A 57,671-nucleotide genomic window follows, 5' to 3' on the forward strand; every position below is an offset into this window, starting at 1 on the left:
GCATTATTATTTTCAACGCGATTGATACTTCACCACGGCTGCGGTGAATGGTATGCATCACCGCATTTTCCAGAACAGGTTGCAACAACATCGAAGGTACATTCTGATGTAGTAAATCATCCGCTATGCTTTCCTCATAATGGATTTGAGAGGGAAACCGTTTTTGTAGGATAGCCAAATAACTATGCAAAATAGTCATTTCCTGTGACAACTTCACTTGGGAGGTTTCTGACTGAGCCAGATAGTAACGAAGCAAGTCAGACAGCTGTTGTAGAAGTCCTTCTGCCAACAGAGGATCTGTCACTATTTTTTCCGAAATCATATTCAATGTATTGAAAAGAAAGTGCGGACGCAGCTGAGACTTAAGCTGCAACAGTTTTACGCTGCTTAATTCGCTTTGCACTTGCATGCTTCGCTGTTTCTCTTCCCCTCGCTTTAGTTCCTCCTTCCGATAAAAAATGGCGAGTACCATAGATAGATAAATCACACCGATACGCGGCCACTCCAACAAGATTCGCTTTGAGAAATGCTCGTTGAGCCACAGATAGTGATCCATGCCATAGGGTGCGGGCAGATTGGCATAGAATGGATAACGAACAATATCCATCAACACACATATCAGCAAAATAACAAAAGGTAAGATAGCAATATGCCGCAGCCATTGGCCAAGTGTCGACCAATGACTAAAATAGGGCAACTCGTAGTATTTTTTTACTAACGGAAAAATCAGCCCGAGCAGATAAGCCGCGGTCATCTCCGTATACCAGATAACCCACCAGGGTATGTCGCTGTCTGTTTGTTCCGTCGTTCTGGCTATGCTCAGGTAAACGCCCAGAAGGGTCCATATTAGCCCATAACGTAAGGCACTTTTCCACGAACTAGGCATAAAATGAACTCTCAACTTTATCAGACTTAAGCCATATTAAGAGAACAGCCTTATTGATCAACTTAATTGTGACCAGACGCAAAATTGAGGGATTAGTAGCATAAAGTGCATTACTAATTTCCGCTTCGAGCGAACAGCGGAAGTTCGATTCATCCGTCGCTCGAAAACTCATTGCGTTGCTTTAGTTAAATCTGTCGATTAGTATCAAGCTTTGCCAGCCAATATTTGCACACGAGGTTGTGATGGAAATAGAAGTAGTAAGACCAAAACAATTTGCTGATATTTTTCGAGACTATCACTTGCTGGTAGATGGGAAAGAGGCGGCTGTTATAAAGCGTGGTGCAACACAAACAATAACTTTGCCTGAAGGTAGTAAGACACTGAAAGCTGTAGTTGATTGGTGTTCGAGTCCTGACTTTGATGTTAATGATATTCGCTCTGGAAAAATCGTAGTAAAGAACTCATTTGGCTCTAACTTTTTCAAGTCTCTATTTCTGCCGCTGTATTACATTTCCTTAGGTAAAGAAAGGTACTTAAAGATTGAGACCGGCATATGAAAACTCAGCGCACCTTGCCTGTGTAGCTTACTCGAACTTCCGCAATTGGCACAAAGCCGAAGGTCAGCAATGAGCAATGACCAATCATACGATTAATGTCTACTGACCACTCCAATTTCACTCGATCAATTAAACCACTACAGTGGTTTGCCGTCGTTACCAAGAAAGACGGGCGATAACACGCTTCTCGTCAGAGAGCAGTGAAAACGACCAGCCGTTGTGCTCACACAACCGTTGCACAATACCTAAACCCAGACCATAGCCGTGAGACGACGTCTCAGTCGGCGTGTGCCGCTCATCAGCGTCACTGCTCACCTGATTGGTGACCAGGAGCTCGTTCTGTTTAATACGAACCGTGATGGGCCCTTGACCGTCGAGTGTGTGCTCGAATGCATTTCGTACCAGATTATTGACGGCGATAGCGAAAGCTTGCGGGTGTCCGCAGACAATGGGTTTTGCGTACTCGTCAATTTCAACATCAACGAACTTGCCGCTCAACAGGTAGCGCTGCTGCTCTACCGCCTGGCTCACCAGCGGCATCACTAAAAACATTTCATTATACAATCCATCGTCGGTTTCACGAGAGAGACACAAGAACATTTCAATCGTGATTTTCATGTCGAGCGTTGCACGCCTCACTCGATTTAACGTCTTCACATCAGTCGCTGACAGGTCGCTTTGCTCAAGCAACTCGAGCGCACCGGTTATTACCGTGATAGGTGTCCGCAACTCATGGCTGGCTGAACTGGTAAAGTATCGCTCCCTTTCAACAAAGGCACTGATACGCTCAAGAGTCTTCTCAATGGTTCTGGCGAGCAGGCCTACCTCATCATCGCCAAACCGAGTGGACTCTATACGTTTATGATCTTCTGCCGATAGTTGCTCTGGATTGATGTCCGCGACTACTTTGGCGAGCTGTGCAACCGGGGCGACAGCTCTGCGCATTACAACAATCCCCAGCCCGAAACCAAGAGTACCGAGCGTACCCACGACACCAGTAATAACAAGCAGCCACCACCAATCTTCCGACGACGCAGCCTCAATTCCGGCAACATCGAAAACCACAAAAGCGTGTCCCTGTTCATTACCGGTAGAGATCACCGCGACATGTAGCTCTTCTTTCTCGAATTCGTACACTCCCTCCTCGGGGTTTGTCTGCGCCCACTCCTGAAGTGATTCCGGCAAGTTACTCGCCCTATCGTATCCGCGAAGGTGTGTTGGCATTGAGGGATAACTCTCGATAGCATGCTGCAGTTGACGCGTCATAACACGGTCTTCGCTCAACTTAATCGCAGCGAAGAACGCGAATCCCCAGACCACGCTGAGCACAGCAACACATATCGCAAATGCAACGGCGACACGCGTGCGCAAACTGTGTCGATACATTATTGGACGTCCTCTGTAATTCGGTACCCAATGCGATGCACTGTATGAATTAAATGAGTATCAAATGGCCTATCAATAGCCTGCCGCAGCTTGTACATATGCGAGCGAAGGGCATCACCATCAGGGGGTTCGTCAGCCCACAACAACGTCTCTAGAGCATCGCGGGTCACAACCGACGGAGCTTCTTCCATCAATCGCTGAAGGAGTTTCATGCCAGTAGGGTTGAGATCAATTCGTCGGCCAGCGCGATGAACTTGCAGCGTAGATCGATTCAGAGTGAGCTCTCCGACCGTTAACAGGTTATCGGTCTTTCCGTGACTGCGTTTGTAAAGCGCTTGCAGTCGCGCATGCAGCTCTTGTAATGCAAATGGCTTAACCAAATAGTCATCGGCTCCCGCCTCGAACCCCTTAATTTTATCGTCAAGCGTGTCTCTCGCCGTTAGCATAAGAATCGGCGTTTCCAGCTTGCCATCAGCGCGCAGCTTTTTGCAAAAACTTAGGCCATCCATCCCTGGAAGCATGAGGTCCAGAACAATAATGTCAAACGGGCTTGTCAACGCCAGGTGCATAGCGCTTATACCATCGTAGGCAAAGTCCAGTATATAACGATGCTTTTCGAGATAAGCGGCAATGTTCCCACAAATGTCGCGGTTATCTTCGACAATCAACACTCTAATCGGCGCCGCACCAAGCACGTTTGTCATCTGCTGTTCTCCTTATCAGGCCCCTTACCAAGCATAATCGAATCGTAAACCAATCAGAGGCTCGGCCTCACTTTCGTCTTTCACTTCAACACCCCGACGGTAGTCAAACTCGGTGTCGTCGCCCGATGATGCAGACGTTACGTTGATGACATCAAGAAAAGCAGTTACATCTACAGGGCCAACTGCGCGTCGATAGTCAACGCGAACATTCAAAATACCGGAACCGCTTTTGCGACCAACATTGCGCTCAGTAATCTCTTTCGAATAGCGCAAAGGTTGTCCGGGCCCCAATACGTCTGAGTGAATAATAAATTCGTCGTCTGGCCTGCCGGAAAGATATTTGTAGCGTCCGGCGACCTTCCAGCGGTCGTTTATTTCCCAGGTCAGCCCGAGGGTAGCAACATGCTCTCGGTTAAACTCGGCGGCTACGTCACCGCGACCGTCTTTCCGGTCGACTTCAGCATCGTTATAAGAATAGGTTGCGGTAGCGTATAGGCCTTCGCTAATCATACCGTTGGCGACAATATCCACACCGTAGGATGTACCGTCACCAATGTTTGCAAAAGTCCCGTTTGCTCGATCAAGGTCTACCACCAGATTGTCGAGATTTTGATAATAGGCTTCAGTCAAAATTGACCAACGTTGGCTCGGGAAGTACTCAAAACCGACACTGCTGTGTGTGATTTCTTCGTTCTCAAGATCGTTCGACTGGTTAGCGGCAAGGTCTAAAAACCGTGGCGACTGATGAAATAACCCAGCACTGGCAAAGTATCGAACCGTGTTACCGGGTCGCCAGTTAACACTGAACCTGGGCGACACTAAAGTTTCGTCGGCAAAGCCGTCCCGCTCAAGCCGCATGCCCGTGCGAAAGTCCCAGTCACCGTACTCAAAAACTTGCTCCACGTAACTTGCTAAGCTCGTTTCTTTCTGACTGAGTGAAGAGTTAATGTTTTCCGGCGTCAATACAATATAACGTTGATCGGGGTCTGGCCTAAAATCATCGTCGTCGTAGACAAATCGATTCCAGTCACCATCTAAGACGGTGTCGTAATCCAAATCCAGTTGCGTGACTCGAATACCAGCACTGAACGCGCCCCATTGATTCAGCATTTCGAAGTCACTTCGCCAGCCAATCTCGGTTTCATCTTCCCCTATAGTAATGATGTCTTCCCGCACTGGAAAACTGGACGCGGGCGACCCCGAAGGCACTTGATCAGGGAATGCTTCGCCCTCAGAACTGGTTTTGTCGCTTTTGCGGTAGTAAACCTTGTTGGTGAAGACACCGGTATCACCGATCAACGAACGCAAGGTAAATCCATACATATCGCTGTCTTGTTCGGAATCTTGAAGCGCTGCATCTTCGAAATTGGGTGATGCGAAAACATGAGTTACGCCACGAGTATAATCCTCGTGTGTATCAATCAGTAAAATTTCCAATGTATTTTTCTGATTAATTGGTATGACCGACTTTACGATGAGGTCTCTTAAAACAGGCTCACCAATGTCGAGTTCATCGATAGTTTCAAACAAATCGCCGAAGTCCAGTCGTCTGGCAGAAACGAGTAATGTCGCGTCTTCTGTGATACCGACAGGACCATCGTAACCCACTTCATAGCCGGCAAGGTCGTAGCGGAAACTTGCAGAGGGGCTTGGGTTGCCATCGGCTACTTCCAGTTTGAGTAGCGATGCCGCCCGGCCACCATAGGCCGCGCCCCACCCACCGGGTGAGAACTCTGCTCCGCTGATAACGTTCGGTGCGAATATCGAGAAACGGCCACCACCGCCGACGTCTTCCTCTTCACCCAGTGTCGCATCAAAGTGCACCGCTTTATCAAAGGGGAAGTCATCAACGAATAGCAAATTGTCTCTTGGACCACGGCCGCGAACACTAAAGCTTGCGAATTCACTTGCGGATGCCAGACCAGGCAACCCATCCAACGAGAGTAGCGGATCTGCTCCGCCGCCCACAGCGCTTCGCAACGCTTCTCTATCAAGATAAGTGCTGGACGCTGATGCGAATGCATCGGTTTGCTGTCCCAGAACAACAACTCTCTCAATTTCCACTTCTCTAAGCTCTAATTCAAGCTTGATATTTTTGCGTGTAATGACGCGTACGCTTGGTTCATACACTGCAGTGAAACCGCTTTTGGCTGCATTCACCGAGTAAAGACCTGGGTCGAGCTGTCCAGCGACAATACGACCTTGTTCGTCGGTTTCGAAAGTTTGCGTGGAAGAGGTTTCTCGTTCCGTAATCGTGATTTGCGCGTTCGAGAGTGGCCGGTCAGTATTTTGATCTTTGACTATAATGGTCAGCGCACCGGGCGCCTCTGCTGCGTAGGTAAAAAATGGAAAGCTAATCAGGAGTGCCCACAGAGCTAACCACGATACCTGTTTGAATTGTCTATTCATATTGTTACCCTCTAAAAACCCACTGTCATTTTTTGATGGATTGCTGCGAGGTTAACAAAGCTAATGTGACTAAAAAGTCGCTGTCATGTGAAAGCTACATCAAAGACATTGTTCTACATTGGTTCGAAAGTAAAGATAGTAACGAACATCATATGTGCCACCAGACAAAGTGTCAGCGCAATGAAAACAACAGGCCACCACGCAGGTAGCCCATTCAACCAACCTTGCTGATGAGCAATTCTGCTGTTTCGCTAAAGCACGGAACAGAGGAGACACTTTGGTACTCCTCTGTCGCTTGAGCTTATGTTAGGCCAGCTTTTGTTGGTGTTGTTGCCGGTATTGCGCAATGTCCTCAATGGTCAGCACAGACATCTTATGACGACGAGCAAATGCAACAACCTCAGGGGTTTTAGCCATGGTGCCGTCAGGGTTGGTGAGTTCACAGAGAACCCCTGCAGGGACTAACCCCGACATCTGCATCAAGTCTACCGTTCCTTCGGTATGTCCGCGGCGAGTTAAGACTCCTCCCGAGCGGGCACGCAGTGGAAAGATATGGCCGGGCCGAGCGAGATCGCTGGGTCTGGCATCAGAATAAATCGCGGTTTTAATGGTGGTCACCCGATCTTGGGCAGAAACACCAGTAGTTACCCCTTCCTTTGCTTCAATTGAGACCGTAAAAGCGGTTTGGTTTTTACTATTGTTTTCGGTCACCATTGGAGGTAAGTCTAGTTGATTGGCTTGTGAGTCGGTCAGGCAGAGACAAACTATTCCGCTACCTTCACGGATCATCATTGCCATCTGAGCAGCCGTAAGGCTTTCTGCCGCATAAATTATGTCCCCCTCATTCTCACGATCTTCATCGTCTAAAAGCAAAACGCCTTGACCTTGACGGAGGGATGTAAGGGCTTGTTCAACACGCGAAATCGGATCACCGAACTCGGAAACTAAAGAAAACTGATTCATGGTATAACTCCTAAAATTTAACCAGAATCAGGGCTGTTTTTGAGGAATTAAAAGCGCCACCAAGCGCCAGGCGGACGCAACCACGCCCACCTCTTATTTGGTGTGTTTGTTCATTCTCTCTCATCCGGACTATCACCGTCGGCTCTGGCATCAGACCAGATCTGCTGACCTCGACGAATCGAGCGCTCGTGGGCTCACTTGGACACTGTCAATAAGCAGCACCATGTCTACCACCGGTGGGGAATTGCACCCCGCCCTGAGAATTTTTAATTACAACATTTCAGTCGACTGATATAGCCAACTGAGCACTGCTATTAGTCAGCAACGCAATAGTTATATTAATCTTTTATTATGAGAGGAGAAAGCGGAATCTGGTGCAATATATGCTGCTAGCTCTTCCGGCTCACCTGAAGGAAACGCTTCTTTTAGAAATTCAAGAAAAGCAGAGACACGAGCGTTGAGTAGCCTGCGTGAAGGATAGAGCGCCCACAGAGCAATTTCCGGGCCTTCCACTTCCCCCCAGAGCTCAAGACGTCCAGCCTTCAGGTCTTGACTAACCAGCGAAATTGGAAGCTGACCAGCGCCTGCGCCAGCACGCACGGCGTCACGCACCATGAGCATAGACGAAAGATTAAGAATAGGATTCACTGCCTGACGCACCTTTGTGCCTGCCGTAATTAAATCCCAGGCTTGCGTTTGCTGGTTGGCTCCTCTTACAACAACAGGAACTGGTTCATTCTCGGAGGGACGTTTCAAATTGGGATTGGCAACCGCCACCAATCTGTCACGCATAAAAATCCGTCCGTAAAGATTTTCATCGATTTCAGGGTTCACTCGAATCACCAAGTCATAACCTTCTTCGACCATATCGACAGACCGGTCTTCAGTAGTCACTTCGAGTTGAACATCCGGGTATTTCGCGGTGAACTCAGCAGCAATTTTGCCCATAGCAATTTGGCTGAACAGCAATGGCGCGCTAATACGCAATCGACCTACGGGACGATCTGCACCAGAAGAAAGGGAATTGAGCGTTTCATCCAACTCTGTCAATAAAGTACGAGTTCTTTCGTAAAGCGCTATCCCCTCCTGAGTTAGCTTGAGCTTTCTAGATCCGCGCTCAAAAAGCCTAAGTTGAAGACTGCTCTCCATCTCCGCAACTCGGCGAGACAAAGTTGCCTTCGGCCGCCCGCTAGCCCTTGCGGCCCGTCCAAATCCGCCATGACGAGCCACCAGGTTGAAATCGGCAATCGCAAGTAAATTCATAGTGTTCCACTATTGAGACATACAGTCCAAATATAGCATCTATCGAACTGAATTTGAAACAACTAGAGTGTAACTCGTAGTAAGGCAATACATTATCTTTAACTTATTAGGAGCAATACTCATGACTATTCTTGTAACTGGTTCCACTGGCCGTGTCGGCCAACAGGTCGTAAATCAATTAGTTAATCGTGGCGCAAATGTACGCGTCCTCACTCGTGATCCTTCCAAAGCTAAATTCCCGGACGGCGTGGACGTCGCAAAAGGCGACTTGCTCGACATTGACTCGCTGCGCAATGCATTTAGCGGCGTCACTAGCCTGTTCCTGCTCAATGCTGTCACCGAAGACGAATTCACTCAGGCGCTCATCACCTTAAACATAGCGCGTGAAGCGGGAATTGAACGGGTGGTGTACCTGTCCGTTTTCGACGCAGACAAAGCTGTGAACGTACCTCATTTTGCTGTGAAGTACGGCGCCGAGCGTATGCTTGAGCAGATGGATTTCAGTGCGACTATTCTGCGTCCGGCCTACTTTATCGACAACGAGCAGATGATTAAGGATGTGATCTTCAACTATAGCGTCTACCCCATGCCAATCGGTAGCAAGGGCATTGCCATGGTAGACGTTCGCGACATCGCCGAAGTCGCTGCAATCGAATTGATTCGTCGCGATACGGCTCCAAACAAATTGCCGACTGAAGTCATTAATATAGTTGGTCCCGACACGCTGACGGGCTCAGATGTGGCCGCGATTTGGTCGGAAGTTCTCGGCCGCACGGTTAACTACGGCGGCGACGATCCCAGTGAATTCGAGAAGAATATGGCGACTTTCATGCCAAAATGGACAGCCTATGAAATGCGGTTAATGGCTGAGCGCTACGTCACCGACGGTATGATCCCAAAATCCGGCGATGCCGAACGTCTGACAGAAATCCTCGGCCGACCATTGCATACCTATCGCGAATTTGCAGCGACACTTGCCAAGCAAGCAACGGCAAAGGACTGAATGCTCCAGCCCTTTATGAACCCCGATTACCAGAAAGCCCCTGTATGCTCCTTCCAAAACTGGAAGGAGCAATATCGTAACAACGTCACTTTTTAGCTTTAAACACATGCGGCGTTATTCGACTTTCACTTCAACTAAATTGGCCACAGGGTAAGTCAGTTGACCTACACCCATACAAACACTAAACCCTATTAACCAGTCCAATAAGTCAGGTAAATTTAGGAAAGATAAAAAGTGGTCAATTATTAGCCAGCTTGGTACTCCTAAAATGCATGTGCCTAATACGGAAGAGAGTATACTTGCCGTTAAATTCGCCCTACAAAACTCACATGAAATATAGCCGCGAGAAATAAGCGCAATTCTTTCCTTAAAGCGAATATTTCTCTCGCAGTTGGGGCAGTTGGGGCAGTTGGTATCTAATAATTTCATTCTGAAAATTAATCCAACTCCACCCTGTCGTCCCAAATCAGATCACCATTCAGACTATGCAAGGTCACTCGGTAATTACCGGAAGGCAGATAAAGCGGTAATTGCTCACCGGCATCGGACATCACACGGTCGGCAACGTAGCCGGTCTCGGTATTGTAAGCCTGAAGTATGACGGGCTTGCTCTCAGGCCAGTCCGCTTCATTTGGGATGTAGGCGTCACCCAGAGCCTTCCTAAAATAACCGATGTTTGTTGGCGGTGCTTTAGGTACCCGTATTTGTATATCAACATTTTGCACGCTTCCCACATTTATAATATCGCCGTCCTGCTTATATGCATAACTGGCTAGTGGATTATTTTCATCGCCGCTGTACGGGCAGGCTGTTGTATCGATAGTCAGAGGATTAATACCATGGTCGTTTTTCAAAAAGTCACTCATTGTGCGGTATTTACCGCCCGGGTATTTAAGTGGTGCTTCGGCTATGTGCGCCCAACCGGCAAATATCAGAAACCGGGCGTTGTCATCTGCCTGGGTTATTTGTTCTATGATATTCTCAGCTTGCTGCTTATCTCTGAATGCAAAGCCTTCAGCAAAGTCCATGTCGTCCGGCGTGCTCTTTTCTGCCTCGTACCCAAACACCTTAAAACCTAGCGCTTCGGCCTTTTGAATGAGGTTGGACATCATCGATTCTTGAAAGTAAAACTCCCTGGCTGCTTTCTCACCAGGCCCAAAAGCTTCAAAGCCCACATGTGTAAACCCTTGTTCTTTAAACCAAGGCAACCACTTGGCTACCAGCGCTCTTGAAGCCACGTTGAAGTGATTTTCGTTCACCATAACAACCTGGTGGTCCGCAATATGCTTTTTCACTAAAGGCGTTGCTGGCACTTTTTTGGCCGAGCTATCCAGCTTGCAGTAACTATACTCAGTATATTTAGTCAGGAACTCATAGACCTTATCGGAGCGACCCAGCATGGTATAAATTTGCGCTTCGTTTTGCGGGTTGCTAACGTAATCAAGTAAGGTATTAATGCGCCCCTGTTCAAAGTAAGGAGCGATATCAGAAAGAGGGTTTTCTTTTGTTTCTGCAAACACCATTAAGGGTACACACAGTAATAGCGCTAGAAAATGACGCATAACACAGACCTTTGTTGTTAAGTTGTTACTAAACGATAGCCTACTGCGTTTTATTAAACAATCGGTTATTATTTATTCACAGACACTTCGAAGGTCGCCTGCATGTCACACAGCAAATTTGACATTATACCTGCTGCCAGCTTCTCTAATATTGGGTTAGAAATTATCTCACCGTTTCCGGGCCTTTCCAGCTGGATTCAGTGCTTGTGGGTTACTGACCACACGAAGAACAATTCGCGCCATGTTGAAGAAAAGCTGTACCCTGATGCTGGGTCCAGTTTAACTTTTGAAATACGTCATACTCGGATCAATGCTCGTTATTTTCACCATACTCGAGTCGTTACTCACCGTTGGGATACATCAACAAGGTACATTAGCGTACGATTCCGCCCGGGAGGCGCCAAAGCACTGCTGGGGCTGGATATCGAAGCTTCGCAGAACATCGAAATTGAGTTACTCGACACACCCTTTTCTCAACAACTCAGTTTATGGCCATTAATGGACATGCTGCCTAGTCTATCGGCAGAACAGCAAGTACAGGCTGTACAAAACTGGTTACTGACGCTGAGTTATCGCGCTCAAGAACCGAATCGTAAGTGGTCGACTTTATTGGCTCATGCGTTCGCTGATTTAATACCGCCTCAGCAACTGGCGTTACAAAACGGGTTTAGTCGACGCACACTGGAAAGGCAATTGCGCAAATACTTGGGTTTTACGCCAAATCAGCTGCACGGCTTTGCTCAAATTCGAGCAGCCCGACAATATTTAATTATAACACCGGACAGTCTCAGCGACATTGCTCTTGCCTGTGGCTACTTCGATCAAGCTCACTTTACGAATGCTTTCCGTGAGCAAACTCTGGAAACACCACTTCAATACCGCCAAAGAAAAATGTCGCAAATCTCCAATCGATAACTAGCGAATGTTCCTAAAGTATCCGGAGTTAATCTTTGGAGGACATTATGCAACACCGAATTTCACAATCTTCACTTTATAAACAATGCCCGCGCCTAGTGACTCATTTAACCGCATTAGGTGACGTGCCGGAATCAGCAAAGCTATCCCCGCAACTTCTGCATCTCGTCAAATTGCGCGCATCACAACTAAACCACTGTGGCTTTTGTCAGAAAATGCATGCTGATGAAGCCCGAGCTGATGGTGAAGTCCAGTCAAGGTTAGATGTGCTCCCGGCCTGGAAGGAATTATCCTGTTTTACCGAAAAAGAGCAAGCTGCGTTGGCTTGGACGGAAGCACTAACGCTAATTAACGATGTAGAGATAGCTGATAATATCTTTCAAGCTGCACTGGACGCTTTTGGAGAAGGCGAGTTAATTGAATTGACCGCGGTCATAGTACAGATAAATAGCTGGAATCGTATTGCCGTAAGTTTCCGTTTCCAACCCGACATAAAATAATGGGTCGTAGTATGAAAGCAACTTTCTTACAGCGCCTTCAAAAAAACACATTAGGGATATTGGCTAGCTTGTCGTTTTTCTTTGGAAGTATGCTATTTCTACCCACTTTCGCAAGCTACGCAACAGTAGGTGTGTGGCTCTTCATGACAGGATCGGCGTTGATGTTTATCGATATTATTCGCCCACTAAATGATTAGTGGGTGATTGGGCTAAAGGTGTTTTTAATGCCTAGCTTCACAAAATGAGGCCTTTTTTACTGCTACTCCCATTGAAGCGGACATTATTCCAAATACGACAGCTTCATTAGAGATAAATCTAAGAGCTGGAAAACTATCTAACAAAAAAGTCACCACTAGAGAAAGTACCAAACCCAAGGCTGAGTACGTTAACCAAATTTTCTTAGTATTGTTCATTATTTTTTCCCTTACTTCACATCATTTACAAATCAACTCAGTAAACTAATTTTCGATTGAGACATAACGTTTCTCCAGACTGCGCTAGACACCTATAACCTAACAAAAAATGCAACAAAAATTAAACATTCAATTCAAAAAATCAGCATTTTCCCCCAAACAATAATTTCCCCTTTACCTCCACCACTCATCTCGCTTATGCTAAATAGCCGTTTAGACGTCTAAACGGCTTATTCGTTCATTTTGTGAGGTATTTAATGAAATCAAAGTTCTTTACGTTATCAACTGTTGCCGCTGGGCTTATCGCCGCATCGGCATCCCCAGCTCTGTTAGCCAATGATGCTAGCTCCGAGCTGGAACGCATTAGTGTTACGGGTTCCTACATTAAACGGGCCCAGAATGAAGACGCCACGCCGTTGCAAATTATTGATGCCAGCGACATATCGGCCAGCGGTGAAATTACGCTTACGGACTTGCTGCGTGACTTAACGGTGAATACCGGTAACAGTTACGACGAGCAATATACCAGCAGCTTTTCGGCGGGTTCGGCTTCGGTTGGCTTACGCGGCTTAAGCCCCAAAAACACGCTTATTCTGGTGAATGGTCAGCGGGTCTCTAACTACGGTTTTGCGCTGGGCACTCAGGATACCTTCGTTGACTTAAACGCCTTACCTTTAGGCGCGGTGGAGCGCATAGAGGTACTGAAAGACGGCGCTTCCGCGGTCTATGGATCGGACGCCATTGCCGGGGTTATCAACATTATTTTGCGTAACAACGTACAAAACACCCAATTTCGGGCGGGTGTCGGCGGAGCCAGCGAAGGTTCATTAACGCAGTACAGCGCAGGCATTATCAGCGGGTTTGGCGACATAGGAGACGACGGTTATAACCTGACATTCAGCTACGATTATCTGACCCGCGAGCGGCTAAATGCCGACGACCGCGACTTTACTCGTTCCGGTGACTTTCGCGATAAGCCCGGCGGGCGTTTAGCCGGCTGGTCGTCACAGGGCGGTAACTATTTAAGTGATCCGCAAAACCCTCAGGCTTTTGAGAACTGCCCGGGCATTTCTGAAAAAAGAGACCGAAGCGATTTCACCCCAGGTGCAGAGGGCCAGGTGTGTGCTTTTAACACCCAGCCATACAACACGCTGCAACCGGAAGTTGAGCGGCATCAGTTCTCACTGCAAGGCACCTTGCAAATCACCGATGACCTGCAGGCCTACAGCGACTTTCTGTACAGCAATAACCGTTCAAGCCATGTTTTTGGCGCACCGTTAAGCGTCGGTGCCGGGCTGCGGGCTTACAATCAGGAAACCGGCAGTTTAGTGGATATTCCGGTGGAATTACCGGTCGGGCATCCGGACAACCCGGGTTCAGAGGCCTTACCTTTTGAATACACGTTTTTTGATGTAGGCGAGCGCGTAAAAGCCAATAAGCAAGACTTTCACCGCTTTCTGGCCGGTGTAAATTACCGTGGCTTAGACTGGGACTGGTCAGTTAACGTGCTGAATTCACAAAGCCGCCAACGCGAGTATGTTGATAACTTTATTAACCGCTACACTTTTGAAGATGTGCTGGCCAGCGGCGAGTATGATTTCTTTAACGGCAACAATGACCCGGAAACCATTGAAGCGTTGCGCATTGATACGCGTCGTCCGGGCTTTTACGAGCTAAACAGTATTAACGCGAATGCCAGCACCATTTTAAAAGAGCTGGATAACGGGCCGCTAAGCGTTGCCTTTGGGGTCGACTGGCGTGAAGAAGAAATGGATGCGGGAACCTCACCGGAGGTGTTATCGGGCACCGAACTGCGTCCGGCTATCAACCTGGTTAAAGGGAAACGACAAGTTGCCGCAGGCTTTGTTGAGCTGGACGTTCCGGTTGTCGAGAACCTGAATGTGAACCTTGCCGGCCGTTATGACCATTATGATGATTTTGGTTCAGCCTGGTCACCTAAAGTGGCGTTTCACTATGTTTTAGGCGACGACTGGTTGCTGCGCGGTTCCTGGTCCCGCGGCTTTCGTGCGCCATCGCTTCCGGAAATCGCAGAGAGCAACACCATCAGTTATGGCTCGGTTATCGATCCGAATGACCCCATTGATCCGGGCGTGCGACGCGGTTTCACGCAAGTGCGCACGGGTAATTCCGAGCTCGACGCCGAGCGCTCAACCAACCTCAATGCCGGTATTATTTGGTCTCCGCAAAAAGGCGCCAGCATTGCTGTAGATGTATTTGAGATTGAACAGGACGACATTATTGCCCCCGATAACGCGCAGTTTATTGTCAATAATGAAGAACAGTACGCTGATCGTATTCAGCGTGACGATGCAGGCCGACTGCAAATTATCAGCAACCAATACCGCAACCAGGGCACCCGCTCTACCCGCGGTTTTGATATTGATGCGAACTACCAAGTGCAGTTAAGCAACTCTACGCTTCAGTTTCAGAGCACCTGGTCACGGCTGTTGGAGTACGAACAGGCGTTAGTTGCCGGTCAGGAGCCTATTGATGGTGCTGGTGGTAATATTTTAGGTGCTCTGCCCAAGTGGAAAGGTAACAATCAGCTACGCTGGCTTGTTAGCGACTGGCAATGGGGCGTCAGCCTTAACTACACCAGCAGCTACGAGCAGCAGGTTGCCACACAAAGCAGCAACCCGGGCTTAGATGAAAAGGTTGATAGTTACTGGCAGGTTGATTCTCAACTGGTTTATCAAGGCTTTGGTGACACTCAGCTGACCTTAAATATCAGCAACCTGTTCGACGAGGAGCCGCCGTTTGATCCAGCCGGAGGTGCCTACGGATACGATATGACCCAGTACAACCTGCGCGGTCGAACGGCTAATATATCCGTTGTTCATAATTTTTAATTGATAATGTCAGCAGAGCCAGAAGATTTTCTTCTGGCTCTATTTTGTAAACGTGTGATCCATAAGCTTCTATTAAGCTATAGTACAAGGAGTCTTAATAAAGGAACCTTGCGCTTATGAAAAAATGGATCTGGATAATTGCATCGGGAGTTACCGCAATAGCAGCGGTTAATGTCCAGGCGCAAGAACTGTCTGATATGCAGCAGTGTCTGCTAGATGAAATGAACAGCACGAAAGCGGAGACCACTATTGCCGATGTGAGGTCTAAATGCGAGGAGAAACTTCGCTCTGCTGACGATGAAGATATTGTTGAAGTGGATGCCGTAGAAGAGCCCGGTGCTTTAACCAATCGTATGAAAAGAGAGCAAATAACCCAGTTTGACCCTTACGTGTTAACGCCGCACCGTCGTAACTATTTATTACCCTTTATTTCCAGCAACAATATCAACCGGTTACGGTACGCTGATGTTGAAGGCTATCAGGAAAATCTGGAAGATCACGAAGCAAAATTTCAGGTCAGCTTTAAAATACCCTTTAATAGGGAAGGCTTCTTATTTGAGGACGACCAGCTGTTCTTTGGTTTAACGATACAGTCCTGGTGGCAGCTGTATTCCAGTAATATTTCTAAGCCATTCCGTGAAACCAACTACATGCCCGAGCTTTTCTACGCCACTTCAACCGGCTGGCACCCTTTTGGTACCAATACCGCGCTAGTTTTTGGTGTAGAGCATTTATCTAACGGCCGCAGCCAGCCATTGTCACGCAGCTGGAACCGCGGATATATGCAATTTGTGGTGGAAAAAGACCGCTTTGTTTTCTCGCTGAAGCCCTGGTTACGTTTTCAGGAAGACCCAAAAACAGACCCCATGCAGTCCAGTGGCGACGACAACCCGAATATTACCGATTACGTGGGTGACTATGAATTCACCACCGCCTATAACGATGGTGATTTCGAGTACATTCTCAGGCTCCGCCATGCCATAGATACCGGCAGAGGGTCGGCGGAGCTTAACTGGACATTTCCTATTGGCGGGAAGTTTATTGGCTATACCTCAATTTTCACCGGTTACGGAGAGAGCCTGATTGATTACAACCACAAGCAGACTCGTTTTGGTATCGGTATAGCCTTAAACAATATTCTATAAGAGTTTAGAAACTATAGGCGGCTGACAACCATAAGCGTCGGCCGTCTTCAACATAGCCATACTCTTCCACGCCAATTTCCTTGTCGAATAAGTTATAGACGCCTGCAGCCAGCTTTAAGTCACGCGTGACAAAGTAGTTAACACCAACGTCAGCTAAGGTGTACGAAGGCGCAACCAGAGAACCCTGTGAAGGTCCGGTTGTCGGTTGGCTCTCTTCACCACGATAATGCACACGCAGCCAACTGTTCCAACGCTTACCTGGCTGCCAGTTCAGTGAGGTTTGCACTAAGTGCTTAGGTAGCTGGTTTAAGGGCTCACCTTTGTATTCACCGGATTTCTGCTCGGAATCGGTGTAAGTATAGTTACCTTTCAGAGACCATTCACGACTGAAATGCGTGCTCATTGTCAGTTCAACCCCGCGGGTAACGGCTTCATCAATGTTCACGCGGGTGGTTGGCATAGACCCAAATTGGTTAGGCCCTGCATCACAGATGGTTTGAGGACAGTCGACACGAGTAATTTTGTCGTCAAATTCATTATAAAAAACAGTTATGGAGCTTGAGCTACGACGCCCCCACTCAGTATATAAACCCAGCTCGTAGTTGGTTGAGCTTTCGGCTTCCAGGTCCGGGTTACCATAGACATTACCGCCACGACTGACTTGCCCCCAATCCGCGGTTGTTTCACGCAGGCTAGGCGCACGGAACCCAGTAGAAACGCCACCTTTAATTGTGGTCGCGCGGCTTAATGTATAAACACCATAAACACGCGGACTCCAGTGCCCACCAAAAATGTCGTCGTCATCGTAACGGACACCGGTCGTCAGGTTAAAGTCACTGAATATCGGCCAGGCTGTTTCTGCAAAGGCTGACCATTGTGAGCCTTCGATACGAGTTCTGTCACTTATCTGGTTACTGGTTAAGTCTTCCAGTTCTTCTTTTTGGTATGCAACGCCAAGGTTCATAGAACTTTCTTCAAGCAGCGGCACGTTCCAGTGACTCTGAAAATCAGTATTGGTAATGGTCATCAGACGCGCTTTGTTTTCAAATTCATCTCGCTTTAAATAACTACGGGCGCCAACCAGCCCCCACTGGCCATTGTGGGCAATGGATACGCTATTACTGTCATATTCAGTGGTTGATGACTCCGGACATCCACGGCGACCGCATTCTTCGCCTGGTGCCAACGGCTCAATAGTTTTGCCCACAGAAGCGTCGATGCTTTGCTTCGCAGTACCCACCTCAAACAAAATTTCATGGTCGCGGTTTGGCGTGTAAGCCAGTTTTAAGTCCGCATCTTCTGCAGTTTTATCCCGATAGCCAGAAATAATTTCATCTTCCAGGCGACGCGTATAACCGGCAGACAATTGAATTCCCAAAGTATCTTTAATTAACGAGCCCGAAGTAAACAAGTTAGTCTGGTAGCTGTTACCTGATTCTGAACGTTCCTGCAGAGTGCCATCAACGCGGATCTCCGAGCGCCATTCTTCCGGCGTTTTACGGGTAATAATATTGATAACACCACCTATTGCGTCTGAACCGTAAAGAGACGACATAGGCCCCCGAATAACCTCAATTCGGTCAATTGCGGCCAATGGCGGAGTCCAGGCACCTTCAACACCGGGACCGTCACTATTTGGACGGGTTTCGCGTGAGCTTTGACGCTGGCCATCGACCAAAATCAATGTGTAATCAGCTCCCATACCGCGCAGACTAATGTCCTGCCGATCACCGCCACCAGTCACGATAACACCCGGTACGTCGGTCATAGCATCGGTTAGATCTTTATAAAAACGCTGAGAAAGGTCTTTTCTGTCAATAACGGAAATTGAAGCGGGAGCTTCTTTCAGGTGCTGTGCAACGCCTGATGCAGTCACCACCATAACTTCCATGTCTTTGTGTTTATGATGTTTCCTTTTTGGCTTTTCCTGTTCCTGCGCCTGAGCAACGCCTACAGCTGATACTACAGTTAATGCTAGAATGCTCAATTTTAAGCCGCTGATACTGCAATTCATGTTCATCCCCTAATGAAATATAAATGCGAATTATTTTCATTAGCGATTTTAACTGGTACTATGGAATCAGCAATTTCAAAAATATTGAAAGCTTCTTTAGCAGGACTTAAAACATGAATCCGAAAATGATTCGATCACTAAAAGCCTTTACCCGTACGGTAGAACTCAACAGCATGAGTGCCGCTGCAAATGAACTGCATATGACAGTGTCCGCTATTAGCCAGCAGTTGCAGCGACTGGAAAACGACAACGGTATTTCGTTATTTCATCGTAATACACGTTCGCTTTCACTTACCGAAGCCGGTCAGGTTTTTTATCAATCGTGCCTCGATATGTTGTCTATTGCCGCGAAAAACCAGGAACGTTGGGATCAATTAACAAACCAGCCGCAAGGGCAAATAAAAATTATTGCGCCCGTGGGTTTTGGCGGAGGTTTGCTAAGCGAGCCCTTAAAACAACTGCAACATGAATTCACTAACGTAAGCTTTCAACTGCATATGACCGACGAGCCTATCGATCTCATTACCGCGGGGGCAGATCTGGCTATTCGCATTGGCCCGCTGGCCGATTCAACCTTATACGCCAGACATTTGGCCGACTGGCACATGGTTCCCTGCATTGCTGCTGAGCACCCTGCGGCTAAGAACTCGATAAAAAGCTTTGAAGATTTACCCGAAGGTTGTTTTATTGGTCACATACCCAGCTTACCCAATAAGGATTTTCCCAAGCCTAAAGTGCTGCTGAACAACATGCAGACGGTCGTTCAGTTAACGCTCGATGGTGTTGGTTATGCGCTACTTCCAGAGCCGGAAGTTAAGCATTACATTGAGAGTGGGCGTTTACTGCGTTTGTTGCCAGAGTGGGAAGGCAGTCCGTACAGCGTACACGCCGTGTTGCCTATTAAAGACAACATACCGGCGAAAACTGAACGGACTATCGAAGTTCTAAGCCATTTCTTTCATCGACTGTAATGAATGCTCTACTTCGCTATCGCCCGACATTAAGTCGAAAGCTCTGAGCTCGGTACCTCTTTCATCCAGACACCGGCGTAAAACACTGGCAACATCTTCGCGTGGCACTGAACCAGGTGCCAACGATTCACCAACAACCACTTTGCCGGTGGCTTCTTCGTCAGTTAATGCTCCAGGACGCACAATAGTCCAGTTGAGCTTGGTGCGCATTAACTCGCGGTCTGCATAATGCTTAGCGGCATAGTAAGGGAGCAGAGCCTCAGCCCAGTTCTCACGGTTGTTCGACTGCCAGGCACTGACCATAATAAAGCGTTTTACGCCCACAGATTCAGCCGCTTCAATTGTTTTCACTGCGCCGTCTAAGTCGACTAATAAGGTTTTATCGTCACCGGTGCTTCCGCCTGAGCCTGCGGTAAATACCACAGCATCAACGCCCTGAAGCAACTCTTCCAATTTCGGGACGGGGCCTTCTAAATCACCTAATTTGGCCGTAACTCCGCGGTCTTCCCAGGCTTTTTGCTGCTCTTCCTTGCGCACTACTGCAATCACTTCATGTTTTTTTGCGTGTTGCATCTGTTCAACCAAATGCTGACCAATTTTTCCGTTCGCGCCTATAACAGCTACTTTCATCATCAACCTCCTTGAGTATTTCGTTGTCTGAGCTTACGTAATAAAAGCTTAGTTTAGATCGCTAACTTACACCGATTTACAGGCACAAAAAAAGGCAACCCGAGGGTTGCCCTTTTAGACTTCGAGGCGCGTAATTACAGCGCTACGATGTTCTCAGCCTGAGGACCTTTAGGACCTTGAGTTACTGCGAACTCAACGCGCTGGCCTTCAGTTAAGGTTTTGAAACCGTCGCTAGAAATAGCGCTGAAATGTGCGAAAACGTCTGCGCCGTTTTCACGTTCGATGAAACCGAAGCCTTTTGCTTCGTTAAACCATTTTACTGAACCAGTAATTTTATCAGACATAATATATCTTCCTGTAACTTTTAAGTATGTGGCCATTTAGACCGATGATGCGGGTAAAAATAAGAACTTAGAACTACAGGACGATGGTATTAATAATAATAGGTCAACGAAGTGGAGTCTTTTAACTAACTGTCTTTCTATCTATCCGACCCCATGGAGTCTACGCTTATTACACTGCGAGTCAAACCATTTACCAAGTTATTTTCATAATAAGTTTAAACATCGCTTTCACTGGCCCAGACAACACGGTTGCGACCTTCTCGCTTAGCCTTGTACAGCGCCTGATCCGCTCTTCTGTAGATACTGGAAACATCATCATCGGGGCGACTTTCTGACGCACCAATACTTACCGTCGGATTAATGACTTCACCCGAATCTAAGGTAACTACCGTTTTCTCAACCGCCGCACGCACCCTTTCCAGCACTTGTACGGCACTTTCATGGTCAGCATAAGCAAGCACCACCATAAACTCTTCGCCACCCACTCTAACCACACTGTCACTGCTACGAACCGCCGCTGACATAGCTTCAGAGCCTGCAATTAATACTTTGTCACCAATATCATGGCCATAGGTGTCGTTAATGGTTTTAAAGTGGTCGAAGTCGATAACGGATACAACGCAGCCCCGACCTCCATTATTCCGGGCCAGGCTCTGTTCAAGTATTTCCATACCAGCCGAACGATTCTTTAACCCAGTCAACGCATCGGTGTAAGCGATTAATGCCATATCGTCGCGCTGGCGGATTAAATCAGAACGAATTTTCTGCTCCGCAATAACGGTTTCCAGTGCGGTCCCCATCATTCGCACCATTTCAACTTCCAGCTCAGTAAAAGGCTCAGCCCTTTTGCTCTTGCGGGCAAAACCTAAAATTCCCCAGACCTGATCATTAATAATAAGTGGTGTACCTATATAAGTCTCCAGACCATAGGTTTGATAACTCGCGTGCTCTTTAAAGCGTGAATCTCTTGATGCGTCATTAGTATAAATTAGGTGGTTAGCCTTAAGCACAACGGAACAATAGGTGGTTGCCAGCGGCAACTGCACTCCGGCCGAAAAGTCCAGTTTCGCCGTTTGCACCCACTCGATGGTATAAGTGCCGTTTTGAATGGAGCTGGCAGTTCCTATATCAACACCTAGGTATTCAACACCCACTTTTAACAGCTCATCAATAGAAGCCGGGTCAATGCGTCGCCCACGCTTATGGATAACTTCGTGAATCGTGCGCATAACATCAACCGACGCATAATAGTCGCTGACATCTTCAATAAGCACATAGATACCAATGACGTTATCATGCTCATCAATTTCAGGAAGGTAACGAATATCTAAGAAGCTTTTGCGTCCATTGCGAAAAGTGACAGAGTCTGAAAACTCCATTTTCTCGCCAGTGGCAAAAATATGGTCATGATTGGGCTTTATGCGTTGATAAGACTCTTCGCTCAGTACATCGGTTAACGGTTTGCCCAGCATGTCCTTTGGGGTCAGGTCAAAGAACGCCGCATACGACGTATTTACATAGCGAAAAAGCCTGTCTCTGTCGACATAAGCTACCATAGTTGGTAACTGTTCAATAATTCTATGGGTAATATGATGTTTTGTCATGACGCCTCATCACTTTATGGTTCGACAGAGTAAACAACTGTAATTAATGTGATATTACTAATAGTGTAGCAACAACTCACGCTCTAGACTGGCAAGATTGCTTTAAAAAATCCAACACCTTTACGTCGGGCAAATTCAATGTTGCGCTCAGGAATCGATTCAGGGTCGTCATAATTTCTCAGAGCCTCTTCAATGCTGGCCTCGCGCAGTAAATGTAACGTTGGGTAAGGGGCACGATTAGTATAATTAGCCGGGTCATCCTGGGGCTCGCCATCAAAGCAGTAGTCGGGGTGAAAATGCGCCAACTGGTACACCCCTTCGTAACCTTCCTCAACAAGCAAGGCATCGGCGATATCAACCAGATTCAGAAATTCGTAAAACCCTTCAAACCCCGAGGGTAGAATAAGCAGCGTGGTTTCGGTTTCAGATGTGGTATCCAGGTGTTTAGCTTCATCCAGCAACTGCTGTAAAACAGCTTGTGGCTTGCGATTTTCGGCTACACTATAGCGAATACTCTTGCGCTCAACTTCGCGGCGTGCAAAAGGGCAGATGTTGTACTTTACAATCAGCTGTTGCACCCAGTGCCGGGTTTGCTCAATAATCTGATGGGTATCGGTCGTCATATTTCTTGTCTTCGCTAAAAGGGGCGCCACTTTGCCATGAAATCACTTGAACTCAAAATACCACCGTTACTGGTTGTTGCCATAGTCGCCGGTTTAATGTGGTTAACGGCTCACTATACGCAGGCCTTTAACCAATTTTATGTCGGCCAGCACGCCGCCGCTATTTTTCTATTGGTATTAGCAGTCTTGCTGCCTTTGCTTGGCGTTATCGGTTTTCGCAGAGCACAAACCACTGTAGACCCCCGCACTCCGAACAAAAGCACCGAACTTGTCACTACCGGAATATACCAAAGAACACGCAACCCAATGTATTTAGGCTTTTTCTTTTTGCTTATGGCCTGGGGCGTTTTTCTGGGAAGTGTCTTTTCTTTATGGGGGCTGGCGTTGTATGTCGCCTATATGCACCGCTTTCAGATTCTGCCGGAAGAACGTATTTTAACCGAAACTTTTGGTGAAGCTTACAAAAGCTATTGTCGCAAAACCGGACGTTGGTGGTAAGCGGCAGCTTTAGAATAACTGCCGGTGTTTTAAGCTGCGCCCGAGTAAAATTAAGCCTGACAAACTAAACCATAACGCGATGGTAGCGGCAATAATGTTCAGTAAGCTGTTAAAGTCGCGTTCGCCACTGTAATCCATAAAGTGTAAACGGAACATCCAGTCGCTTAGCCACCAATTGTTATTGCGGTGATCGACCACTTCACCCGAGGCAGCGTCAATATACACTCGCGTATCAATTTCGTCGGTAAAAATAACTCTATAGCCGGGTTTGTTCCAGTCAATAATTTCGTCACTGCCCGTTACAGCCTGTACTTCTTTGACCGAGCCTGGTCCGTTATAGCTTTGTCGCGCCAGCTTTGCGGCCAGTGGGGCAGATGTTTGCCAGCGCTCGCCAGTCTGTGCATTCACATAATGTCTGGAGCCATCAATTGTAAGAACAAGGTATTGAGCCGTATCCGAAATTGAGCGTACTTCCACACTTTTAACGTTATCAAAACGCTCAATTAAGGCATTTTCAGGGTAAAAAACAGACCCGACCGGAGTTGCCGGAATGCTTTGAAAGTAGTCATGAGCGGCCAGACTCTGGTGACCCACCCAACCGAAGTACAGGCCACTGACCAGCCAGATAAGCACCTGTATAAGAATGACCAGGCTCAGCCAGCGATGCAGCTTACGCACAAACCTCATGCCGCTCGCCTGCTTCTTCTGCGCGGCCGGAAATGGAAGTAAAGCAGAGCCATGCCAGTTATCACAAAAAGTATATTCGCGATGCTAAATGCCTTTAACCACCAGGTTTCAATATCCACTCGGTCTTGGTAATCCATTATGTGAAGCATCCAGAAAAAGTCGAACAGTCGCCAGAAGTTATGTCGTTTGGTTACCAGCTCCCCGGTTGTTGCCGAGAAATATAAGGTAGCACCGGCCAAATCATTAAAATCTACTCGCCATACGGGTAACAAAGCAGGGTTAAGTTCACCCGGCGCCCGATCTTCAATATAGCTAACCTGGGCTTTTGTCTCTTCATTACCGCTGTAGTGTTGGCGGGCAATATAGCCAATATCCATGCGGTCAAGTTTCACCGGCTCCAAAGATTCAGCGCTCAGCAATTGCGTGCCGGTTTGGCTTTCGACACGATAAACCGTGTGCAGCGAGCCATCTATCCACTGGCGCATAAGGCGCACCGACGTGGCTTGCGGGTGTTGCTCTAAGACCCAGCTTACCGGCGAAATCAACGTGTTTTCAGCTATAGGCTGTTCAAGCTTTTTCACCAGATGGTCGCCGTGAATGAAGCTTAAGTCAAAGAACACCATATAGGCGCCACTAATGCTCCATACCACTAACTGCAGGCCAAAAAGAAGAGATAACCAGCGGTGCCAGATGCGCCATTGTCGTAATTTCATCAGGGTTATCCGTGCCCGCCGCGTTAAGTTAAGCCTCTAAAATTATCGGCTTGCCCTGTAAAAGTCAAAGCAGTTCTTTCACTCTTTGCCTTAATTCAGGAATAACCTCAGTTTCAAACCAGGGGTTACGCTTCATCCAGATATTATTACGAGGGCTGGGGTGAGGTAATGGTAATAATTGCGGCCAGTAACTTCGCCAGTCTCTGACACGTTCGGTCAGGCTTCGCTTGGGTTCCTGTAAATGCCACTGTTGCGCGTACTGACCGATAGCCAGTGTTAATTCTAAATGGGGTAGCTGTTGCAATAGTTGCTCGCGCCAGGTGGGCGCGCATTCCTTACGGGGAGGCAAGTCACCAGACTTGCCGGTGCCCGGATAACAAAAGCCCATAGGAATAATAGCCAGCTCCTCGGCATTATAAAAAGTGTCTTTATCAATGCCCATCCACTGACGAAGCCTGTCGCCACTGGGGTCATCGAAGGGTTTACCTGAGGCGTGAACGCGCTTTCCGGGGGCTTGTCCGGCAACTAGAATTCTGGCTTTAGGATGCAACTGAACAACGGGTCGGGCACCAAGCGGCAGTTCTGGCTCACATAGGGTACATGCGCGGACATCACGCAGTAATTGTTGCCAATGCGGCGGCTCTTCCCATTTCATAACCTTGCTCCAGCAGCTTTTTATCCTGAGTGAAACGCCCTACCGGAAAATCCTCCGGCGGAGCCAGAACGGTCATTTTACAGTCCGCAGGAGGGTTATCAATAAAGTTAATAGCGTCATTGTAAACTCCCGAGCGTCTGGCGACTGCCTCAAAAAGAGCCGGATGGTGTTTAAAAAAGCGCTTAGTAAACTTAGGTAAGGGCCTTATCTTCTTTCGGAAGCCTCGCGGCCGGGACAAAATAACCGTTATATCCCGCGCCCCCATTTCATAGGCTTTAATCACCGGAATTGAATCACCCAGTCCGCCATCAGTCATAGGCGCTCCACCAACGGCCGGAAACTCGCGATAAGCCAGCGGAATAGCGCAGGAAGCAGGGAATAACTCGTGTAAGTTGTCGGCTGTTACCCTGGTATATACCGGAAACCCCGTATCGACATTGGTCGTTACAACGTATAAAGGTCGGTTCTGCTCCAGGTAATAACGGGTATTCAGTGGCACTTGTTCAAACGAAGCGTGCCAAAGCCAGCTCACGTCACAAAAATGTCCGCCTTTTAAAAAGCGTCGCCAGTTAAGAAACTCTGGTTGTAGTGCATGCTGCAAGATAATTTTACGGTTACGTCCGTGGTCGCCGGCAAGAAAACCAATCAGGTTGGTTGAACCTGCCGACACCCCAATTGCAAAATCAAAGTCGGTTTGTCCGGTTTCAAGAAAACCGTCCAGCACACCCGCGGCGAAGATACCGCGCATGGCGCCACCTTCTACCACTAGTGCTTTTTTACTGTGCTCCTGGGTCATACACCTGCTGATTTTTCAATGCTCTTTATTTCTCAATACTCTCTACTTCTCAATAAAGGCCTGCTCAATCACGTAGCTGCCTTGTTTACGTGACGTTGCTTTACTAAAGCCCCGTTCATTGAGAATAACCATCAGATCTTGAAGCATAGCGTCATTACCGCACAACATAAAGCGATCGTGTTCAGGGTTCAGATCTGGCATACCAATGGTTTTGGTTAAGGTGCCAGACTCCAGCAAATCGGTAATACGTTGCTGATGCGCTTCATCACGGAATGGTTCGCGGGTCACTGTCGGGTAATAAATGAGTTTTTCCCGCACCCAGTCACCAAAGTATTCGTTGTTTGGCAGAATCTCAGAGATTTCTTTTTGATACGCCAACTCAGAAACCCAGCGCACACCGTGAACCAGAATGACTTTATCGTACTGTTCGTAAATGTCAGGGTCTTTAATAACGCTCATAAAAGGCGCTAAACCGGTGCCGGTGCTGAGCAAGTACAAGTTCTTGCCTGGCAGTAAGTGTCCGGGTACTAGCGTCCCTGTAGGGCGTGTCGACAACACCACTTCGTCACCCACCTTAATGTGTTGCAGGCGTGACGTTAAGGCGCCGTCCGGCACTTTAATACTGAAGAATTCAAGCTCTTCTTCGTGGTTTGCACTGGCAATGCTGTAAGCCCTGAGCAGAGGTTTATCTTCCAGTTGCAGTCCCATCATTACAAACTGACCGTTTTCGAAAGTAAAGCTTGGCTGACGCGTGGTTCTAAAGCTAAACAGGGTATCGTTCCAGTGGCGTACCTGAGTCACTTTTTCCGCAATGATACTTCTCATAACAATTCCTCATTGGCGATTTTGTGCGCATAATAACATAAAAAAACTAAATCTAAATGAGAATTTTTATCATTAACTATTGAAAATGAGAACGGTTTTTATATAAGATACATGCACTGTTGTTTGTAAAGGAAGAAAAGTGAATGGCTCGACGCTCGGGTGGCCGCAGAGGATGGTCTTTAAAAGACTGGCATTGGATAAGCTCTGCCGTTTGCCTCATTGGCATGTTGTTGTTTTCAGTCACCGGTATAACGCTAAACCATGCTGGCTGGATAGAATCCGCACCCAGCGTCGAAAGCCATGAAAGCTCTCTCCCACAAACGGAATTGGACCGGTTGGCGAATGCTTCAGGGACTGACGCTCTACCAACTTTTTTCCACCGCTGGTACGAAGATGAAACGCAAAACAGCATCAGTTCAAATGCCGAAATCGAATGGGGTGACTATGAATTATACGTCGCCATGCCTCGCCCTGGCGGGGACAGCTGGTTCAGCGTCGATTTAACCAGTGGTGCTTTTTACTCTGAAACCACCGATCGCGGCTGGATTGCCTATTTCAATGACCTCCACAAAGCCCGCAACACAGGTTTTCTCTGGAGCCTTTTCATTGACGTATTTGCCATTGCCAGCATTTTATTCACAATTACGGGGTTATTACTTTTGAAAAAATACAGTAAGGGGCGCAAGTCCACCTGGCCACTGGTCCTGGCTGGTTTCATCATTCCTCTGTTCGCCGTTATGGGGTCAGCACATGCTGCTGAAAACGAGCTTAACGTCGAAATCCCCCGCCTGTCAGTGGCTGAATACCACGCGCCTTACCTGGCGGTATGGCTGGCAGATGAACGCAACCAAAGGGTAGCTGACATCGCTGTCTGGTACGACGTTAACCTAAAAGATAACGAAGGCGAAAAGTGGCTTAAAGACATGCGTCAGTGGTGGCGTCGTAGTGGCCGCATGGCCGACATGCCTATCGACGGTGTATCGGGTGCAACTCGTCGTCCCGGCACTCACAAGGTGGACTTAACGCCTTTATTAACCAAACTACCTGACCTTGAGCCCGGCCAGTACTACTTGTATGTAGAAGCCGCACGCGAGGTTGGCGGTCGTGAAATGTTGCGCCTGCCATTGTCTTTACCTATCGATAGCCCAATATCCATCTCAGAGACCGGCGAGCACGAGCTTGGCCGAGTGTCATTAAAACTGGAGCCTTAATCATGAAATTATCTTCTGTACTTACTACCAGCCTGGCTGTGCTGACCTTATTTGCCAGCACCAGCAGTGAAGCTCACCGGGTCTGGATTAAACCCAGCGCCACCGTCGTTTCCGGCGACTCCGAATGGGTGACTTTTGATGCCGCTATCGCCAATGGCATTTTTTATCCAGATCACTACCCGCTTAGCTTAGAATACGTAAAAGCCATGGCGCCAGACGGCTCTGCTGTGACTCTGGAGAATGGTCATAAAGGCAAGTATCGCTCGGTGTTTGATATTGAACTGGAAAAAGAAGGTACTTATACCATTTATTCAGCCAGTTCAGGTTTATCCGCTCGCTGGGTGGATGACGAAGGTGAACGTCAGTACTGGCCACCACGTGGCGCGCAAAAAACCAATGAAGACTTCTACAAAGAAGTTCCACAGGACGCTAAAGAGTTGGAGGTTAGTGAGCGCTCACGTCGTGTTGAGACATTTGTAACCTCTGGCGCACCAACTTATGACACTCTGGGTCCAACAGGTAAAGGTCTGGAACTTGAACCAGTAACTCACCCGAACGATTTATACACCGGTGAAAACATTACCTTTAAGTTCAACATTGATGGCGCCGCAGCCGCAGGAACTGAAGTTTTCCTGGTAAAAGGCGGAGAGCGTTACCGCGATCAGGCAGAGCCAACCAAGTTAACAACCGATGAGAAGGGCGAGGTCACCTTCACTCTGGATGAGCCTGGCATGTACTGGTTAGAAGCAGAATACGCAGACGACAACGGCGAAGCCCCGGCTACCAAACGCCAGGGCTCTTACGTTGCCGTATTAGAAGTTCTGCCTATGTAACCTGTGCCATCTGAAGTAGCCTGACATTCATGTCAGGTGAGATATCGAACCCTGCCATCGTCGTAGCCTGACATTCATGTCAGGTGAGACATCGAACCCAGGCATCGTCGTAGCCTGACATTCATGTCAGGTTAGATATAGTTCCTGACGTAAACGTCAGGCTACTGCAGACGAACCACTCCCAGGGTGTTGGCGTCGGTACCGAACCAAATGGAATCGTTAGCTTCGTCATAGAACATATGACGAACGGTACCGCCGCCACTCTCCAGCTCAATTGGCTCTGAAAACTCCTGGGTTTCAGTATCGAAGCCCACCAGCCGGTTTGGCTGCACACCGGTTTCTACAAACCAGACGTCATTACGTTTATCAACCGCCATACCGTAAGGCCGAGAATTTTCTTCAGCCGGAGCCCGCCAGTCTTTATTCTCACCGCTAGCCGGATCGTAGCTACCCACATACCCTTTGTTGTAATCTACATACCAAATGATGCCGTCGTCGGTCATACCAAGCCGGCGTGGACGATTGTCCTTTCTATCCAGCTCAATTTCCCGCAGCTTCCCGTTTTCTACAGTCGCCAACTTGTTGGTACCAAAGAGCGTCGCCCAGGGTTTGTCGTTCTCGACAATTAAACCATAAGGTCGGGCGGAATCTGTGGGCACATCCCAAAGCTCTATTTCACCGTCATCGGTTTCCAGAAAGCCTATTTGGTTACCACCCTGCACCGTAAACCAAATATTACCATCGCTAGTAAAATCCATGGTGTGGCTGTCACGCGTTCCATCTCCGGGTAATTCATACTGTTTAATGTCGCCTGAAGCTGGATCAACTAAGCCAATATGGTTCATAAGGTTACCGGTATACCAAGCGCCACGATCATCGACAATAACGGTATGCGGGCCAGCGCCATCGGGTAGATCGTAGCGTTTAAACTCTTCGGTTTGCGGGTTAAAGGTGGCGGTATAATCACTGCCCTGGCCCACAAACCAGACAGTGTCATTATGTACCCAGGGATCACGGGGCCGGGAGTCTTCCCAGGGAACCTGCCACTCCTGAACTTCCGCTTTAGCCAGTCCACTGTCTTTGTGGTCATCGCTGTTAGCCGGCGTACTGCTTACTCCCGCCAGGCCAATGATTACCGCACTTGTTAAGCTTAAGTATTTCATTTTATGGCCTCCGTAAATAATTTCGTAGCCTGACATTCATGTCAGGTGAGATACCGTTCCTGACGTAAACGTCAGGCTACTACAATGGGATATCGACCCGTTATAGGTAGCCTGACATTCATGTCAGGTGAGATATCGTTCCTGACGTAAACGTCAGGCTACTATAATGGGATGTCAGACAACTAACTGATTTATCAGTATAGACGCTATTGCTTCAAACCCAACACTGTGCAATCTTCAACCTTTCAATACTAAACGGTGCGTCTTACATGCTGGATCAATGGCTTATCGGAATCATATTAATTGCCATGTTGGTGCTTTTCGTCATAGATAAATGGCGTTACGACCTGGTTGCCATGATGGCGCTATTGTCCGCAGCTATTCTTGGTCTGGTGCCAACCGCAGAAGTATTCAGTGGTTTTGGTAACGCTGCCGTCATTACCGTGGCTGCTGTACTAATAATCAGCCAGGCACTGTGGCGTTCCGGTGTAGTTGACGCCCTTGCCTCAGCCATGAAAAACATTGGCGATAAACGCTGGGTACAGATGATAGCTCTGACCTCAGTCACGACGGTCTGCTCGGCTTTTATCAGCAATACCGGCACCATGGCTATTATGATTCCCGTCGCCCTTCAACTTGCCCGCAGCAGCGGCAATAACCCCTCCAAAGTGCTAATGCCTATGGCCTTTGGCTCCTTACTGGGGGGCACTATTACCATGGTGGGTACACCGCCGAACATTATTATTGCCGACATTCGCCGCGACGCAATGGGTGAGTCCTTCGGTATTTTTGAATTTACGCCCGTTGGCCTCAGCATCGCCATAGCTGGATTGCTCTTTATGTGGCTACTCAGTCACTGGCTGGTGCCTGAAAAAGCCGGAAAGTCAAAATCGCAATCGCTGTATGATGTCAGCAGCTACCTGACCGAACTCTACGTACCTGAAGGTTCCAATTTTGTCGGTGAAACCCTGTACGAACTGGAAAACCGCAGCGAAGAAGACTTTGTTATTGTTGCGCTTCAACGTGGTGAAAAGCGTTGGTCCGCTCCGGCGCGTTATTTACGGCTGAAAGCTGAAGACGTGTTAATAGTTGAAGCCAATGCGGAAACCATCCAGCAAGTCATTGACGGAACCGGACTGGAGCTCAATGCCGAAGAAGAAATTGATGACCGCTTTTTAAAATCCGACGACATTACCGTTATTGAAGGCATTGTCGGACATGACTCGCGCCTTATCGGCCGCTCGGCTGGCGACATAAAATTACGCAGCCGCTACGGTATAAACGTACTGGGCGTAGCCCGGGAAGGTCAAAAACTGGGGACAAAACTGGCAAATATTCGCTTTAAACCGGGCGATGTTTTATTACTACAGGGCGACGCTGAAGTGCTTAATGACGTATTTCAACGTTTTGGCTGCTTCCCTCTGGCTCAACGCAGTTTACGACTGGGCTCACCGAAACAGCTGATACAGCCATTGGGAATATTCTCGGCAGCGATTCTGGCAGCAGCGCTCGGTCTTATCTCGGTGCCGGTTGCTTTTTCTCTTGCCGCTGGCCTTATGGTTATTACCAATATTTTGCCTCTGCGAGAGCTCTACGACGCCATAGACTGGCCTATTATTGTTCTGCTGGGCGCAACCATTCCACTGGGTTCTGCACTGGAGCGCAGCGGTGCGGCCGACACCATTGCCAATGCGGTGCTTTATGTGAGTCAGGGATCACCCGATTTTGTCGCCGTGGGCTTACTGCTAATAGTCACTATGCTGCTATCCAACATTGTTAACAATGCCGCGGCAGCAGTACTTATGGCCCCTATTGGCATTAGTATGGCGAGCAGCTTCGGTGCCAGTATGGACCCGTTTTTAATGGCGGTTGCTATTGGTGCCGCGGTGCCTTTCTTAACCCCTATCGGCCACCAGTCGAATATACTGGTTATGGGGCCGGGTGGTTACAACTTTAGCGACTACTGGCGGCTTGGCCTGCCGTTGTCCCTGCTAGTGTCAACGGTGGCGCTGGTCATGATACTGCTGGTATGGCCGTTGTATTAATCGATAACTTTATAAGGCAGATAGGTTTGCAGTGTTTTCAAGTGTTCGCGTAACGCACTGCGTTCATCCTGACAATACTGCTCAATGGCGTCGCTAAGAGGCGCCTCCATAAAACGGTAAAAGCCTTCGCGCAGAACCGGCTCAAAACCGCGATGCAATTTGTGCTCACCCTGAGCTCCCGCGTCAAAATACTGTAGCCCGTGGTTTATGCAGAACTCAATTCCCTGGTAATAACAGGCTTCAAAGTGCAGGAATTCAAGCTCTTCCCGGCAGCCCCAGTAGCGTCCGTAAAGTGTGTCTTTGCCTTTAAAGCACAAAGAAGCAGCCAGCATGTTGTCGTCTTTATAGGCAGCGAATACCACAATATAATCGGCTAAATGTTCGGCCCAGAGTTTGAAGGTAGCAGGGGTTAAATAGCCGCCATGTCCCGAACGTTTTAAATAAGTACGCTGGTAAAACAGAGTAAATTGCTGCCAAAACTCCGTAGTCAGCTCATTACCCTGCAAGGTTCGCATTTGCACATTTTGTTCCGATACTTTTTGCCGCTCTTTGCGAATCGACTTACGCTTACGCGACACCAGAGCCGCTAGAAAGTCATCAAAACTGCCGTAGTTCCGGTTTTGCCAGAGGAACTGAATATCGAAGCGCTGCCACCAACCTTCGTCTGTTAAAGCACAGCTTAAGTCAGGTTCAACGTACAAGCTCTGCAAGTTACTGACGTCATGCTGCTTTAACAACTCAGACTCAATAATAGACAGGATCTCGCCGCGGTTAACGCCCTCGCTAATAGCCAGACGAGGCCCCTGACATGGTGTAAAAGGTATTGCGTTAATCAGCTTGGGGTAATATTGAAAACCATAGCGCTCAAAGGCTTCGGCGAAGGCCCAGTCGAACAGATACTCACCATAAGAATGCGTTTTCTTAAACCACGGCATAGCCGCAACCATGGTGTCATTATCATCATAAACAACAACATATTGCGGTAACCAGCCACGCTGCAGCCCAAGACTGCCACCCTGCTCAAGCGCCAGCAGAAAATCATAGCGCGTAAAAGGGTAATCACTACCAAATAAGCGGCTCCAGTCAGCCTTGGGTACAGTGGTGATTGTTGAGTGAATAACTGCTCGCATGCGTTAGGCGCTTAAAGTAAAAACCCGCACCCAGACATCAGCGGTCAGCTGTAAAGAGCTGAGAGCTTCGGCACTTTCGCGGCCTGCGGCGCTGCTACGGTATAGGTGTGGTGTCATGGTGAGTAGGTTTTGAACAGCCTCGTTATTATTCAGTTCAAATTGGAAAGTCACACGCTGCTCTGATGCTAAAGACCAGTATTCTGAGTTTACAGGCAGATTATCTGACTTTGTTTTTATCTCAGAATAAATAATAGCTTTTAGCTCTTTTAGGTGATCACCAGCCGGGTCTACCATAATGAGCCGACCGCCGGGCTTTAGAACCCGCTTAAATTCAGCTTCAACAGGGAAGCCAAACACGCACAAAATGGTATCTACACTGTTATCGTCCAGTGGAATAGAGTTATTGGAAGCAACCATCCAGCTCAGGCGTTTATCGCGTTTTGCCGCAGCCTGCACTGCCCATTTTGAAATATCCAGGGCGGCCACACTCAAATCAGTACCTTTCTGTTCAGCCTGTTCAACCAAGTAGCGTAAATAGTAGCCTTCGCCGCAACCGGCATCGAGCACCGCCTGCTCGCCCTGTGCTAACACCGTATCAGCTAAAACTTGAGCCAGAGGTTGGTAGTAACCCTGCTCCAGAAACTCCCTCCGTGCCTGCACCATGGCTTTGCTGTCGCCGGGATCTTTCGAGCGCTTATTCTGCACTGGCAACAAATTCACGTATCCCTGTTTTGCCACATCATAGCTATGGCCATTTTCACAGCGCCAGCTGCCGTCCACCAACTGCAAAGGTGACTGCTCTATCGGGCAACGTAAGGCGAATATTTTTGTTATTGGCATACCATCTACTTTTGCAGCGCTATTTTCCGACCATCTTATTCTTCCGCTTACTTTTCTGCCAGCGGCGATTTCCCAAACTTTTCGAGATTTTAAAAGAGAAAAGTTTAATCACAAACACTATTGATAATGAAAACAATTCGCATTAAGATCCAAAGCCGGATTTTAGGAGGCTTGTATGCGAGACAAGAACAATGGAATAAAAATGACAGCAAGAAACGGAATTCTCTGCTCAGCGGCCCTGATTCTCTTGAGCGCCTGCGGCGGCACTGACAGTGATGTTGCCAACGAAGACATTAGCGCCACATTAGCTGAAGACACCTCCTGGCAAACTCAGTTAGACTTTAGCGACACCGCCATCATTATTAATCAGCCCCGGCATGGACAGCTAACATTAGGCAATAACACAGCAACCTTTACACCGGAAGCCGATTATAATGGCAACGATAGCGCAACGGTGGAAGCGGGCAATACCCGTTATCGATTCAGCTTCACTATTACCCCAGTTAATGACGCGCCCCGGTTCATCAGCCGAACCATTTCACTTAGCGCAGATCACGAAATGGTAGGTCAGATAGAAGCCTACGATCCTGACGGCGACGATATTATTTTCTCGCTGGTAAGCCAGCCCAAACAGGGCCATGTCAGCTTAGGCCAGGAAGGCAGCTTCAGTTACCACTTAGACGGACTGAGCCTGCCCAACGACAGCTTTATTGTCTTAATTTCAGATGGTTTGGCAGAATCAGAAGCAGCCATTGAACTTAAACCTGCATACAGTACGAACGAAGAAAAAGCGGCTTACTACTATCACTCAAGTGAATCACATTTAAAGCAAGCAGAACAAATTACAGACAGCATTAATGACGACGTTGTTTCACAAAACAGCTATATCGCACTGGCTCAGGGGTATGTTAAAGCAGGTTTAACGGAAAAATCAGATGAAATTCTGGAACAAAAAATCTTTTCACAGCAAGCGCTTGCGCAGGCGCATTTAAAGGTTGCTCTAGCTTATGAACAGAGTAATCAACCGGATAAAGCTAGTACACATCGCCTGTTATCACTTCAATATCAAACAGACTACATTGTTGATAACGGGATCACCAATATATCAAAGGCTGATGCAAGTGTATTGCTGACGCTACTAAACGATATGAACGGGGCAAATGACAGCGAAGGCGCCGATAAGGTCACGACCCAGCTGGAGAGCTTCACGAAAGTTATTGGAGGGGCGGACGAAGAATATCAAGGTGCCTTTGGAAACATGGTTACCGCAGCCCGGAACCAGGCCTCCAGTACTGTCGAAACATACCTACAAACTAATTCCAGCCAGGACCTCCAGTTAGCACTCGCCTCAACTGATCGTTTCGCAAGTATTGTTAAAGAAACAGGCTATCAATTTGTAAAAACGGGAGAACATAAAGGGGAGCGTTTTTATCAACTCGGACCTATGTATGTCGCTCAAGCTGCTGAGTTTTATTACTCATTGGGAGCAACAGACAAAGTTAAAGATTTACTCGCTTATGTTTTCTCCTATTACACCGACACAACTTACGACCCGGAACACCACTATCCTCTTAAAAACTACGCGCAACGGTCAATTGAGCAATACCAGTATCCACTGGCTATTATCGCAAGCTTAATGGAGCTGACTTACCCGAACACACCTAACCTTGCCGTACAGTTAGTGAAGCCGGAGATGTCGTCCTACGATCGGGTTATTGATGCCGCGGAAGAAGCTAAAGCTCTGGCGACAGTCATTAGAGGCGGCTCTTTAATCGATGCCATAACCATTATAGAGCAGCAATATGGCGATAATTTGAGAGAACTGCAGGAACAATACTCTGGCCGTATTGTGGGTAAAGATTACTTTGGCGGTCAACTAATTACATTAGGTTACATCAGCGAAGCAAAACAAGTTCTGCGTCGGGGCATTAATATTTTACGAAACCCCACTTACTTAAGCCAACAAGGCAATACACTATATATCACCGGCACGCGCGGGTGTCTTAAGTACTGGTCTTATGTAAAAAAAGTCGACGACACTGATTTGATGGATACGCTCAAGCAAGCCTGCCAGTCCATCGTCGATAACAAGTTTCCCACCGCTAACGCAGCTAAAGATGACGCGTTTCGGTTTCTTGACGCCTACATGGATTTAGCCACGCTGTACCAACTGATTGGCAACTCCGAACAAAGCATTGCATTGCTGAACGAAGCTACCGTTTTGTTTGACAAGATTGAGGATGAAAGTCAACTGCAGGCCAAACAACGTGACTATTTGTTTGCACGCATGTCCTTAAATAACTTCGAACCGGCTTATGTTTTATTGCAACAGATGGTAAGCCCCTGGTTCTCTGACGAGCCACCAGAAGATACCGAAGAAGAATTAAAGAAACTGCTGACTTTGCACCGAACGTTAGTCAAAGACGACTACAACACCTCTAGCTTAACAGAGCAGGACGCGTTACTTCCTCAACTGAGGAAAACAGCCTACAACGAGGCGAATTACTCTGAGCTCTATCAACGCTTCAGTAGTATTGAAAAGCAACTCAGTACGGAGATTATTAAACGCTTTAATAATCAGCCCGCCCCCGTGCAAATCAATTTAGCCGAAGATGTAGTCGATAACCTGAGTTATGCACGCCGTTACCAAGATGCCCGGACATTGCTCGAAAACTCCTACTTAAGCGCGTCAGATCAGCTTGAATGGCTGGGCCTTATTGCTGAACGACAAGCAACGCAGGATGACTTTCCGAATAGCCCCATAGCAACAGTAGACACTGACCACGATGGGCTCGCTAACTTTATCTCAGTTAACGCCAGCGACGCGGAAATCGAACAAAGTGACATTCAACTGGACAATGACGCCGACGGCGATGGAGTACCCGATGAAATCGATCCAATGCCCCTGGGCTAAATTTATTCAAGCTTTCGCCATTAGCAGCTTGTGCATAAATGCTGTGGCTGCAGAAGAGGAAGCGAAGCAGACAAAGGAAGAGGACTTTGAACGTATAGAGGTAGTGGGTTACCGCTGGTTTCCTGAAGCCGTTGGTTTAACCGGCCGTTACGACTTGTCTCGTGAGTTTCTCGATTACCGTTCACAAGGTAACGGCAACATTACCGATATGTTGACATTTTTACCAGGCGTTCAGGTTAGTGAGGACAGCTTTGCCGTGGAGCAGCAGGCTGAAATTCGGAGTCAGCTGATTTCAATTTCGGGAGCTAAACCCTGGCAAACCGGGTTTTACCTTGATGGGATGAGCAATAACTCGCGTATTGATCCGAACTCATCCAACCGTTCACCGTCGTCGATAAATGATGTTCAGGGACACCCGCAGGCATTTTTTGTGAATCAGGCTTTGGTTGGCAAGGTTACGGTTTACGACAGTAACATTCCGGCTCGGTTCAGCGGCTTCAGTGGTGGCGTGGTAGACGTGGAGAGTCGGGATGCAGAGCAAACTCCTTGGCTAAAAATCAATTGGAGAACGTCAAAAAGTGACTGGAACCAATATCAGTACATTGATAATCGCGCCGATTTACAGGAAGAGCCGGAGGATTACGAACCTGTCGAGGTTGAGTTGCCGGACTTTTCCAAGCAAACCGTATCAGTAACGGGTTCTATTCCGCTGGCCCCCGGTCACTCAGTTATGTTATCCGCCAGCAAAACCACTTCCGAAATTGGGGAGATTTCATTACTGGAACCGGTTACCACAAAGCGAGACTCCGTCAGCGCAATGCTCAGTTACAACTGGACAGACGGCTGGTTCGATAAACTATCCGCCAGTGTCAGTTACTCTCCTTATGAAGGAGATTATATTCTAACGGATATTAAAGATTCCGACTTTTCTTTAGAAGGCGGAGGTCGGCAAGCCAAAGTCTCGATTGAAGACACTCTGGGTGACTGGTCAATTTCCTCCAGCCTGGGTTATAGCTACAGTGAAAATAGTCGCTCAGCTTTTCCTGCATTCAGACCATGGTACAGAGCTGCAGGAAAAGACTGGGGAATCGATTCCGGCGGAACGCCATTTAGTGTCGAGGGAGGCTACGGCAACCTCGATAAAACCCAGACTTCAGGTAACTGGAACACCGATGCTCAATACAAACCTTTCCAATGGATTGGTGCCAACCATGATCTAAGCCTGGGGTTTAGCGCGCAGTCGACAACCATTGAAAGGCTGCGTAACCGCACCGGACTGGTTTATAACGGACCGTACCGTGACGCCAATATATATTGTCGTGGTTATAACTTTGATTGTATCGAGCAGTCTTACCATGTGCCGCTGGACGAGTTAGCCGATAGCCTGGGTGGCAACATTGATCTCTCTAACCCTGAGCATTTACAGGCCTACAGTGAAAATCTAAAAACTCGAGGACAATTTTTCCGTTATCGTCGTGTTTATCCAATAGAAAACATCAGCGTCGAAATGAAGGAGCTGAGTGCCTACGTTGACGACGCGGTGGAGTGGGATAATCTGCGTTTGCGACTTGGGCTGCGCGCCGACTACAACGACTTTCTTGAAAATATTGATATTGCACCGCGAATTCAGCTGGGCTACGACCTTTTTGGTAATGGCGACTCCTTACTCACCGCTGGGGTTAACCGATACTACGACGCTAATCTTATAACTTACAAACTGCGCGAGGCCCGCCGCCCTTATATTACGCAACTTCGCAGTATCAATGCCGGTGTTGTCGGAGACTGGCAGACCTCAAACGAAGTACCCCGATTCCGTTATTTATTCAACAACGTCAGTACTCCCTACAGCGACGAATTCAGTCTGGCATGGAAACAACGCTTTTTCGGCGGACTATTGTCGCTAAAAGGCGTCAAACGCTGGCAACGTGATCAGTTAGCGCGGGGAGATAGCTTTGAAGAGGATGGTCTCACTTTTGTTGAGCAGGTTAACGGTGGTAAGGGCACCTACGAGCGTTTAACGCTTTCATACCAGTATCGCTGGAACCAGCATGAATTCTGGTTCCACACCAGCTGGAGCGACAACCTGACCAGCTCTGAATCCTATGACAGCGGCGTTGATTTGGTACCCGAAGATGAAATTGTGGCCCTGAGAAGTGCCCGTACAGGCAGCAGCCGGGACATCAAACTCATTAGTCAGGATGACCTTACCCGGCTTAATGAGGACTTCAGCCGGCCGTTAACAGCCAATTTCAGCTTACACAGCGAATGGACCGAAGCCTTACGTACCTCCGTAAACATAAGCTATCAGGGAGCTTATGAAAGCGCTGTCAACACACAAAGTTTCTATCAGGAAGATAAACGTGAAGTATGCACTGATTGTGGTGATATTGACTTGGCTTATCCGTTATTTGTTCAAACTGAGCTGCCCGCGCGGACATTGATAAACACCGCCATACATTACGACGTGCCATTATTTGACCGGGCTCTGCAGCTGACTTTAGAAGTCGATAATTTACTGAATAGCCGTACCCACCATATTACTTACGGACAAGCCGGTATTGAAACAGGCCGCTCTTACTGGGTCGGCTTTAGCTACACCATGGATTAACTATGTATAAAAACGCCCTCCGGCTCGGTGTGATGATACTGAGCCTTTTTCTGACAATGCAGAGTGTGGCAGCTGCTAACCCAGTAAACTGTTCTGTAAAAAGCAAAAATCAATGGCTCTGGAATGCTTATTTACAGCCCACCCCAAACTGGCCAGAACGGGCTGAGCACGCAAAAGAAGACTTACAGCCGCTACCGGCAGCTAAAAGCAGTTTAGAGAATCCAAAAGCTAAGCTGGGGAAAAAGCTATTTCATGATCCGAACTTATCGGCTGACGGCAGCGTTAGCTGCGCTTCCTGCCATAAAGCTTCGCAACACCGCGGCGACGAACGCACTGTATCAGAGGGTGTAGGTCGGGCAAAAGGACGCCGCAATGCTCCTATGCTAATGAATGTCGATTTGTGGCAGTCATTTTTCTGGGATGGTCGCGCCGCAACTTTACAGGAACAAGCACTCGGTCCTTTAACCGATCCCGTAGAAATGGCGCATACACCCGAAAAGGTCGTTAGTTACCTGAAACAAAACGAGGACTACGCATCTTTGTGGCAACAAGCCTACTCTGATGCACCAAAGACCTGGAGTAACGTTGCCGATGCGCTGACAATTTACCAGCAAACCTTTCGCTCCCCGGCAAACCCTCTGGATAAATTTATTAAAGCGGTTGAGTCCGGTGATAAAAAAGCAGCGAAAGAGCAACTAAACACTCAACAGTTGCACGGCTTGCACCTATATCGAACCAAAGCCGGATGTATTAACTGTCATAACGGTGCATTGCTGTCGGACAATAAGTTTCATAACACAGGGCTACACTATTTTGGTCGTCGCTTTGAAGATTTAGGCCGCTACGAAGTAACCGGTAACGTTGACGATATGGGGCGTTTCCGAACACCGAGCCTACGTCATGTCATGGAAACCAAACCCTGGATGCACAATGGCCTGTTTACCCAAATGGAAGGCATTATTCGCATGTACGAACACGGTGGTGCTCGCCCTAAGCGCCCGAAGTCTCTGGCTCCCGAGAAGGCTTACCCTGTTACCAGTAATTTACTCACGCCGTTTGAATTGTCCGACGAAGAGCGCGAAGCTTTGATGGAGTTTTTAGAAGTGCTGTAGCTATGCGTAAAAAACAAAAAACCACCATCGCTAAAAATTAACGATGGTGGTTTTGCTATAGCTAATACGTTAAATAGTAACTACTGGCTTGTACTGACACCTAACTCACGCAATACGTTATCTGCGTGATCAACATACTGCATTTGCCACAGCATGTATCTGACATCTACCTGAATAGAACGGGTGTTCTCCAGGTTGAAATCCCAGTCGGAGATAATTGAATCCAGTGTGCCGTCAAAAGCCAGGCCGACAAACTCGCCTTTATGGTTCAGAACAGCAGAACCCGAGTTGCCGCCGGTAATATCCAAAGTGGCAAGGTAGTTCACAGGTACAGAATTTAAATCCGCTTTTTCATAAGGACCGAAGTCACCTGCTTCAATCGCCTTCAGTTGTTCTTGCGGCGCATTAAACTCGCCTTCACCCGTGGCTTTTTCTGTCACGCCTCGCAACGTTGTAAAAGGTGCCCAGGCATTACCGTCTTCCGTGCCATGCGCACGGCCAGCAACGTTACCGTAGGTAATTCTCAACGTGCTGTTGGCATCAGGGTAAACAGCCTGACCTTTACTTTTCATGAAAGCAATTTTTGCCCGCATATAACTGGCGTAAGCGTCCTGAATTTTGCCGGCTAACTCTTCACTTTCTTTCTCTTCTTCTAAGTCAGAAGGGTATAAAGCGACAGCGGCTTTCACGAACGAATCGTCGCTTTGTTCAAACTGCTCTGGGTTGTAGTCCAGCAAAGCCATGCGGCTATCCAAATCGGTTAAACCGGTTGCTTCATACCAGCTGTCAATTAAGTTGCTCAGTTGTTCTTCGCTCATGCCGTCACGTAAGCCCAGAGCTTTATCAAAAGCGGCGTCACGATCTGACTTTGGCTGCGCCATGTAATTGCTCAGGTTATGCAAGTCCAGAGCCTTTTCAACGCTTGAGTCAAAGTTACGCTCCATACTGGCTAGGTATGATTCAAAGCGCGGCACATCGCGTTCCTGGTAACCCGCTTTACGCTCAGCATCCGGCTTAGTACCTTCCTGAGCCAGACGGTAAACAGCACGTGCAACCATAAGCAGACGCGGAGTGGCGTTATTCAGCAAATAATCGGCACGACTTTGAGCGTGACGTTCCTGTAATAAGGTTTCAATGGTTTTAAGGTCGTTAGCGTAGGCCTTTCTATTCTCGCGGCTGCTGTTAACCCAGGCGGTCAGCTCTTTATGTTCCTGCTGCTTGCGCTCTAACAAATCGCTGTTCGCAAAACTGTCCAGCATTCCCTGACGGTTTTTCAGGTAATTATTCAGGCCCGCTACGCGGCTGGCGTATTTAAGCTCTGCGTCTTTATTGTCTTTGGTTTCCCGCGCAATAATGTCCAGTGAATCCTGAAACTGTTCAACTGTTTTAGGATAGCTCCATTCAAAGGTTTCTTTTACTTCAGACGGCAGGCGGTGACGGTTGGTACGGCCGGGATAGCCCAGCGCCATAACAAAATCGCCTTCTTCCAGGCCTTCACTGGCTATAGTTAAGTGGTAATCGGGTTTATAAGGTACGTTGTCTTCGCTGTAATCCGCTGACTCACCTTCCGGGCTGACATAGGCGCGTAAAAAGCTGTAGTCGCCAGTATGACGTGGCCACATCCAGTTATCGGTATCGCCACCAAATTTACCCACACCACTTGCTGGTGCATGAACTAAGCGAACGTCTTTAATTTCCAGCTGTTTAATTAAGTAATACTCGAGGCTGCCATAGTATGCAGCTACCGTGCAACGATGCCCTTCGTCCTCTTCACATTCTGCCACCAAAGCTTTCTGGTTATCTTCTATCGCGTCCAGACGCGCTTTGCCCGTTAACTCGGTTACATTGGCATCAATCACCTTATTAGTGACTTCATCGACCGCTTTGGTCACAAAAATGCGGCTGCCCGGTGCCGCAGGTACTTCTGCACTTAAGTCTTTGGCCAAAAAGCCATTAGCAAGCAAATCGTTCTCTGGTGTCGAGTTATGAGCAATGCTGTTGTAAGCGCAATGATGGTTGGTTGCCACTAAGCCTTCTGGTGACACAAACGAGGCCGAACATCCGCCCAGGCTGACAATAGCAGCAGCGGGGAACTCGGTTAATTTAGAAATATCATTAGGATCAATAGTCAGACCTGCCGCCTTCAGCTTATCGGCAATTTCCGGTAACTGTTTGGGCATCCACATACCTTCATCGGCTGCCGCAAAACAGCTGACTACAGACAAAGCAATCAGTAACTTTTTCATAGTGTCTCTTCTGTTAATTGTTAGGGAGGGAACAATAACCTCTGATAAAAGCTATAGTCATAGTCTTGCCGAAACTTGTCAATAATCAGACAAGTAATGTTACAAAATAACAGTCGTAGAGTGGTAAAACGCAGACACAAAAAAAGCAGCCCGTGGGCTGCTCTTCATAATTTTTAGCTTACTTAGAAGCTTAATCCATGCAAATTAAATTGCTTGGATGTTCTCAGCCTGAGGACCTTTAGGACCCTGAGTTACTGAGAAAGAAACGTTTTGGCCTTCGGCTAGCGTTTTGAAACCATCGCTAACAATCGCGCTGAAATGAGCGAACACGTCTGCGCCGCCTTTCTGCTCGATAAAACCAAAACCTTTTGCTTCGTTAAACCACTTAACAACACCGTTTACTGTATTAGACATAATAAATATCCTGAAATTTTAAAAAATAAGTAATCGCTCTGGGCGTTCCCAGTTGCGATGATCATGCGGGTAAAAAATGAAACTAAAAACTGCAGGACGAAGATATTACTAAGAATAAAGCGACGTAGAGGAGTGTTTAACTAACTGTTTCTTATCCAACACCGGCTACTCTACGCACATTCCATATAATGTCAAATAATAGTTTTCATTTATTTTATAAATTTCCTTTATAGTTGCTCTCTGTCATCTGGAGCGCCGGCATATAAGCGGGTAACAAGAAAAAAGGCAGTGCAAAGCACCGCCCCTTCCAAAACAAAAACGCTTACCTTTACCAAGCGTATTTAACGCTCAGTTCCACATTACGCGGAGCGCCGAAGAATCCTTGGTTATAAAAGTCGATGCTGGAATAGTACTTTTTATCAAACAGGTTGTTGACGTTAAAGCTCAGATCCCAATTTTGGCTTAGCTTATAGTTAGCCATGGCATTCACGACGGTGTAGCTGTCCTGAGTAAAGGTTTCGCCATTTGGGCCTATATTCGGATTAGACGATATTTTGCTCTGCCAGTTTGCATTCACACCTACTTTCAATGCATCTGTGGCAGTGTAAAGTACGCTCGCTTTCACCATGTCTTCGGGTAAATAAGGCGCATAGTCTGAACCATCACGATCTTCCGACTCATTGTGCGTATAACTAAAGAAAATATTCAGTGAATCGGTTGGCTTACCATTTAACTCAAGCTCATAACCTTCACTCTCGGCACCATCAACGCCGATAGACGGCTGGATAGTAGTGCCTGGTAGGAAGTCCGCATTATCGGGATCATTAATTGCAAGGTTATCTTCTTTCACTTTAAAGACGGCAACACTGGCTGTTAAAGCTTCATTAAAGAAGTCACCTTTAACGCCTAGCTCTGCGTTTGAGCCTTCCACCGGACCAATGAGCTCATTGTCCGCATTTCGCGCGCTTTGAGGTTTAAAAATTTCCGTGTAACTGGCGTAGGTTGAGACGGCATCTGTGAGATCATAAACCAGCCCGAAATAAGGCGTGTTAACGCCCGAGTTTTTATAATCGCTTGGCGACCAGGGTGATTGCACAAAAGTGTCATAGGTTGTAATTCTATTGCCTAGAATAGCAGTTAAGTCATCCGTTAAACTCAATTGTGCCGCCGCGTATATGCCTTTTTGCTTATATGATTCATAAGTTCCATATGCCGGAGTGTCGCTGAAGTTAATAGGATCGACCCCATTTCCCCAGTCAAACAGGCTAGGGACGTCTATGGCATCAGCACTGCTATAAGAAACAGAGTCAACATTTTGTTCAGAGCTCAGAGCACCGGCTGTTAATTGGTGCTCACGACCAAATAGCTCGAAAGGACCCGACGCTAAAAAGCGGTATGAAGTTTGCTCGCGTTCAGCAACATAATGATTCGGCGACGTTCCTAAGCCTTGTCCGGTGTCTTTGTTCGGAAAACCGGAGAAATACAACAAATATCCGTCCATATCATCTTCACGACGCTCAACATCCAGTTGGATATCCCAGCCATTATCAAAAGCATGCTCTAACTGAACGAATACACTGGTGCTTTCTCTATCCCATCTATTCCAAGGTGACGCTGTTGTCGTACTAACTGGCAAATCGTCAGCCTGTGTACCGTCGTCATAAAACAGAGGCAGTGCGCCCCACATACTTCCTTTGGGGTTACGCTCGCTGTAATCAGCCCCCATGGTTAAACGCGTTTGAGTCGTTAAGTCGGCAGTCACAACAGCGTAAATTTGGGCGTTTTCTTTCTCGGATAAATTGACGTAACTGTCACCCTCTTCATAGGCAAGCGCAACGCGTCCTTTTACGTTTCCATCCTCCGACAAAGTTTGAGAGTGATCAGCTTCCACTCTGTAGTTACTCCAGGAGCCCAAACCGACACTAGCGTAACCACCATCTTCAGCTTTCGGGCGCTTACGAATAAGGTTAATTGCAGCGGAAGGTTCGCCTGCACCGGTTAACAAACCTGTCGCGCCACGCACAATTTCAACTCGCTCAAAAATAACGGAGTCAGCCAATGCTTCGCTAAAGAAGCTGTTGTACGCAATAGGCACACCGTCAAACTGGAAGTTGGTTACATTACGGCCACGGGCACGGAAGAAGAAACGATCCGTTTCTGCCTGCTGAGCCTGAATACCCGGAGCAAACTGCATCACATCGGCAACCGTATCGAGCGAGAAACTGTCTATAAAGGTACGGTCAATAATAGAAATCGACTGTGGAGTTTGACGTAATGTTAACGGCAAGCCTGTTGCCGTAGTCGCCTGATCTAATGAACTGCCGGTAACCTTAATGTGTTCAAAAATCTTTTCCTGCGTTCCTGCCTGTTCTTTATTTTCTTCAGCAGAACCTTCGTTTTGTGCTGCCACAGCAGCGGAGCTTAACAGCACTGATGCTACCGCTGTTGCTATTAAATTTCTGGCAAATGCCTTCATGAATTGTCTCCCGACCACACTATGTAAATGAGAATTGTTATCGGCACATTGTATTTGATAATTGTTCGTATTTACAATATCATTTCGGAAAATTTCTCGGGGGAGTTCGAATGACGCAAAGGCAATGGTTTAAATTACATGGGTGGTGCTCGCTGCCAATATGGATCCTGTTTTGCTTTATCTGCATTACCGGTACCATCGCCGTATTCAGTCACGAGCTAACCTGGCTGTTCAACGAAAATGCGCGAGCGGTTAATCCAGACAATTTGCCTGCTCAACCTATCTCGGAGCTAGTTGCTACCGTCAAAGATCAGTTTCCAACGGCCAACGTTACGACGGTAATGACTTTCGAGCCTTATATTATTAACGCCGTCGTTTTCTCCGATGAAAACATCCCGATGGGCATTGCCTATGTAAACCAGTACACCGGCGAAATTCAGGAAGTTAATCAGGGCATTACTTTTATTAACTTTATGCGCTCACTGCATAGCTGGTTGCTATTCCCCTGGCAAGACGGCTACAGCATTGGCTATTATTTAGTATCCGCCATGTCCTTTGTCATGATTGGTGCTCTGGTTACTGGTCTGGTCATTTATAAAAGGTTCTGGCGCGCCTACTCACAACCTAAAATTCGCGCTAAACAAGGCAAAAAAACGCTGCTAACCGATTTACACAAACACGGCGGTGCCTGGTCCATTTGGTTCCTAATTGTCATGAGTTTAACTGGCCTCTGGTACTTTACCCAGCAAGTGCTCTGGCACGCAGATATTGATATTGAAGAACACGCTCCGCTGGTTGAAGTATCTGACATTCCTATGGGAGAAAAAGCACAAGCTCCAGTGTCTTTTGAAGACGCTTTGCTTATAGCGGAGCAGCGCTTCCCCGATATCCGCCCCAGCTTCATTATGATGCCTGAGCATAACCGTGACATGTTCAAAATTATGGGCGGTGGCGAATTCATTTTCTACGACCAATACTCCTACAGGCTGGATATTAACCCCTGGAATGGTGAGATAGCCCGAGCTGTTTCACCAGACAATATGAATGCAATACAGACCATTCAGCATATCGTTGATCCGCTGCACTACGGCACTATTGGTGGTATCTGGACTAAAGCCATCTGGTTTATTTTTGGACTTATTTTGTCGGCTATGTCCATTACCGGATTTTTGATTTGGGGTTCTCGCACGGTGAAAGCGGCAAAAGCTAAACGCACACCGCTGCAAGAGTCGTTACAGAATGAAGGAGCTAATTAATGGCGCGCCGTAAAAATACCTTCTGGAACCGCAATAAATTTAAACTCAGTGGTTTAATTCTTATTCTGCCCTTTTACTTTCTGTATCAGCAACTGCAGCTACCCGAGCTGCCTCCTGTCTGGGATGAAAAAGCCGTAGGTCCGTTTAAAGTAGCCTTACAACCAGCAAATAATGAAGCGCCCTATGCGCACCACGAGGACTGGGTGAAAGACTTTTCAGCGTACGTTAACGAAGGAAAAGTCGGCGATATTCGTCAGGGTTACGTGAACATTGGCGAGGAACCAATTGCTATTGAAGAACTGCAACAAGATGACGTCGGCATTTTGCACGGCAGTGAATTACTGCAGCATGTTCATGCCATAGCACCACAAAAACTTGAACCTCAGCAACGCGTTTGGGTCACTCTGCAAACCTGGAATGGCGAGGTTCACAGGGCAGGCTGGGAACTTCCTGAAACTTGGGTTAAATAACACTTTAAACGCGAATCGTTTTCATTTAGAATTCCCATCAATTTAGCTCGCATCTAATATTTGAGGGGAATAATGAAGATTCAAAAGACTGTTCTGGCGGCTAGCATTCTGGCCGCCCTTGGCTTACCCGTAACCGCTGTAGCCGAAGAGCCGCAGCAAACAGATAAAGTCATAGAACGTTTAAAAGTCACCGGACAGGAACAAGATGGATACCGAAGCTCTGATGCAGATGGTGCAACAAAGCTAGGTCTAACCATTAAAGAAACTCCACAAGCGGTTACCGTCATAACACGTCAACAAATTGAAGACTTTGGTCTCAATGACATTAACTCTGTGCTGGAAAGCGCAGCGGCAGTCAATGTGGAAAACGTGGAAACTGACCGTGTTTATTACACCTCAAGAGGATTTGAACTCAACAACTTTCAAATTGACGGGCTTGGTCTTCCGCTGATCAATAGCAATACGCATGGACGAGTTGATACAGCATTGTATGAGCGTGTAGAGGTAATTCACGGTGCCAACGGTATTATGACTGGTGTCGGTAGCCCCGCCGCCACAGTCAATATGGTTCGCAAACGCCCGACATCAGACACTCAGATTCGTCTTGAAGGTAGTCTTGGCTCTTGGGATAACAAGCGGTTGGAAGTAGACGCATCAGGCAAAATCAATGATCGAATCAGGGCTCGTTTTGTCGGTGCAACTGATAGCGGTGAATCCTACTTAGATCGTTATGAAAACGATACTAAATTGTTCTATGGCGTTGCCGACTTCGCATTGTCTGACAATACACTTCTAACGGTAGGGCATAGCGAACATAAAAGTCACACCGATGGCAATATGTGGGGCGCTTTAACCCTTTATTATGGCGACGGCACTCCAACTAACTTCGACGAATCAACCAATGTCGCAGCGGATTGGTCGGAGTGGGAAGTTAGCGAGAGCCGCAGTTTTGTCGATATTGAGACTGCACTATCCGACAGCTGGACATTACGCGCAGCCTACAATCGAGTGCGCACCGACGAGGACAGCTTGTTATTTTATACTTATTTAGCTGACTCAGAAGTCGGTCTTGATCCTGAAACGGGACTGGGACTTATTGGTTATGGCAGTGAATACGATCTGGATGATAAGCAAGACACCTTCGACCTGTACGCTAGCGGTTCATTTGCAGCCTGGGGTCAATTACATGAGGTAGTAGTAGGTGCTAACTACTCTCGTCTAGACTATGTCGATTATTCCCTTTATGACTACCATACCGGAAATGGTTTCCCCGCTATGCCGTCTCTTAAAGACTGGGATGGAGATACTCCTTTACCTGAATTCACCGATTCGCGGGCTGGAAGTGTTGTGGATAACACACAAAAGGCCGTTTACGCACAGACTCGACTAGCGCTTAGCGAGAATTTAAAAGTTCTACTTGGAGGACGCTACAACGACTTCACAACCGAGGGCGTAGGTTATGGAGTTGATCAATCGCGCGATGACGCAAAATTCATTCCTTATGTTGGGGTGACTTACGCTATCAATGATGCCTTAACGACCTACGCATCTTACACTGAGACATTCCTAGCTCAAACTGAGCGCGACCAAAACTTTGAACGCCTGGAACCGTTGACCGGTAAGAACTCTGAAATCGGATTGAAAGCAGATCTCTTTGATCAGCGCGCGTTACTGAGTCTTTCTTACTTCCATATTGATCAAGAAAACTTAGCTGTCGGTGACGGGGATGCCATTAATCCAGAAACAGGACTACCCGAACCAGTTTATCGCGCTGCCGACGGTATCAGCAGCGAGGGACTGGAGATGGAACTGGCCGGAGAAATTGTCTCAGGCTTACAAGGTCAAATGTCCGCAACTGTATTTGATGTCGACGGCGATGAGTTAGTTGAGAACTATACCGCGGAAAAACTATTCCGGACGTCATTGACTTATCAATTCCCACAGCTACCACAGTTAAAATTGGGCGCAACTTATCAGTGGCAGGACGAAACAAGTCGAGTACAGGGTACTGTCGGATCTATGTATAGCAATGCAGGAGAGGCGATCATAACTCGCCAGCCCGCATACGGACGGTTAGGCCTAATGGCAAGTTGGCAAATCACCGATGCTTTATCGGTGCGAGTTAACGGCTATAACGTAACTGATGAAAAGTACCTCAATAGCTTATATTGGGCGCAAGGCTATTACGGCGCGCCAGCAAACTACTCAGCGTCTCTAAGTTACCAGTTTTAATAAGATTTATAGCTTTCACGTGCAGCCCCGGGCGTCTCTCTTCCCAGCGTCCGGGGCTTTTTTTTAGGTGGGAGTTATTCGTTGGTGTAGTATTGAACGCCAATTTCTATGCGATCACGACCATTTTTCAGGCGCCAGCGGTTCATGTCTCTTAATGAGTAAACACAGCCGCAGTATTCCTGCTGATAAAAACGTTCACGTTTGGCAATTTCCACCATACGCGCCGCTCCGCCTTGTTTGCGCCAGTTAAAAGTCCAGTAATGCAGACCCGGATATGGCGCTACCGCACGCTTACCACAGTCGTTAATCTGGTCCATGTTTTTCCAGCGTGAAATACCTAAGCAGCTAGTAATGGTGTCAAAACCGTTTTCATGGGCATACAGCGCTGTACGCTCAAAGCGCATATCAAAACATTCGGTGCAACGCTCACCGCGCTCCGGTTCCCACTCCAGGCCTTTAACCCGTTCGAACCAGTTTTTAGAGTCGTAATCGCAGTCAATAAAGTCGACACCCAGCTTCTCAGCAAAACGGATGTTCTCTTCTTTACGCAGCAGATACTCTTTTTCCGGATGAATATTCGGGTTATAGAAGAAAATGGTAAATTTAATGCCAGCTTCCGCCATGCGCTCCATAACTTCGCCTGAACATGGCGCGCAGCACGAATGCAACAGCACATGATCAGACCCCGTCGGGGTCTCCAAAACAATGGATTCTTTCTTGTTTCTAGCCATAATTCTCTCTTCGCGGCTGAAATTTGTGCGAATTATAACTCAAACAGGCGGGGGCAAAAACCACAAACCTTGATGAAAAATTAAACACTGCTTTCCTGATATTAACTATCGACAAAATCTATTGGAATAAAACTATCTTTACTCACAGTTTTAGATTACTTTTCACCGCTTTTTTTGACCTTTAAGTGGAAAGTGAAACAATGAAATTATCTAACCTGTCCCTGGCTAGAATGAATCAGATTAACCTGCTTTTTCTGGTAAGTTTAAGTATTACCCTGGGGCTTGCTCTCTTCTCTGACATAACTGACGGTATACTGGCTGTTCCCGGTGTAGTCATCACACTATTCGCTGTTATTTTCTTTATCAGTTCACAGCGATTCCTCACGTATGCGGTACAAGAGCTTAAAAGTATGGCTGAACAAGTCAGTAACGGTAACCTTGATCCAAGAGTAAATCTCAGCAACGATAACGAATTTGGGCAAATTGCTCGTTCTTTAAATCGTGCACTGAAACGCTTCAGTCGCATTTTGGCTCATGTAGACGGTGCGACAGAAAAGCTGAGTAATTTGGCGGAACGCACTGCTTCTGTCTCTGACCGTTCTCATATTACCAGCGAAAAACTAAGTGAGCAGTCCACTAGCCTGGCCTCTACTATTGAAGAAATTTCTGCCAGCATGAACGAAATGACGGCAACCATTGAGCGTATTAATCACAATACCGACTCAGTTTCTGAAGTCAGCGTTACCTCTGAACAACAAATTAGTAAGCTGGCCGAGCGACTCAATAAACTCGTCAGTTCCGTAGAGTTATTCGACAGCAGCTTTGATAAAGTTGAGAAAAGTGCTGAAAAGATCACTTCTTTTGTTGAGCTCATTGAAAGTGTCACAGAGCAAACCAACCTACTCGCTCTTAACGCTGCTATTGAAGCAGCAAGGGCAGGGGAACATGGAAGAGGCTTCGCAGTAGTTGCCGACGAAGTTCGTTCTTTAGCTCAAAAAACAAAAGCAACGACGGGTGACATTGTCAGCATGACAAACGAGTTGCGCGCCGTTATTTCATCGTCAGGCGAAATTAGCGATCAAGCTTTGGAAGCCTCTAAAGAAGCACAGAAGATATCAGTAGAAACTATCGAGTCCTTTAACTTGGTATTAGCGTCAATACGCGAAATTAATGCAGAGGTGGATATGGTAACCGAGGCCAGTAAGCAACAGAATGATGCGGTAGAAAATGTCAGTAAAAACATTCAAGTGCTTAGCGATCTTTGTGATGGAGCCTATGAACAGGCTGAGACGTTGTCGAATAACACAGACGAACTGAATAACCTCAGTAACGAAATTGTTAAGCAAATGGATAAGCTGGACGACTAATTTGACAAATTAAATTGCTCGACTAAAATCCGTATATCCAACTTGGATATACGGATCTTTTATGGCCAAAACAACACTTTTCAAAAGCAATAAAACGCAAGCGGTTCGGCTGCCAAAGGACGTTGCCTTTTCCGAAGACGTTAAAGAGGTGGAAGTCTTAGTGGTTGGTGAAAGCCGAATTATTACCCCGGCCAAAACAAGCTGGGCATCCTGGTTTAACGGCGAACCAGCAAGCGATGACTTTATGGTTGAACGCGAGCAGCCTGAGGAGCAGGAGCGTGACCCGCTATGAACTTGCGCTATATGCTCGATACGAATATTTGCATCTATATCATGAAGAATAGACCAGCATATTTAGCTCCTATTTTTGATGAACACTCGCGCGAGCTCTGCATCAGTTCAGTAACCGTAATGGAACTGCAATATGCTGTCGAAAACTCGCAGCAACGTACAACTAATGCCGACAAACTCGATAGCTTTTTGGCTCGTTTGAAAATATTAAATTACGATACTGACGCGGCTTATCACACAGCACTTATTCGTCACAAACTAAAACAGCAGGGCACACCAATTGGCCCCTATGATCAGATGATAGCAGGCCATGCCCGATGCCATGGACTCACGGTTGTTACCAATAACACCGGAGAATTTGAACGAGTTCCCGGGCTTATTACCGAAAACTGGCTGCAACAACCACCGCAATCATCAATCAATGAGCCAACTCCAGCCTATCGTTGACAGAAATATCTATTCTCAGGTAATTACTCAACCCGCAAACAATATTGCAGGAGCGCTTCTCTAATACTCTGACGGGATTTTAGAAAAAGCATCATATATGCTTTATCTTCTTCAAGTCGATAGATGGCTCTCAATTGCTGATCAGGAAGAATAAAGTCACGATAATTCGTAAAACCTAAGTCGGCCGCTTCTTCACAAAGTGGGCTGCTCTCGGGATAGCGTATTACTCTCTGCTCAAGCATATCTATAAAATTAAATATCACACCCCTTGCCTGTGATTGACCAATATACCTCGCCAGATATTGGCTATATGCGCTAACTTGACGTGCAAATGTTTCGGTATATTCAATGCTAATTGCCGTCATTCGTCAGCACTTCCTCAAGATTAGAACGAAGCTGGTTTGAAGATAAGGTTCGTCCAGCTTTTAAATCTTTTTCCGCGAATGACATTAGCTTCATAAAAGCCATTTGTTCTTGCTGCATTTCATACTGGGCTGGGTCCTGAACCACATAGAGTGGCTCCCCATTTTGGGTAACAACAACAGGCTCCTCAACATTCATTGAAGACAGTTCTTTCTTAAATGCTGAAACCGTTGTGATGCGTGACTGTTTAGTTTGATACATTGTCTGCCCCCTAGACTAGGTTACTTTTAAAATTATAGATGAAAACCAACAGAAGTCCAAATAAAGACCAAATTTAGACCAAAAACACTTTAGAGGTAAATATGAAAAGGATTTTATTAGTATGCGCATTTGTTTTGGTTGCTGTTGTCTCTTTTTGGGTGGGGCGTCAGTCAATGAGCGGCTTAAGCACACCAACCGCGCCAACAAGTGCCGATGCACCAAAAGCACAAACCAGCGCGCAACTGGATACATCCAACAGTGAGACCAGTGCCAAACAAGCTGCCGAGTCAGTTGAGCCACCTCAGCCTGAAAGCGATACTTCAAATGAAGAAGAGCTCAAACGCCAGCAGCTTATTGCAGAAAACCCGAGTTTTTTTGAGGGGCAGAATAAGTACTTTGCCGATGATGAAAAGTATCTCAATGGCGTTGAAAGCTTTGTACCGCAAAATGGCATCAGTTCGTGGGGAATTAATCGTGAGAAGGAGCTGTCCCGCCTGCTGTCTGACCAGGATGGGCTTTTACACGCGGAGTCTGAATGTCGGCTGACTATGTGTATTACGACAGGCGCATTCATGAGCCTGCAAGAATTCCGTTCTTTTTCAATAGACTACAATAACCTGCAATTTTACGGTCAGCATTATGGGACAAAATCTTTAGCTGATGGCCTACTGGTTTTTTATGTTATTACCTATAAGCAGACCGACTAGCCCATAAGTTGCTTACTGAGCATACCAATAATGAAACCAAATACAGCCCCGAGTGCAGGCATCCAGTGGCGGCGCATTTTCGCCTGTGGGGCAATGTCCTGAAACACCAGATAGAGAATGCCGCCCGCTGCAAAACTCATGATCATCGCTGTAATTTGTGGTGCATCGCTCAACCACCAGTAACCCATTATTGCTGCCAACGGACCGAAAAAGGACACTCCCAATAAACCCAGTAGCGCTGATTTTGTCGTTAACTTTGCAGTTTTTAATTCACGATAGGCGTTAAAGCCTTCCGGGAAGTTTTGCGCAGCAATGAAAATGGCCAGCAAAATGCCCATTTTTGGGTTAACAGCAAACACAGCCCCTAGAGAAACCGCCTCCGGCACGAAGTCTAGCACCATCGCCATAAATTGCGAAACATTGCCCTCATGCTTTTGCAACCAAGCATCAACAAGGCAAAAAGTAACGCCGCCAGCGGCAAATAACCCGGTCAGTTGCCAGGCATTTAACTCTTTCATTCCCTCTGGCACCAATGCAAAAGCCACGGCGGCCATTAAAATACCACCACCAAATGCCGTAACGCCGTGTACGAACTCTTTCTTAACTGCCGTATTGGCTTTGCCTTCAACGTGCGCTAAGAAACCGCCGAAAACCGCCATTAAGCCGGCTCCCCAGGCTATAAGCAGCATGATATAAACGTTCATGATTAAACCTTATCAAATACAGAGCCGGTATCCGGGCTAAACAATTTACTGTAAAGCTTGGTCGCGTAGTTGTCCGTCATTCCGGAAATATAGTCGCAAATAACCCGCTTGGGGTTTTCTGCGTTTTTATATTTTTGCAAAGTAGAGCCGGGCAGCAGTTGCTCTGGGTTTTCGCTCAGTACCTGAAACAGCTTCAGTATCATCATCTGCCCTTTGTACTCCAAAACCTGCACCGAAGAGCTACGAATAACATGCTTAAACACAAAATCCTTCAGTACTTGCAGGGTGTGTTCAATCTGCTCCGGAAGGCTCGCCTGCAGATCCAGCCAGGGAGATTCAAACAGGTTCTGTTCTGCGACTTCAATGGCATCCACAAAATGCCCGACAAGCTTACTAATTGCGTGCTTACGCGCACGGCTTTGGCCTGAAAAAAGCGCCTCGGTGTAAAATCGCTCTTCCTGCATAATAACGCTGTTGTCGTCCAACACAGCGAGTACGTCTTCGCGCCACTGCTTTTCGGTTACCAGATTCAGTGCCAGTGAGTCTTCTAAATCGTGCACGCCGTAAGATATATCGTCTGCCAGCTCCATAATGGAGGTATCAAAGGCTTTATACTGTGCTTTGGTTTTACCCTCTTTCGTTTTAGTGGAGCGAAAGGTCGCTTTGTCGTTGGGAGTCAGCGGTTCCAGTATCCAGTCCAGCACATCCTGTTCGTCGTCATGAACAGATTTGGGCGGTTTAAAAACACTTAGGTGGTCTTCTTCAGACAGTGAGCGAGTACTAACTTCGCTATGCAACACCGGATACTTAAGTACACCAAGTAAAGTGCGCCGGGTTAAATCCAAACCGTCGTGATCAGAATACTCACCCAGCTTTGAAATAATGCGTAGCGTCTGCCCGTTACCTTCAAAACCACCGTTGCTGTGCATGTGATAGTTCAGTGCCACTTCGCCACCGTGCCCGAACGGCGGGTGACCAATATCATGTGCCAGACAAATGGCCTCAATTTGAAAATAAGACGGGATATGCATCGAAATAGCATCGTTCTCTGCATACTTTTGCTTTAACTTCTCACAAATACCCGAGCCAATTTGCGCCACTTCCATAGAGTGCGTTAAGCGCGTGCGGTAAAAGTCACTCTCACCCACCCCCAGCACCTGAGTTTTTGCCTGCAAGCGGCGAAACGCCGACGAATGAATAATACGCGCCCGGTCACGCTGAGCATCGCTGTCCGGCGTAGCGGCATTAAAGGTCGTAGTTTTTCCTGAGCGGCGTTTGAGCATAGCAAAATGTCTTCGTTTGTTTTTCAGTTACTCACAGCAAAACAAATTTTTGCGGGTTTGCCCAGTTTTAATACCGCCAATGTAAGACATTTATATCAATGCCTTACCAATTGATAGTTTAAGAGCTCAAATTTAGTATAAATACACCAACTTGACGCACAATGCTGTTGTGCATAGAATAAATACAAAGTGATCAGTAAACCATGGCCGTTAAATTCAGGGACGACTGGCTAGAGGACGTTATAATTATGAGAGACACAAAACGTCGCCCGGTATCCGTTGGCCAGATGCTAATAACGGAGTTTCTTGAACCGATGAACATTGAAATAAAAGAGCTCGCTGATGCTATGAGAGTACACAGAAACACGCTCAGCCGAATTGTTCATGATAAAGGAGCCTTGACCGCACCTATGGCTATTAAATTAGCGGCTGCTTTGGGTAACACCCCGGAATTTTGGTTAAACATTCAGCACGCCGTCGAAATCTGGGACGTACGCCACCGGGCATACGAACAAGAAGCTGAAAATGTAAAACGCCTGAAACCTCACGCTAAACCTTATCAGCAGGCTTGAGGGAGCAGCTGTTGTAGAGCTACTATTGGCACACCTCTTGCTGTCTCCTATCCATAAACGCGAATAACGCACTAAACAGGCAAAACATTGCCACCCGGCAATGCTAATTTTGGATAAGGAAAAGCCATGAACATGAACCCTGTGAGTAATAACGCGAGTTATCCGACGACAACAACGACCCAAAGTAACAAAACTGAGGAACCTAACAGCAGGGACATTACGCCGGAGCAAGACCGTGAGTCGCTGATAGACAATGCCTACCGCAGCATATTGCTGAATCGTATGGGTGTTGATATCGGGCATCTGGAAGAAATTGAGCAAAAGATAGAAGAGCTTGAGAGTAAATCCAGCCTTACCAAAGAAGAAAAGGATGAACTTAACAGCCTGATGGAAGCGCGCGACCAGCTATTCGAAGACGCTATGCGTCGCCAGGCGGAAGAAGGCAATAACGGCAAGCAGTCCGATATTCCCATAGCGATAACTGAAAACTTTAATGCCCGCAATATATCACCTAACGACATGAGCGAATTGGCCAGCCAGTTGTTTGAAGCCGGTGTTATTACTCGTGAGCAGCGTAGCGCGATGAGTTTTCAGATCTCCAAAACCAGCTCACACAAAACCTTTACGCCAGAGTCTCAGCAGATAGACCCGGATGAGCCTATGGATTTTGTGAAGTTTTGGGAAGATAGAGTAAAAGCCAACGACTATTTTGACGTATCAGCAAAAGAAAAAGCGAAAGACCAGGGAATTTTAGATGTGCTGCGGCAAGTCTGAATATCACTTGCCGCAGGCTTCATCATTTATTGCGTGACTTCAAATCACTATTTTGCGCTTCAATTTCACTGATGTATTTTGACTGATGCTCGCGTGCGAACTGCACAGCTTTATTCGAGGCCTTTAACGCATTCGCGTTATTGTCATTCATTGAATAAACCGTTGCCAGGCTGTCCCATAAAATTTCGGACTGGTCGAATACCTCAACGCCTTTCTCCAGAATTGCCTGTCCCCAGTCAACTTTGCCTTCATAAGCGGCTTTTAGACCATAGACGTTATACTGGT

At 47.3% G+C, this 57,671-nt stretch carries 54 protein-coding genes and 1 riboswitch (2 of these 55 running past the window's edge); of the genes, 24 read left to right on the forward strand and 30 right to left on the reverse strand.

Going from position 1 to position 57,671, the window contains the following annotated elements:
* A protein-coding gene (locus NJR55_RS05160) for a sensor histidine kinase (protein ID WP_253618442.1) crosses the window boundary here: on the reverse strand, positions 1-886 show its 5' portion. 200 nt of this gene lie to the left of the window's left edge; the window shows 886 of its 1,086 coding nt (coding positions 1-886); it begins with the start codon at positions 884-886; the stop codon falls past the left edge of the window.
* Positions 887-1,128: 242 nt separating this feature from the next.
* Between NJR55_RS05160 and NJR55_RS05165 the strand changes: the two genes are divergently transcribed.
* Entirely contained in the window at positions 1,129-1,443 is a 315-nt protein-coding gene (locus tag NJR55_RS05165; protein WP_253618445.1) for a hypothetical protein, read from the forward strand.
* Between the two features lie 156 nt (positions 1,444-1,599).
* Here NJR55_RS05165 and NJR55_RS05170 read toward each other — a convergent pair whose 3' ends face one another.
* The 5 genes from NJR55_RS05170 to NJR55_RS05190 form a co-directional block, all read right to left on the reverse strand.
* Complete coding sequence (locus NJR55_RS05170) at positions 1,600-2,544, reverse strand: sensor histidine kinase (RefSeq protein WP_253618447.1); 945 nt, start codon at positions 2,542-2,544, stop codon at positions 1,600-1,602.
* A 284-nt stretch (positions 2,545-2,828) separates the two neighbouring features.
* Complete coding sequence (locus NJR55_RS05175) at positions 2,829-3,533, reverse strand: response regulator transcription factor (RefSeq protein WP_275978047.1); 705 nt, start codon at positions 3,531-3,533, stop codon at positions 2,829-2,831.
* A 24-nt stretch (positions 3,534-3,557) separates the two neighbouring features.
* Positions 3,558-5,942 (reverse strand): TonB-dependent receptor, encoded by a 2,385-nt coding sequence (locus NJR55_RS05180; RefSeq protein ID WP_253618449.1) that lies wholly within the window; start codon positions 5,940-5,942, stop codon positions 3,558-3,560.
* Between the two features lie 306 nt (positions 5,943-6,248).
* Positions 6,249-6,905 carry a 3,4-dihydroxy-2-butanone-4-phosphate synthase gene (gene ribB, locus NJR55_RS05185; protein ID WP_253618451.1) on the reverse strand — a complete coding sequence of 219 codons (657 nt, stop codon included), beginning with the start codon at positions 6,903-6,905 and terminating at the stop codon, positions 6,249-6,251.
* 108 nt (positions 6,906-7,013) lie between these two features.
* A riboswitch (FMN riboswitch) is annotated at positions 7,014-7,173 on the reverse strand.
* A 65-nt stretch (positions 7,174-7,238) separates the two neighbouring features.
* Positions 7,239-8,168, reverse strand: coding sequence for a LysR family transcriptional regulator (locus NJR55_RS05190; RefSeq protein ID WP_253618453.1), 930 nt, complete (start codon positions 8,166-8,168; stop codon positions 7,239-7,241).
* 121 nt (positions 8,169-8,289) lie between these two features.
* On the opposite strand from NJR55_RS05190, the gene NJR55_RS05195 reads away from it, so the two are divergent.
* The gene (locus tag NJR55_RS05195; protein WP_253618455.1) at positions 8,290-9,171 is read left to right on the forward strand and encodes an SDR family oxidoreductase; all 882 of its coding nucleotides are present in this window, start codon (positions 8,290-8,292) and stop codon (positions 9,169-9,171) included.
* A 114-nt stretch (positions 9,172-9,285) separates the two neighbouring features.
* Here NJR55_RS05195 and NJR55_RS05200 read toward each other — a convergent pair whose 3' ends face one another.
* Positions 9,286-9,600 (reverse strand): hypothetical protein, encoded by a 315-nt coding sequence (locus NJR55_RS05200; protein WP_253618457.1) that lies wholly within the window; start codon positions 9,598-9,600, stop codon positions 9,286-9,288.
* Between the two features lie 8 nt (positions 9,601-9,608).
* Positions 9,609-10,733: a hypothetical protein gene (locus tag NJR55_RS05205; protein ID WP_253618459.1), complete on the reverse strand. Its 1,125-nt coding sequence runs from the start codon at positions 10,731-10,733 to the stop codon at positions 9,609-9,611.
* A 102-nt stretch (positions 10,734-10,835) separates the two neighbouring features.
* Here NJR55_RS05205 and NJR55_RS05210 point away from each other — a divergent pair, with 102 nt between their 5' ends.
* From NJR55_RS05210 to NJR55_RS05230, 5 genes are all read left to right on the forward strand, one after another.
* The gene (locus NJR55_RS05210) at positions 10,836-11,648 is read left to right on the forward strand and encodes a helix-turn-helix domain-containing protein (RefSeq protein WP_253618461.1); all 813 of its coding nucleotides are present in this window, start codon (positions 10,836-10,838) and stop codon (positions 11,646-11,648) included.
* 47 nt (positions 11,649-11,695) lie between these two features.
* A complete protein-coding gene (locus tag NJR55_RS05215; protein WP_253618463.1) occupies positions 11,696-12,148 on the forward strand; it encodes a carboxymuconolactone decarboxylase family protein in 453 nt (150 codons plus the stop codon).
* Between the two features lie 11 nt (positions 12,149-12,159).
* Positions 12,160-12,345 (forward strand): YrhK family protein, encoded by a 186-nt coding sequence (locus NJR55_RS13725; protein WP_275978048.1) that lies wholly within the window; start codon positions 12,160-12,162, stop codon positions 12,343-12,345.
* 473 nt (positions 12,346-12,818) lie between these two features.
* Positions 12,819-15,431 carry a TonB-dependent receptor plug domain-containing protein gene (locus tag NJR55_RS05225; protein ID WP_253618465.1) on the forward strand — a complete coding sequence of 871 codons (2,613 nt, stop codon included), beginning with the start codon at positions 12,819-12,821 and terminating at the stop codon, positions 15,429-15,431.
* 116 nt (positions 15,432-15,547) lie between these two features.
* A complete protein-coding gene (locus NJR55_RS05230; RefSeq protein WP_253618467.1) occupies positions 15,548-16,576 on the forward strand; it encodes a phospholipase A in 1,029 nt (342 codons plus the stop codon).
* 4 nt (positions 16,577-16,580) lie between these two features.
* Here the strand turns inward: NJR55_RS05230 and NJR55_RS05235 are convergent, their stop codons facing one another.
* On the reverse strand, positions 16,581-18,590 hold the full coding sequence (locus NJR55_RS05235; protein WP_420844453.1) for a ligand-gated channel protein: 2,010 nt from the start codon (positions 18,588-18,590) through the stop codon (positions 16,581-16,583).
* 113 nt (positions 18,591-18,703) lie between these two features.
* On the opposite strand from NJR55_RS05235, the gene NJR55_RS05240 reads away from it, so the two are divergent.
* Complete coding sequence (locus tag NJR55_RS05240; protein WP_253618471.1) at positions 18,704-19,561, forward strand: LysR family transcriptional regulator; 858 nt, start codon at positions 18,704-18,706, stop codon at positions 19,559-19,561.
* Here NJR55_RS05240 and NJR55_RS05245 read toward each other — a convergent pair.
* From NJR55_RS05245 to NJR55_RS05260, 4 genes are all read right to left on the reverse strand, one after another.
* Positions 19,535-20,194, reverse strand: a complete 660-nt coding sequence (locus NJR55_RS05245) for an SDR family oxidoreductase (protein WP_253618473.1) — start codon at positions 20,192-20,194, stop codon at positions 19,535-19,537. The two genes, NJR55_RS05240 and NJR55_RS05245, sit on opposite strands and share 27 nt — an antisense overlap.
* Positions 20,195-20,325: 131 nt before the next feature.
* Positions 20,326-20,535 carry a cold-shock protein gene (locus NJR55_RS05250; protein WP_054490368.1) on the reverse strand — a complete coding sequence of 70 codons (210 nt, stop codon included), beginning with the start codon at positions 20,533-20,535 and terminating at the stop codon, positions 20,326-20,328.
* A 215-nt stretch (positions 20,536-20,750) separates the two neighbouring features.
* Positions 20,751-22,139 (reverse strand): sensor domain-containing diguanylate cyclase, encoded by a 1,389-nt coding sequence (locus NJR55_RS05255; RefSeq protein WP_253618475.1) that lies wholly within the window; start codon positions 22,137-22,139, stop codon positions 20,751-20,753.
* A gap of 83 nt (positions 22,140-22,222) precedes the next feature.
* Positions 22,223-22,762: a DUF1415 domain-containing protein gene (locus NJR55_RS05260; RefSeq protein WP_253618477.1), complete on the reverse strand. Its 540-nt coding sequence runs from the start codon at positions 22,760-22,762 to the stop codon at positions 22,223-22,225.
* 36 nt (positions 22,763-22,798) lie between these two features.
* Here NJR55_RS05260 and NJR55_RS05265 point away from each other — a divergent pair, with 36 nt between their 5' ends.
* Positions 22,799-23,260, forward strand: a complete 462-nt coding sequence (locus tag NJR55_RS05265; protein WP_253618479.1) for a methyltransferase family protein — start codon at positions 22,799-22,801, stop codon at positions 23,258-23,260.
* Positions 23,261-23,269: 9 nt separating this feature from the next.
* Here NJR55_RS05265 and NJR55_RS05270 read toward each other — a convergent pair whose 3' ends face one another.
* The 5 genes from NJR55_RS05270 to NJR55_RS05290 form a co-directional block, all read right to left on the reverse strand.
* Positions 23,270-23,947, reverse strand: a complete 678-nt coding sequence (locus tag NJR55_RS05270; RefSeq protein WP_253618481.1) for a PepSY domain-containing protein — start codon at positions 23,945-23,947, stop codon at positions 23,270-23,272.
* A complete protein-coding gene (locus NJR55_RS05275) occupies positions 23,944-24,660 on the reverse strand; it encodes a PepSY domain-containing protein (protein ID WP_253618483.1) in 717 nt (238 codons plus the stop codon). Before NJR55_RS05275 ends, NJR55_RS05270 begins: the two co-directional genes overlap by 4 nt.
* 64 nt (positions 24,661-24,724) lie before the next feature.
* A complete protein-coding gene (locus tag NJR55_RS05280; protein WP_253618485.1) occupies positions 24,725-25,315 on the reverse strand; it encodes a uracil-DNA glycosylase family protein in 591 nt (196 codons plus the stop codon).
* Positions 25,272-26,111, reverse strand: coding sequence for a patatin-like phospholipase family protein (locus NJR55_RS05285; protein ID WP_253618487.1), 840 nt, complete (start codon positions 26,109-26,111; stop codon positions 25,272-25,274). The genes NJR55_RS05280 and NJR55_RS05285 overlap by 44 nt, the downstream gene beginning before the upstream one ends.
* A gap of 42 nt (positions 26,112-26,153) precedes the next feature.
* Positions 26,154-26,936 carry a ferredoxin--NADP reductase gene (locus tag NJR55_RS05290; RefSeq protein ID WP_253618489.1) on the reverse strand — a complete coding sequence of 261 codons (783 nt, stop codon included), beginning with the start codon at positions 26,934-26,936 and terminating at the stop codon, positions 26,154-26,156.
* Positions 26,937-27,079: 143 nt separating this feature from the next.
* Here NJR55_RS05290 and NJR55_RS05295 point away from each other — a divergent pair, with 143 nt between their 5' ends.
* The gene (locus NJR55_RS05295) at positions 27,080-28,147 is read left to right on the forward strand and encodes a PepSY-associated TM helix domain-containing protein (protein WP_253618491.1); all 1,068 of its coding nucleotides are present in this window, start codon (positions 27,080-27,082) and stop codon (positions 28,145-28,147) included.
* A gap of 2 nt (positions 28,148-28,149) precedes the next feature.
* Positions 28,150-28,980 (forward strand): DUF4198 domain-containing protein, encoded by an 831-nt coding sequence (locus NJR55_RS05300; protein ID WP_253618493.1) that lies wholly within the window; start codon positions 28,150-28,152, stop codon positions 28,978-28,980.
* Positions 28,981-29,141: 161 nt separating this feature from the next.
* Here the strand turns inward: NJR55_RS05300 and NJR55_RS05305 are convergent, their stop codons facing one another.
* The gene (locus tag NJR55_RS05305; protein WP_253618494.1) at positions 29,142-30,143 is read right to left on the reverse strand and encodes a Vgb family protein; all 1,002 of its coding nucleotides are present in this window, start codon (positions 30,141-30,143) and stop codon (positions 29,142-29,144) included.
* Positions 30,144-30,412: 269 nt separating this feature from the next.
* On the opposite strand from NJR55_RS05305, the gene NJR55_RS05310 reads away from it, so the two are divergent.
* A complete protein-coding gene (locus tag NJR55_RS05310) occupies positions 30,413-32,188 on the forward strand; it encodes an SLC13 family permease (RefSeq protein WP_253618496.1) in 1,776 nt (591 codons plus the stop codon).
* On the opposite strand, the gene NJR55_RS05315 is transcribed toward NJR55_RS05310, so the two are convergent.
* A complete protein-coding gene (locus tag NJR55_RS05315) occupies positions 32,185-33,318 on the reverse strand; it encodes a GNAT family N-acetyltransferase (RefSeq protein ID WP_253618498.1) in 1,134 nt (377 codons plus the stop codon). The genes NJR55_RS05310 and NJR55_RS05315 overlap by 4 nt on opposite strands.
* A 3-nt stretch (positions 33,319-33,321) precedes the next feature.
* Positions 33,322-34,158: a putative RNA methyltransferase gene (locus NJR55_RS05320; protein WP_253618500.1), complete on the reverse strand. Its 837-nt coding sequence runs from the start codon at positions 34,156-34,158 to the stop codon at positions 33,322-33,324.
* 175 nt (positions 34,159-34,333) lie between these two features.
* Between NJR55_RS05320 and NJR55_RS05325 the strand changes: the two genes are divergently transcribed.
* Genes NJR55_RS05325 through NJR55_RS05335 form a run of 3 tightly spaced genes read left to right on the forward strand, consistent with a single transcriptional unit; the run spans position 34,334 to position 40,792 of the window.
* Entirely contained in the window at positions 34,334-37,072 is a 2,739-nt protein-coding gene (locus tag NJR55_RS05325) for an Ig-like domain-containing protein (RefSeq protein WP_253618502.1), read from the forward strand.
* Positions 37,044-39,680 (forward strand): TonB-dependent receptor plug domain-containing protein, encoded by a 2,637-nt coding sequence (locus tag NJR55_RS05330; protein WP_253618504.1) that lies wholly within the window; start codon positions 37,044-37,046, stop codon positions 39,678-39,680. Before NJR55_RS05325 ends, NJR55_RS05330 begins: the two co-directional genes overlap by 29 nt.
* Positions 39,681-39,682: 2 nt before the next feature.
* The gene (locus tag NJR55_RS05335; protein ID WP_253618506.1) at positions 39,683-40,792 is read left to right on the forward strand and encodes a cytochrome-c peroxidase; all 1,110 of its coding nucleotides are present in this window, start codon (positions 39,683-39,685) and stop codon (positions 40,790-40,792) included.
* An 80-nt stretch (positions 40,793-40,872) separates the two neighbouring features.
* Here the strand turns inward: NJR55_RS05335 and NJR55_RS05340 are convergent, their stop codons facing one another.
* The 3 genes from NJR55_RS05340 to NJR55_RS05350 all read right to left on the reverse strand — a co-directional run bounded on the left by NJR55_RS05340 (position 40,873) and on the right by NJR55_RS05350 (position 45,928).
* Positions 40,873-43,038, reverse strand: coding sequence for a S46 family peptidase (locus NJR55_RS05340; RefSeq protein ID WP_253618507.1), 2,166 nt, complete (start codon positions 43,036-43,038; stop codon positions 40,873-40,875).
* 204 nt (positions 43,039-43,242) lie between these two features.
* Positions 43,243-43,452: a cold-shock protein gene (locus NJR55_RS05345; protein WP_054490405.1), complete on the reverse strand. Its 210-nt coding sequence runs from the start codon at positions 43,450-43,452 to the stop codon at positions 43,243-43,245.
* Between the two features lie 328 nt (positions 43,453-43,780).
* On the reverse strand, positions 43,781-45,928 hold the full coding sequence (locus tag NJR55_RS05350; RefSeq protein WP_253618508.1) for a TonB-dependent siderophore receptor: 2,148 nt from the start codon (positions 45,926-45,928) through the stop codon (positions 43,781-43,783).
* A gap of 110 nt (positions 45,929-46,038) precedes the next feature.
* On the opposite strand from NJR55_RS05350, the gene NJR55_RS05355 reads away from it, so the two are divergent.
* The 3 genes from NJR55_RS05355 (at position 46,039) to NJR55_RS05365 (ending at position 49,886) form a co-directional block, all read left to right on the forward strand.
* On the forward strand, positions 46,039-47,184 hold the full coding sequence (locus NJR55_RS05355; RefSeq protein WP_253618509.1) for a PepSY-associated TM helix domain-containing protein: 1,146 nt from the start codon (positions 46,039-46,041) through the stop codon (positions 47,182-47,184).
* The gene (locus tag NJR55_RS05360; RefSeq protein WP_253618510.1) at positions 47,184-47,654 is read left to right on the forward strand and encodes a hypothetical protein; all 471 of its coding nucleotides are present in this window, start codon (positions 47,184-47,186) and stop codon (positions 47,652-47,654) included. The genes NJR55_RS05355 and NJR55_RS05360 overlap by 1 nt, the downstream gene beginning before the upstream one ends.
* A gap of 72 nt (positions 47,655-47,726) precedes the next feature.
* Positions 47,727-49,886 (forward strand): TonB-dependent siderophore receptor, encoded by a 2,160-nt coding sequence (locus NJR55_RS05365; protein ID WP_253618511.1) that lies wholly within the window; start codon positions 47,727-47,729, stop codon positions 49,884-49,886.
* 74 nt (positions 49,887-49,960) lie between these two features.
* On the opposite strand, the gene NJR55_RS05370 is transcribed toward NJR55_RS05365, so the two are convergent.
* Positions 49,961-50,617: an epoxyqueuosine reductase QueH gene (locus NJR55_RS05370; RefSeq protein ID WP_110013507.1), complete on the reverse strand. Its 657-nt coding sequence runs from the start codon at positions 50,615-50,617 to the stop codon at positions 49,961-49,963.
* Between the two features lie 200 nt (positions 50,618-50,817).
* On the opposite strand from NJR55_RS05370, the gene NJR55_RS05375 reads away from it, so the two are divergent.
* The 3 genes from NJR55_RS05375 to vapC all read left to right on the forward strand — a co-directional run bounded on the left by NJR55_RS05375 (position 50,818) and on the right by vapC (position 52,722).
* Complete coding sequence (locus tag NJR55_RS05375) at positions 50,818-51,984, forward strand: methyl-accepting chemotaxis protein (protein ID WP_253618512.1); 1,167 nt, start codon at positions 50,818-50,820, stop codon at positions 51,982-51,984.
* Positions 51,985-52,045: 61 nt separating this feature from the next.
* Positions 52,046-52,276 carry a type II toxin-antitoxin system VapB family antitoxin gene (gene vapB / locus NJR55_RS05380; protein ID WP_253618513.1) on the forward strand — a complete coding sequence of 77 codons (231 nt, stop codon included), beginning with the start codon at positions 52,046-52,048 and terminating at the stop codon, positions 52,274-52,276.
* Positions 52,277-52,287: 11 nt separating this feature from the next.
* The gene (gene vapC / locus NJR55_RS05385) at positions 52,288-52,722 is read left to right on the forward strand and encodes a type II toxin-antitoxin system tRNA(fMet)-specific endonuclease VapC (RefSeq protein ID WP_275978058.1); all 435 of its coding nucleotides are present in this window, start codon (positions 52,288-52,290) and stop codon (positions 52,720-52,722) included.
* 23 nt (positions 52,723-52,745) lie between these two features.
* On the opposite strand, the gene NJR55_RS05390 is transcribed toward vapC, so the two are convergent.
* Positions 52,746-53,087, reverse strand: a complete 342-nt coding sequence (locus NJR55_RS05390) for a hypothetical protein (protein WP_253618516.1) — start codon at positions 53,085-53,087, stop codon at positions 52,746-52,748.
* Positions 53,074-53,346 (reverse strand): type II toxin-antitoxin system prevent-host-death family antitoxin, encoded by a 273-nt coding sequence (locus tag NJR55_RS05395; RefSeq protein ID WP_114982302.1) that lies wholly within the window; start codon positions 53,344-53,346, stop codon positions 53,074-53,076. The genes NJR55_RS05390 and NJR55_RS05395 overlap by 14 nt, the downstream gene beginning before the upstream one ends.
* A 101-nt stretch (positions 53,347-53,447) precedes the next feature.
* Between NJR55_RS05395 and NJR55_RS05400 the strand changes: the two genes are divergently transcribed.
* Positions 53,448-54,053, forward strand: coding sequence for a hypothetical protein (locus NJR55_RS05400; RefSeq protein WP_253618517.1), 606 nt, complete (start codon positions 53,448-53,450; stop codon positions 54,051-54,053).
* Here the strand turns inward: NJR55_RS05400 and NJR55_RS05405 are convergent.
* Both NJR55_RS05405 and NJR55_RS05410 read right to left on the reverse strand, forming a co-directional pair.
* Complete coding sequence (locus NJR55_RS05405; protein WP_253618519.1) at positions 54,050-54,757, reverse strand: ZIP family metal transporter; 708 nt, start codon at positions 54,755-54,757, stop codon at positions 54,050-54,052. The genes NJR55_RS05400 and NJR55_RS05405 overlap by 4 nt on opposite strands.
* A 2-nt stretch (positions 54,758-54,759) precedes the next feature.
* On the reverse strand, positions 54,760-56,040 hold the full coding sequence (locus NJR55_RS05410) for an anti-phage deoxyguanosine triphosphatase (RefSeq protein WP_253618521.1): 1,281 nt from the start codon (positions 56,038-56,040) through the stop codon (positions 54,760-54,762).
* Positions 56,041-56,288: 248 nt separating this feature from the next.
* Between NJR55_RS05410 and NJR55_RS05415 the strand changes: the two genes are divergently transcribed.
* Together NJR55_RS05415 and NJR55_RS05420 are read left to right on the forward strand one after the other, a co-directional pair.
* A complete protein-coding gene (locus tag NJR55_RS05415; RefSeq protein WP_011235745.1) occupies positions 56,289-56,612 on the forward strand; it encodes a HigA family addiction module antitoxin in 324 nt (107 codons plus the stop codon).
* Positions 56,613-56,738: 126 nt separating this feature from the next.
* Positions 56,739-57,386 carry a hypothetical protein gene (locus NJR55_RS05420; protein WP_253618522.1) on the forward strand — a complete coding sequence of 216 codons (648 nt, stop codon included), beginning with the start codon at positions 56,739-56,741 and terminating at the stop codon, positions 57,384-57,386.
* Between the two features lie 22 nt (positions 57,387-57,408).
* Here NJR55_RS05420 and NJR55_RS05425 read toward each other — a convergent pair whose 3' ends face one another.
* Positions 57,409-57,671, reverse strand: partial view of an alpha/beta hydrolase gene (locus NJR55_RS05425; protein ID WP_253618525.1) — the final stretch only. 889 nt of this gene lie beyond the right edge of the window; the window shows 263 of its 1,152 coding nt (coding positions 890-1,152); its start codon lies off the right edge, out of view; it ends in the stop codon at positions 57,409-57,411.

The organism is Idiomarina rhizosphaerae, from assembly GCF_024159085.1.
Taxonomy (GTDB): domain Bacteria; phylum Pseudomonadota; class Gammaproteobacteria; order Enterobacterales; family Alteromonadaceae; genus Idiomarina; species Idiomarina rhizosphaerae.

Coding starts and splice junctions, on each gene's coding strand:
- NJR55_RS05165 (WP_253618445.1), top strand. CDS start 1,129: ATGGAAATAGAAGTAGTAAGACCAAAACAATTTGCTGATATTTTTCGA.
- NJR55_RS05175 (WP_275978047.1), bottom strand. CDS start 3,533: ATGACAAACGTGCTTGGTGCGGCGCCGATTAGAGTGTTGATTGTCGAA.
- NJR55_RS05180 (WP_253618449.1), bottom strand. CDS start 5,942: ATGAATAGACAATTCAAACAGGTATCGTGGTTAGCTCTGTGGGCACTC.
- ribB (WP_253618451.1), bottom strand. CDS start 6,905: ATGAATCAGTTTTCTTTAGTTTCCGAGTTCGGTGATCCGATTTCGCGT.
- NJR55_RS05190 (WP_253618453.1), bottom strand. CDS start 8,168: ATGAATTTACTTGCGATTGCCGATTTCAACCTGGTGGCTCGTCATGGC.
- NJR55_RS05195 (WP_253618455.1), top strand. CDS start 8,290: ATGACTATTCTTGTAACTGGTTCCACTGGCCGTGTCGGCCAACAGGTC.
- NJR55_RS05200 (WP_253618457.1), bottom strand. CDS start 9,600: ATGAAATTATTAGATACCAACTGCCCCAACTGCCCCAACTGCGAGAGA.
- NJR55_RS05205 (WP_253618459.1), bottom strand. CDS start 10,733: ATGCGTCATTTTCTAGCGCTATTACTGTGTGTACCCTTAATGGTGTTT.
- NJR55_RS05210 (WP_253618461.1), top strand. CDS start 10,836: ATGTCACACAGCAAATTTGACATTATACCTGCTGCCAGCTTCTCTAAT.
- NJR55_RS05215 (WP_253618463.1), top strand. CDS start 11,696: ATGCAACACCGAATTTCACAATCTTCACTTTATAAACAATGCCCGCGC.
- NJR55_RS13725 (WP_275978048.1), top strand. CDS start 12,160: ATGAAAGCAACTTTCTTACAGCGCCTTCAAAAAAACACATTAGGGATA.
- NJR55_RS05225 (WP_253618465.1), top strand. CDS start 12,819: ATGAAATCAAAGTTCTTTACGTTATCAACTGTTGCCGCTGGGCTTATC.
- NJR55_RS05230 (WP_253618467.1), top strand. CDS start 15,548: ATGAAAAAATGGATCTGGATAATTGCATCGGGAGTTACCGCAATAGCA.
- NJR55_RS05235 (WP_420844453.1), bottom strand. CDS start 18,590: ATGAATTGCAGTATCAGCGGCTTAAAATTGAGCATTCTAGCATTAACT.
- NJR55_RS05240 (WP_253618471.1), top strand. CDS start 18,704: ATGAATCCGAAAATGATTCGATCACTAAAAGCCTTTACCCGTACGGTA.
- NJR55_RS05245 (WP_253618473.1), bottom strand. CDS start 20,194: ATGATGAAAGTAGCTGTTATAGGCGCGAACGGAAAAATTGGTCAGCAT.
- NJR55_RS05250 (WP_054490368.1), bottom strand. CDS start 20,535: ATGTCTGATAAAATTACTGGTTCAGTAAAATGGTTTAACGAAGCAAAA.
- NJR55_RS05255 (WP_253618475.1), bottom strand. CDS start 22,139: ATGACAAAACATCATATTACCCATAGAATTATTGAACAGTTACCAACT.
- NJR55_RS05260 (WP_253618477.1), bottom strand. CDS start 22,762: ATGACGACCGATACCCATCAGATTATTGAGCAAACCCGGCACTGGGTG.
- NJR55_RS05265 (WP_253618479.1), top strand. CDS start 22,799: ATGAAATCACTTGAACTCAAAATACCACCGTTACTGGTTGTTGCCATA.
- NJR55_RS05270 (WP_253618481.1), bottom strand. CDS start 23,947: ATGAGGTTTGTGCGTAAGCTGCATCGCTGGCTGAGCCTGGTCATTCTT.
- NJR55_RS05275 (WP_253618483.1), bottom strand. CDS start 24,660: ATGAAATTACGACAATGGCGCATCTGGCACCGCTGGTTATCTCTTCTT.
- NJR55_RS05280 (WP_253618485.1), bottom strand. CDS start 25,315: ATGAAATGGGAAGAGCCGCCGCATTGGCAACAATTACTGCGTGATGTC.
- NJR55_RS05285 (WP_253618487.1), bottom strand. CDS start 26,111: ATGACCCAGGAGCACAGTAAAAAAGCACTAGTGGTAGAAGGTGGCGCC.
- NJR55_RS05290 (WP_253618489.1), bottom strand. CDS start 26,936: ATGAGAAGTATCATTGCGGAAAAAGTGACTCAGGTACGCCACTGGAAC.
- NJR55_RS05295 (WP_253618491.1), top strand. CDS start 27,080: ATGGCTCGACGCTCGGGTGGCCGCAGAGGATGGTCTTTAAAAGACTGG.
- NJR55_RS05300 (WP_253618493.1), top strand. CDS start 28,150: ATGAAATTATCTTCTGTACTTACTACCAGCCTGGCTGTGCTGACCTTA.
- NJR55_RS05305 (WP_253618494.1), bottom strand. CDS start 30,143: ATGAAATACTTAAGCTTAACAAGTGCGGTAATCATTGGCCTGGCGGGA.
- NJR55_RS05310 (WP_253618496.1), top strand. CDS start 30,413: ATGCTGGATCAATGGCTTATCGGAATCATATTAATTGCCATGTTGGTG.
- NJR55_RS05315 (WP_253618498.1), bottom strand. CDS start 33,318: ATGCGAGCAGTTATTCACTCAACAATCACCACTGTACCCAAGGCTGAC.
- NJR55_RS05320 (WP_253618500.1), bottom strand. CDS start 34,158: ATGCCAATAACAAAAATATTCGCCTTACGTTGCCCGATAGAGCAGTCA.
- NJR55_RS05325 (WP_253618502.1), top strand. CDS start 34,334: ATGCGAGACAAGAACAATGGAATAAAAATGACAGCAAGAAACGGAATT.
- NJR55_RS05330 (WP_253618504.1), top strand. CDS start 37,044: ATGAAATCGATCCAATGCCCCTGGGCTAAATTTATTCAAGCTTTCGCC.
- NJR55_RS05335 (WP_253618506.1), top strand. CDS start 39,683: ATGTATAAAAACGCCCTCCGGCTCGGTGTGATGATACTGAGCCTTTTT.
- NJR55_RS05340 (WP_253618507.1), bottom strand. CDS start 43,038: ATGAAAAAGTTACTGATTGCTTTGTCTGTAGTCAGCTGTTTTGCGGCA.
- NJR55_RS05345 (WP_054490405.1), bottom strand. CDS start 43,452: ATGTCTAATACAGTAAACGGTGTTGTTAAGTGGTTTAACGAAGCAAAA.
- NJR55_RS05350 (WP_253618508.1), bottom strand. CDS start 45,928: ATGAAGGCATTTGCCAGAAATTTAATAGCAACAGCGGTAGCATCAGTG.
- NJR55_RS05355 (WP_253618509.1), top strand. CDS start 46,039: ATGACGCAAAGGCAATGGTTTAAATTACATGGGTGGTGCTCGCTGCCA.
- NJR55_RS05360 (WP_253618510.1), top strand. CDS start 47,184: ATGGCGCGCCGTAAAAATACCTTCTGGAACCGCAATAAATTTAAACTC.
- NJR55_RS05365 (WP_253618511.1), top strand. CDS start 47,727: ATGAAGATTCAAAAGACTGTTCTGGCGGCTAGCATTCTGGCCGCCCTT.
- NJR55_RS05370 (WP_110013507.1), bottom strand. CDS start 50,617: ATGGCTAGAAACAAGAAAGAATCCATTGTTTTGGAGACCCCGACGGGG.
- NJR55_RS05375 (WP_253618512.1), top strand. CDS start 50,818: ATGAAATTATCTAACCTGTCCCTGGCTAGAATGAATCAGATTAACCTG.
- vapB (WP_253618513.1), top strand. CDS start 52,046: ATGGCCAAAACAACACTTTTCAAAAGCAATAAAACGCAAGCGGTTCGG.
- vapC (WP_275978058.1), top strand. CDS start 52,288: ATGCTCGATACGAATATTTGCATCTATATCATGAAGAATAGACCAGCA.
- NJR55_RS05390 (WP_253618516.1), bottom strand. CDS start 53,087: ATGACGGCAATTAGCATTGAATATACCGAAACATTTGCACGTCAAGTT.
- NJR55_RS05395 (WP_114982302.1), bottom strand. CDS start 53,346: ATGTATCAAACTAAACAGTCACGCATCACAACGGTTTCAGCATTTAAG.
- NJR55_RS05400 (WP_253618517.1), top strand. CDS start 53,448: ATGAAAAGGATTTTATTAGTATGCGCATTTGTTTTGGTTGCTGTTGTC.
- NJR55_RS05405 (WP_253618519.1), bottom strand. CDS start 54,757: ATGAACGTTTATATCATGCTGCTTATAGCCTGGGGAGCCGGCTTAATG.
- NJR55_RS05410 (WP_253618521.1), bottom strand. CDS start 56,040: ATGCTCAAACGCCGCTCAGGAAAAACTACGACCTTTAATGCCGCTACG.
- NJR55_RS05415 (WP_011235745.1), top strand. CDS start 56,289: ATGAGAGACACAAAACGTCGCCCGGTATCCGTTGGCCAGATGCTAATA.
- NJR55_RS05420 (WP_253618522.1), top strand. CDS start 56,739: ATGAACATGAACCCTGTGAGTAATAACGCGAGTTATCCGACGACAACA.